The organism is Gemmatimonadota bacterium (assembly GCA_009841265.1).
GTDB lineage: Bacteria > JAAXHH01 > JAAXHH01 > JAAXHH01 > JAAXHH01 > JAAXHH01.
Map to the genome: position 1 here is coordinate 536173 of VXMB01000007.1, position 57671 is coordinate 593843.

54 protein-coding genes, 2 tRNA genes and 1 pseudogene (1 of these 57 running past the window's edge) are annotated in these 57671 nt (G+C 61.6%); 28 read left to right on the forward strand and 29 right to left on the reverse strand.

Annotation, left to right across the window (positions count from 1 at the left end; all coding sequences use genetic code 11):
• The first annotated feature begins 170 nt into the window (after positions 1-170).
• The 5 genes from F4X08_04130 (at position 171) to F4X08_04150 (ending at position 5152) form a co-directional block, all read left to right on the forward strand.
• The gene (locus F4X08_04130) at positions 171-803 is read left to right on the forward strand and encodes a hypothetical protein (protein ID MYD24987.1); all 633 of its coding nucleotides are present in this window, start codon (positions 171-173) and stop codon (positions 801-803) included.
• Between the two features lie 121 nt (positions 804-924).
• Positions 925-1830, forward strand: coding sequence for a hypothetical protein (locus F4X08_04135; protein MYD24988.1), 906 nt, complete (start codon positions 925-927; stop codon positions 1828-1830).
• Positions 1831-1957: 127 nt separating this feature from the next.
• On the forward strand, positions 1958-3061 hold the full coding sequence (locus F4X08_04140; GenBank protein ID MYD24989.1) for an ABC transporter substrate-binding protein: 1104 nt from the start codon (positions 1958-1960) through the stop codon (positions 3059-3061).
• Positions 3001-4188, forward strand: coding sequence for an ABC transporter substrate-binding protein (locus tag F4X08_04145; GenBank protein ID MYD24990.1), 1188 nt, complete (start codon positions 3001-3003; stop codon positions 4186-4188). The genes F4X08_04140 and F4X08_04145 overlap by 61 nt, the downstream gene beginning before the upstream one ends.
• A 49-nt stretch (positions 4189-4237) precedes the next feature.
• Positions 4238-5152 carry a phytanoyl-CoA dioxygenase family protein gene (locus F4X08_04150; GenBank protein ID MYD24991.1) on the forward strand — a complete coding sequence of 305 codons (915 nt, stop codon included), beginning with the start codon at positions 4238-4240 and terminating at the stop codon, positions 5150-5152.
• 50 nt (positions 5153-5202) lie between these two features.
• On the opposite strand, the gene F4X08_04155 is transcribed toward F4X08_04150, so the two are convergent.
• Entirely contained in the window at positions 5203-6663 is a 1461-nt protein-coding gene (locus F4X08_04155) for a sulfatase-like hydrolase/transferase (protein MYD24992.1), read from the reverse strand.
• Between the two features lie 235 nt (positions 6664-6898).
• A complete protein-coding gene (locus F4X08_04160) occupies positions 6899-8020 on the reverse strand; it encodes a DUF3500 domain-containing protein (protein ID MYD24993.1) in 1122 nt (373 codons plus the stop codon).
• 170 nt (positions 8021-8190) lie between these two features.
• Here F4X08_04160 and F4X08_04165 point away from each other — a divergent pair, with 170 nt between their 5' ends.
• Positions 8191-9243 carry a phosphotransferase gene (locus F4X08_04165; GenBank protein MYD24994.1) on the forward strand — a complete coding sequence of 351 codons (1053 nt, stop codon included), beginning with the start codon at positions 8191-8193 and terminating at the stop codon, positions 9241-9243.
• A gap of 604 nt (positions 9244-9847) precedes the next feature.
• On the opposite strand, the pseudogene F4X08_04170 reads toward F4X08_04165, so the two are convergent.
• Positions 9848-10021 (reverse strand): annotated as a pseudogene (locus F4X08_04170) (5-(carboxyamino)imidazole ribonucleotide synthase).
• 109 nt (positions 10022-10130) lie between these two features.
• Here F4X08_04170 and F4X08_04175 point away from each other — a divergent pair.
• Both F4X08_04175 and F4X08_04180 read left to right on the forward strand, forming a co-directional pair.
• Positions 10131-10322, forward strand: a complete 192-nt coding sequence (locus tag F4X08_04175; GenBank protein MYD24995.1) for a hypothetical protein — start codon at positions 10131-10133, stop codon at positions 10320-10322.
• A 66-nt stretch (positions 10323-10388) separates the two neighbouring features.
• Positions 10389-10943: a gamma-glutamylcyclotransferase gene (locus F4X08_04180; GenBank protein MYD24996.1), complete on the forward strand. Its 555-nt coding sequence runs from the start codon at positions 10389-10391 to the stop codon at positions 10941-10943.
• Positions 10944-10998: 55 nt separating this feature from the next.
• On the opposite strand, the gene F4X08_04185 is transcribed toward F4X08_04180, so the two are convergent.
• The 11 genes from F4X08_04185 to F4X08_04235 all read right to left on the reverse strand — a co-directional run bounded on the left by F4X08_04185 (position 10999) and on the right by F4X08_04235 (position 23692).
• On the reverse strand, positions 10999-12147 hold the full coding sequence (locus F4X08_04185) for a 5-(carboxyamino)imidazole ribonucleotide synthase (GenBank protein MYD24997.1): 1149 nt from the start codon (positions 12145-12147) through the stop codon (positions 10999-11001).
• Between the two features lie 14 nt (positions 12148-12161).
• Complete coding sequence (gene purE, locus F4X08_04190) at positions 12162-12665, reverse strand: 5-(carboxyamino)imidazole ribonucleotide mutase (GenBank protein ID MYD24998.1); 504 nt, start codon at positions 12663-12665, stop codon at positions 12162-12164.
• 122 nt (positions 12666-12787) lie between these two features.
• The gene (locus F4X08_04195) at positions 12788-13102 is read right to left on the reverse strand and encodes a hypothetical protein (protein ID MYD24999.1); all 315 of its coding nucleotides are present in this window, start codon (positions 13100-13102) and stop codon (positions 12788-12790) included.
• The gene (gene ypdA, locus F4X08_04200) at positions 13102-14166 is read right to left on the reverse strand and encodes a YpdA family putative bacillithiol disulfide reductase (protein MYD25000.1); all 1065 of its coding nucleotides are present in this window, start codon (positions 14164-14166) and stop codon (positions 13102-13104) included. The genes F4X08_04195 and ypdA overlap by 1 nt, the downstream gene beginning before the upstream one ends.
• Positions 14093-16027: an ABC-F family ATP-binding cassette domain-containing protein gene (locus F4X08_04205; GenBank protein ID MYD25001.1), complete on the reverse strand. Its 1935-nt coding sequence runs from the start codon at positions 16025-16027 to the stop codon at positions 14093-14095. Before F4X08_04205 ends, ypdA begins: the two co-directional genes overlap by 74 nt.
• Before the next feature lie 275 nt (positions 16028-16302).
• A complete protein-coding gene (locus F4X08_04210; GenBank protein MYD25002.1) occupies positions 16303-16623 on the reverse strand; it encodes a hypothetical protein in 321 nt (106 codons plus the stop codon).
• 77 nt (positions 16624-16700) lie between these two features.
• Positions 16701-17480 (reverse strand): hypothetical protein, encoded by a 780-nt coding sequence (locus F4X08_04215; protein ID MYD25003.1) that lies wholly within the window; start codon positions 17478-17480, stop codon positions 16701-16703.
• Between the two features lie 226 nt (positions 17481-17706).
• Entirely contained in the window at positions 17707-18807 is a 1101-nt protein-coding gene (locus F4X08_04220) for a D-TA family PLP-dependent enzyme (GenBank protein MYD25004.1), read from the reverse strand.
• 85 nt (positions 18808-18892) lie between these two features.
• The gene (locus F4X08_04225) at positions 18893-19981 is read right to left on the reverse strand and encodes a DSD1 family PLP-dependent enzyme (GenBank protein MYD25005.1); all 1089 of its coding nucleotides are present in this window, start codon (positions 19979-19981) and stop codon (positions 18893-18895) included.
• 92 nt (positions 19982-20073) lie between these two features.
• Complete coding sequence (locus tag F4X08_04230) at positions 20074-21210, reverse strand: Gfo/Idh/MocA family oxidoreductase (protein ID MYD25006.1); 1137 nt, start codon at positions 21208-21210, stop codon at positions 20074-20076.
• Positions 21211-21244: 34 nt separating this feature from the next.
• Complete coding sequence (locus tag F4X08_04235) at positions 21245-23692, reverse strand: MFS transporter (GenBank protein MYD25007.1); 2448 nt, start codon at positions 23690-23692, stop codon at positions 21245-21247.
• A gap of 57 nt (positions 23693-23749) precedes the next feature.
• Between F4X08_04235 and F4X08_04240 the strand changes: the two genes are divergently transcribed.
• The 3 genes from F4X08_04240 (at position 23750) to F4X08_04250 (ending at position 25091) form a co-directional block, all read left to right on the forward strand.
• A complete protein-coding gene (locus F4X08_04240; protein ID MYD25008.1) occupies positions 23750-24016 on the forward strand; it encodes a hypothetical protein in 267 nt (88 codons plus the stop codon).
• Positions 24017-24037: 21 nt separating this feature from the next.
• On the forward strand, positions 24038-24460 hold the full coding sequence (locus F4X08_04245; GenBank protein MYD25009.1) for a hypothetical protein: 423 nt from the start codon (positions 24038-24040) through the stop codon (positions 24458-24460).
• A 136-nt stretch (positions 24461-24596) separates the two neighbouring features.
• On the forward strand, positions 24597-25091 hold the full coding sequence (locus tag F4X08_04250) for a hypothetical protein (protein MYD25010.1): 495 nt from the start codon (positions 24597-24599) through the stop codon (positions 25089-25091).
• On the opposite strand, the gene F4X08_04255 is transcribed toward F4X08_04250, so the two are convergent.
• Complete coding sequence (locus F4X08_04255; protein ID MYD25011.1) at positions 25082-26008, reverse strand: LysR family transcriptional regulator; 927 nt, start codon at positions 26006-26008, stop codon at positions 25082-25084. The genes F4X08_04250 and F4X08_04255 overlap by 10 nt on opposite strands.
• A 215-nt stretch (positions 26009-26223) precedes the next feature.
• Between F4X08_04255 and F4X08_04260 the strand changes: the two genes are divergently transcribed.
• From F4X08_04260 to queF, 4 genes are all read left to right on the forward strand, one after another.
• Positions 26224-27378 carry an inositol-3-phosphate synthase gene (locus F4X08_04260; protein MYD25012.1) on the forward strand — a complete coding sequence of 385 codons (1155 nt, stop codon included), beginning with the start codon at positions 26224-26226 and terminating at the stop codon, positions 27376-27378.
• Positions 27379-27394: 16 nt separating this feature from the next.
• Positions 27395-28591, forward strand: coding sequence for a hypothetical protein (locus F4X08_04265; protein ID MYD25013.1), 1197 nt, complete (start codon positions 27395-27397; stop codon positions 28589-28591).
• A gap of 67 nt (positions 28592-28658) precedes the next feature.
• Entirely contained in the window at positions 28659-29729 is a 1071-nt protein-coding gene (locus F4X08_04270; GenBank protein ID MYD25014.1) for an ABC transporter substrate-binding protein, read from the forward strand.
• A gap of 69 nt (positions 29730-29798) precedes the next feature.
• Positions 29799-30197, forward strand: a complete 399-nt coding sequence (gene queF / locus F4X08_04275) for an NADPH-dependent 7-cyano-7-deazaguanine reductase QueF (protein MYD25015.1) — start codon at positions 29799-29801, stop codon at positions 30195-30197.
• Positions 30198-30210: 13 nt separating this feature from the next.
• Here the strand turns inward: queF and F4X08_04280 are convergent, their stop codons facing one another.
• The 3 genes from F4X08_04280 to F4X08_04290 all read right to left on the reverse strand — a co-directional run bounded on the left by F4X08_04280 (position 30211) and on the right by F4X08_04290 (position 33027).
• A complete protein-coding gene (locus F4X08_04280) occupies positions 30211-30624 on the reverse strand; it encodes a BrxA/BrxB family bacilliredoxin (GenBank protein MYD25016.1) in 414 nt (137 codons plus the stop codon).
• A 219-nt stretch (positions 30625-30843) separates the two neighbouring features.
• Entirely contained in the window at positions 30844-31686 is an 843-nt protein-coding gene (locus F4X08_04285) for a sugar phosphate isomerase/epimerase (GenBank protein ID MYD25017.1), read from the reverse strand.
• Between the two features lie 72 nt (positions 31687-31758).
• On the reverse strand, positions 31759-33027 hold the full coding sequence (locus F4X08_04290; protein MYD25018.1) for a Gfo/Idh/MocA family oxidoreductase: 1269 nt from the start codon (positions 33025-33027) through the stop codon (positions 31759-31761).
• A gap of 283 nt (positions 33028-33310) precedes the next feature.
• Between F4X08_04290 and F4X08_04295 the strand changes: the two genes are divergently transcribed.
• Entirely contained in the window at positions 33311-33619 is a 309-nt protein-coding gene (locus F4X08_04295; protein ID MYD25019.1) for a hypothetical protein, read from the forward strand.
• A 54-nt stretch (positions 33620-33673) separates the two neighbouring features.
• On the opposite strand, the gene F4X08_04300 is transcribed toward F4X08_04295, so the two are convergent.
• From F4X08_04300 to F4X08_04310, 3 genes are all read right to left on the reverse strand, one after another.
• Positions 33674-34792 (reverse strand): cystathionine gamma-synthase, encoded by a 1119-nt coding sequence (locus F4X08_04300; protein ID MYD25020.1) that lies wholly within the window; start codon positions 34790-34792, stop codon positions 33674-33676.
• 118 nt (positions 34793-34910) lie between these two features.
• A complete protein-coding gene (locus F4X08_04305; protein MYD25021.1) occupies positions 34911-35393 on the reverse strand; it encodes a glyoxalase/bleomycin resistance/dioxygenase family protein in 483 nt (160 codons plus the stop codon).
• A 108-nt stretch (positions 35394-35501) separates the two neighbouring features.
• The gene (locus F4X08_04310) at positions 35502-36017 is read right to left on the reverse strand and encodes a helix-turn-helix transcriptional regulator (GenBank protein ID MYD25022.1); all 516 of its coding nucleotides are present in this window, start codon (positions 36015-36017) and stop codon (positions 35502-35504) included.
• Here F4X08_04310 and F4X08_04315 point away from each other — a divergent pair.
• The 4 genes from F4X08_04315 (at position 36016) to F4X08_04330 (ending at position 41940) form a co-directional block, all read left to right on the forward strand.
• Positions 36016-36645: a hypothetical protein gene (locus tag F4X08_04315; GenBank protein MYD25023.1), complete on the forward strand. Its 630-nt coding sequence runs from the start codon at positions 36016-36018 to the stop codon at positions 36643-36645. The two genes, F4X08_04310 and F4X08_04315, sit on opposite strands and share 2 nt — an antisense overlap.
• A 50-nt stretch (positions 36646-36695) precedes the next feature.
• Positions 36696-37760 (forward strand): Gfo/Idh/MocA family oxidoreductase, encoded by a 1065-nt coding sequence (locus tag F4X08_04320; GenBank protein MYD25024.1) that lies wholly within the window; start codon positions 36696-36698, stop codon positions 37758-37760.
• A gap of 99 nt (positions 37761-37859) precedes the next feature.
• Complete coding sequence (locus F4X08_04325) at positions 37860-40703, forward strand: insulinase family protein (GenBank protein MYD25025.1); 2844 nt, start codon at positions 37860-37862, stop codon at positions 40701-40703.
• A 145-nt stretch (positions 40704-40848) separates the two neighbouring features.
• Positions 40849-41940 (forward strand): aromatic ring-hydroxylating dioxygenase subunit alpha, encoded by a 1092-nt coding sequence (locus tag F4X08_04330; protein MYD25026.1) that lies wholly within the window; start codon positions 40849-40851, stop codon positions 41938-41940.
• Between the two features lie 57 nt (positions 41941-41997).
• Here the strand turns inward: F4X08_04330 and F4X08_04335 are convergent, their stop codons facing one another.
• Genes F4X08_04335 through F4X08_04350 form a run of 4 tightly spaced genes read right to left on the reverse strand, consistent with a single transcriptional unit; the run spans position 41998 to position 46290 of the window.
• Positions 41998-42828 (reverse strand): ABC transporter permease, encoded by an 831-nt coding sequence (locus F4X08_04335; GenBank protein ID MYD25027.1) that lies wholly within the window; start codon positions 42826-42828, stop codon positions 41998-42000.
• Complete coding sequence (locus F4X08_04340; GenBank protein ID MYD25028.1) at positions 42828-44084, reverse strand: ABC transporter permease; 1257 nt, start codon at positions 44082-44084, stop codon at positions 42828-42830. Before F4X08_04340 ends, F4X08_04335 begins: the two co-directional genes overlap by 1 nt.
• On the reverse strand, positions 44081-45184 hold the full coding sequence (locus F4X08_04345) for an ABC transporter substrate-binding protein (GenBank protein ID MYD25029.1): 1104 nt from the start codon (positions 45182-45184) through the stop codon (positions 44081-44083). Before F4X08_04345 ends, F4X08_04340 begins: the two co-directional genes overlap by 4 nt.
• On the reverse strand, positions 45181-46290 hold the full coding sequence (locus F4X08_04350) for an ABC transporter ATP-binding protein (protein MYD25030.1): 1110 nt from the start codon (positions 46288-46290) through the stop codon (positions 45181-45183). The genes F4X08_04345 and F4X08_04350 overlap by 4 nt, the downstream gene beginning before the upstream one ends.
• A gap of 105 nt (positions 46291-46395) precedes the next feature.
• Here F4X08_04350 and F4X08_04355 point away from each other — a divergent pair, with 105 nt between their 5' ends.
• Positions 46396-47718 carry a hypothetical protein gene (locus F4X08_04355; protein ID MYD25031.1) on the forward strand — a complete coding sequence of 441 codons (1323 nt, stop codon included), beginning with the start codon at positions 46396-46398 and terminating at the stop codon, positions 47716-47718.
• A gap of 84 nt (positions 47719-47802) precedes the next feature.
• Here the strand turns inward: F4X08_04355 and F4X08_04360 are convergent, their stop codons facing one another.
• Positions 47803-48060, reverse strand: a complete 258-nt coding sequence (locus F4X08_04360) for a hypothetical protein (GenBank protein ID MYD25032.1) — start codon at positions 48058-48060, stop codon at positions 47803-47805.
• A 315-nt stretch (positions 48061-48375) separates the two neighbouring features.
• Between F4X08_04360 and F4X08_04365 the strand changes: the two genes are divergently transcribed.
• From F4X08_04365 to F4X08_04395, 7 genes are all read left to right on the forward strand, one after another.
• Entirely contained in the window at positions 48376-49608 is a 1233-nt protein-coding gene (locus F4X08_04365) for a PLP-dependent aminotransferase family protein (GenBank protein MYD25033.1), read from the forward strand.
• A 20-nt stretch (positions 49609-49628) separates the two neighbouring features.
• Positions 49629-50429, forward strand: coding sequence for a phytanoyl-CoA dioxygenase family protein (locus tag F4X08_04370; protein ID MYD25034.1), 801 nt, complete (start codon positions 49629-49631; stop codon positions 50427-50429).
• Positions 50430-50610: 181 nt separating this feature from the next.
• Entirely contained in the window at positions 50611-51252 is a 642-nt protein-coding gene (locus F4X08_04375) for an SAM-dependent chlorinase/fluorinase (protein MYD25035.1), read from the forward strand.
• Between the two features lie 29 nt (positions 51253-51281).
• The gene (locus F4X08_04380; GenBank protein MYD25036.1) at positions 51282-52673 is read left to right on the forward strand and encodes a sulfatase-like hydrolase/transferase; all 1392 of its coding nucleotides are present in this window, start codon (positions 51282-51284) and stop codon (positions 52671-52673) included.
• 90 nt (positions 52674-52763) lie between these two features.
• Complete coding sequence (locus F4X08_04385; protein ID MYD25037.1) at positions 52764-53915, forward strand: deoxyguanosinetriphosphate triphosphohydrolase; 1152 nt, start codon at positions 52764-52766, stop codon at positions 53913-53915.
• 88 nt (positions 53916-54003) lie between these two features.
• Positions 54004-54074 (forward strand) — tRNA-Gln (locus F4X08_04390).
• A gap of 122 nt (positions 54075-54196) precedes the next feature.
• A tRNA-Glu gene (locus F4X08_04395) sits at positions 54197-54268 on the forward strand.
• 178 nt (positions 54269-54446) lie between these two features.
• Here the strand turns inward: F4X08_04395 and F4X08_04400 are convergent.
• From F4X08_04400 to F4X08_04410, 3 genes are all read right to left on the reverse strand, one after another.
• Positions 54447-54701 (reverse strand): hypothetical protein, encoded by a 255-nt coding sequence (locus F4X08_04400; GenBank protein MYD25038.1) that lies wholly within the window; start codon positions 54699-54701, stop codon positions 54447-54449.
• Positions 54702-55660: 959 nt separating this feature from the next.
• The gene (locus F4X08_04405) at positions 55661-56146 is read right to left on the reverse strand and encodes a MarR family transcriptional regulator (GenBank protein ID MYD25039.1); all 486 of its coding nucleotides are present in this window, start codon (positions 56144-56146) and stop codon (positions 55661-55663) included.
• A gap of 831 nt (positions 56147-56977) precedes the next feature.
• On the reverse strand, positions 56978-57671 hold the 3' portion of the coding sequence (locus F4X08_04410) for a hydroxyacid dehydrogenase (GenBank protein ID MYD25040.1). The gene runs 335 nt beyond the window's last position; the window shows 694 of its 1029 coding nt (coding positions 336-1029); the start codon falls outside the window, past its right edge; the stop codon is at positions 56978-56980.

Consider the following 57671-nt stretch of genomic DNA (forward strand, 5'->3'; position numbering starts at 1 on the left):
TGTTGCCACAAAAGCTTACATCGCAAATCGCAGTCGGTACCGTCTCAGGGCCTTATCGGTACGAGAAAGTTAACGACGAATACCGGCATGTCCGGCCCGTCGAATGGAAACGAACTGATATACCTCGCGCGACGTTCGAGCAGGATCTACTCTATTCATTTGGCGCTTTCATGACAGTTTGCCAGATTGCAAGGAATGATGCCGCGAAACGCGTCGAAGCTGTTCTCAAGGGAGACAAAGACCCCGGACCAACTGTACCAATAGTAAAGCCTGTGAGTGGGTCGGAGGACGGTAGTGATCAACCAGAAGCAAGTTCCGATCTCATCCAACTGGCAAATGATCAGATAGTGGCACAAATACAAGCTCGGTTTAAGGGTCATGCATTGTCTCATCTTGTGGATGCGGTACTTCGGGCAGACGGCTGGAATACGCGTGTTTCCCCGCCAGGTCCAGATGGGGGAGTGGATATATTTGCAGGGCGTGGGCCGCTAGGGTTAGATGCCCCATATCTGTGCGCACAGGTCAAATCACAGGATTCACCAGCAGACGTAACAGTTTACCGTACTCTACAGGGAACAATGCAGACCTTTGATGCTGAACAAGGGTTGCTTGTATGTTGGGGGGGATTTAATAAAGCTGTTCTACAGGAATCAAGACAGGGTCACTTCACGGTTCGGCTTTGGGACAGCCGTGACCTAGTTCAAGCGATCTATCGTAATTACGAAACGTTACCGGCGGAAATCCAGGCGGATCTTCCATTGAAGCGAGTATGGATGCTTGTTGTCGAGGAACCAGAAGAATGATTGCTAGCGTCACACATATATCAAGTGGAAAATGACTAGAGAATGAAGTGGTTTGTTAAAGCGTATTGGTTTTATGCCCTGGTGTAGTTACACTTCGAAACAAAATGTATAGCCAATAAGTATGAGTCTACCAGAACGTTATTTCCCAATGAAATGTGGATCTATTATACGCGATCAAGAAGGGCAGTTTTGGTGGACTAACGACGTTGGCAATCAGGAATTGAATCGTGATGAAGCACGTAAAAAACTATGGAATTACATTCCGTATACAAAGAACCGTACTCACGAATTTGTGTATGGACCTATAGGGGATCAGTGGTTTGGCCACAGGGAGTATTTTGAATCTGGTAAGTCCTTTATTCAAGTTGGCCGAAATGAAATCTCCAGCGATTGGGAAAAACACATAAACTGGCTTGATCCTGAAAGAGATTTCCCAATTGTATTCAACTTCCTTCACGGAATAGAGCTTACACTAAAGGCTTACATTTTGTTCAAAGACGAGAGATTACTACCTATTGATCTAAAAGAAACATACGGACACAATATCCCAAAACTGATGCTTGATGCGAAATCCCTAGGTCTTGATTTACCTCGTCCAACTATCCTACCAATTATCGTTGAACCAGAAGGTGCCGAAGATGAGGAAAACTCGCAGTCGCGAACTCGATCGGAAAGTTGGATCGAACGTTTTTTCGGCCCCGCCTTGTCCGAGTGTGAACGGTATTTTGACTATTCTGTAGGAACGAACATTGATTGGTACACACAGAAAGGAACAGAATACCCTATTGCGACAGTTGTCACACAAGTACATGGATACATAGTAAACATCGCAGAACTAGCTTTCCAACTATTGAACCACGTGCTAAAGTCTGATTGTTTTTTTGAAGTCCATAGAAGAATAAAACATAACAATATAGAAGAATGGATAGCAGAACTACATGCAATGAGGCAGAAATTCAGACCTACCATAGATGAAATTGTCAATCAGTTTAGCGAAGCAGATGAATTTGAAACTGATTCCGGTTGAGGTGATGTGCTAGTTAAGAGTTGGTGTTCCTGGTAAATTGAACACTGGCTACAACTCTACGGAGCAATAAGCAGTTCAGTTACTATGGTCTTTATATAACATTACTGTGAACTAGGTAGGCATCAGCATGAATACGGTTTTCAATGTCGGTAGAACTGTCTTAGCCACTATTGTCTCTCTATCTATTCTGCCTTATGGAACTAACACCACCCAAGCCCAGACGATCACCGTCGTCAGCTTCGGTGGCTCCTACTCCCGTGCCTGTGAGAAGGGCTACCATGAGCGGTTCGAGGCGGAAACGGGTATCAAGATCAACTTCGAGGACTACAACGGCGGGCTGGCGCAGATCCGCGCGCAGGTGGACGTGGGAAACGTATACTGGGACGTAGTAGACCTTAATGTGGCCGAACTCGTCCGGGGTTGCGATGAAGGATTGCTTGTTCCAATCAGCATCGACGATTTTTCTCCGGGTGCCGATGGCACGCCAGCCGTGGATGACTTCGTTGAGGGTACAATCTCGGAATGCGGCGTGACGACCCTTTTCTTTTCGACGGTAATCGCGTACAACGACGAACGCATCGGCGACGTGAAGCCGAAGACCGTCAACGACTTCTTCGACCTGGAGAAGTTCCCGGGCCGCCGGGGCATGCGGCGGGTTCCGCGGGTCAATCTCGAATTCGCGCTGATGGCGGACGGGGTGCCGCTGGACAAGGTGTACGCCACGCTGGACACCGAGGAGGGCATCGCCCGGGCCTTCCGCAAGCTGGATACCATCAAGGAACACATCATATGGTGGGAGACCGGGGCCCATCCGCCGCAGTTGCTGGCTGACGGCGAGGTGGTGATGACCACGGCCTACAACGGGCGCATCTTCAACGCCCAGGTGCTGGAGGATCAGCCTTTTGTCATCGTCTGGGACGGCCAGGTCCTGGATACGAGCGGGTTCGGCATCGTCGAAGGCACGCGCAACCTCGAATCCGCGCTTCGGTTTTTCGACTTCGCCGCCACGGCGGAGTCCATGGCCGGCCTCGCCCGGTACATCGCCTACAGTCCGACGCGCCGTTCCGCCATGCCCCTGATCTCGACCCACGCCGAGACGGGTGTGGACATGAGACCGCACATGCCCACGACTCCGGAGAATGCGGCGCGCGCGCTGCACAACGACTGGGAATGGTGGAGCGACAACGGCGAAGAGATGAACGAGCGTTTCAGCACTTGGTTGGCGAGGTGAAGAGAGAAGACCGTATACCGAGCAGTTCCTCCATGATTCGTATAGTCCTGTCGGCCCTAGTGGTATTGGCCTGGCTCTCCGCATATCCCCCGGACCAGGTATCCGCACAGAACCAGACGATCACCGTCGTCAGCTTCGGCGGTTCTTACGCCCGGGCCTGCGATAAAAGCTACCACGAACGGTTCGAGTCGGAAACAGGCATAGGCATCAACCTGGAGGACTACACCGGAGGATTGGCGCAGATCCGTGCCCAGGTGGAGATGGGTAACGTGTTCTGGGATGTAGTCGATCTGAATATGCCCGAACTCGTCCGGGGTTGCGACGAAGGGCTGCTTGTCCCTGTTCACATCGACGACCTGCCAAAGGGCGCCGACGGCGCGTCCGCAGCGGATGATTTCGTCGAGGGTACGATCACCGACTGCGGCGCAACCAAGTTGTTCTTTTCGAGGATGATCGCGTACAACGACGAGCGAATCGGCGACGTGAAACCCACTACGATAGCCGACTTCTTCGATCTGGAAAAGTTCCCGGGTAGACGGGGAATGAAACGTTCGCCCGTGGCCAATCTCGAGTTTGCCCTAATGGCTGACGGCGTTCCGCGGGAGGATGTGTATACCACGCTTGACACCGAGGAAGGGGTACGCCGCGCGTTACGCAAACTGGACACGATCAAGGAACAGATCGTATGGTGGGAGACGGCTGCCCATCCCCCGCAGATGCTGGCCGATGGCGAGGTGACGATGACCACGGCAGCCAATGGACGTATTTTCAATGCCCAGGAGCTTGAGGGACAACCCTTCGTCATACTCTGGAACAGCCAGATTCTGTATACGAGCGGGTACGGCATCGTCGAGGGCACGCGCAACCTCGATGCCGCACGCCGGTTTCTCGAATTCGCCAGCCGGGCGGAGTCCATGGCCAACCTTGCCCGGTACATCGCCTACAGCCCGACGCGCCGTTCCGCCATGCCCCTGATCTCGACCCACGCCGAGACGGGCGTGGACATGCGACCGCACATGCCCACGGCCCCGGAGAACGCGGCGCGCGCCTTGCACAACGACTGGGAATGGTGGAGCGACAACGGCGAAGAGATGAACGAGCGTTTCAGTACGTGGCTGGCGCGGTGAGTTAACACTCCATCGCACGACCGACCACCGGTCCGGTGAGGAGACCTAAATGCCCCTTGCAATGACGCCCCAGCAGGCCCAAGACTTTGACGAGAAGGGCTTTATAGTTCTCGAGGAATTCTTCGACCAGGCCGAACTCGACCGGTTGCTTGCGGCCATCGACGAGGTGGGCGACCGGATAAGATCAGAGAAGGACCTGGGTCCCGATGACCCCTATGCCGTGCGCAACGCCCTGGCCCATCACGAGGCCTTTCTCGATCTCATCGACCACCCGCGCATGTTGCCCCTGGTGGTGGACGCGATCGGCTGGAACATCCAGATCCGAACTACGCACCTGGACTACCGGCCGCCCTATCCCGAGGACCTGAAGGACCGGATTTCGGGCGTCGGCAAGGGCGAAGACCACCAGGCGGGATACCGCAACGTCGGCTGGCATCCCGACCTGGCGAGCGACGACCTGTTCCTGGGGCCTTCCCTCGATGGGCGCCTGCCGTTCATGGAGATCAAGGTCTTCTACGTGCTCTACGACATGACCGAATCCAACTGCGGCAACCTGTGGCTGGTGCCGGGCAGTCACCGGCTCAGGATGGACGAACTGCGGGATCGAGATAACGGGACGGATCCGGAAGGGGCGGTCGAGCTCAAATTGCCCATCGGCTCGGCCGTGTTGTGGCGCACCGCGGTGTGGCACTGTGTCGGCCCCAACCTCTCGCGGAATACGCGCAAGATCATACACGTGGGATATCATTACCGCTGGCTTCGGCCGACCGATTACAACGAGCAGGATCCCGGACTCATCGAAAGAAGCTCGCCTGTCCGGCGGCAGCTGCTGGGCGCCCTGTCCCCGAAGGGCGACCCGATGGGACCGGACCCGGACTACCATCCCGCGTCCCGGCATTGGATGTCGGAAGACAAGGACGACGTACCGCTCCGCGAATGGGCCGAGCGCATCGCCGAAGGTTAGTTTCCAGTTCCCGCTTCGAGAATAGCCCGGGTTAATATGCAGGGCCCTGCCTAATACGCCCCCTTGATTCGCCCGAACCATCCGTGCAGTGGATCACCCATTTTCTCCATGTAGCGATCCATCCGACCCATTAAATCCTGTCTTACAGTTTCATATTCCGGTTCCCCGTACACGTTGTCGAGCTGGTAGGGGTCGCGCAGCAGATCGTACAGCTCGCCGGGATCGGCCGAATTAAAGGTGAACTGGTGGGTTCGGGTGCGGACCATGCGCTGATTGGCGACGGTGAAGTGGCGGTCGAAGACGCAGTAGACTTCTTCGCGCCCATTCGCAAAGGGGCGTCCTTCGATGGCCTGGAGAAAGGATTGGCCATCGAGATCGGCGGGCACTTCGACACCCGCAGCGTCGAGGGACGAGAGCATGATTTCGTGGAGGTAGACGAACTCCTCGCAGGCCGTGCCGGGCGCATGACAGCCGGGATGGGCAATGACGAGGGGGATGCGGTAGATCTCGTCGTACATGAATTCGCCCTTCTCGATCAGCTTGTGCGCGCCGAGGCAGTCGCCGTGGTCGGCGGTGTATACGATGATGGTGTTGTCGAGTTCGCCCAGTTTCTCCAGGTGCGCCACGACGCGTCCCACCATGTCGTCGAGGAGTGTGCAGTGCCCGAAATAGCGTGCGCCGATTTCCTGGAATCCTTCCCAGCCGTAGTCGCCCAGCCCCCAGAGGTTTTCGATGAGCTTCTGGCGATAGGGCTTCTTCTCGAAGGTCTCGGCGTACCCCGGATGCTCGGGAATGGACTTCGGGTCGTACATGGAGAAGTACGGCTCCGGGACCAGCGAAGGGCTGTGCGGACCCCAGAAATTGGCCCACAGGAAGAAGGGTTCCTCGCCGCCGGCCACCTCGTCGAGCACGCGGATGGCTTCCTCCGCGACGAAGTACTCGATGCACGACTCGACCGGCCCTTCGTGCAGGGCGAACATCTCCTGGCGCTGGTTCGAGGGATTCGTGCCGACGTAGCGGTGCGAAACCGTGGGCGGCGGGTCGAACCCCTTTTCCTTGAGGTAGTCGGCGTAATGGTTGTGGCTGCTCAGGCTGCCGCCGAACTGCAGGCCGGGAAGCAGGTTCCCCCCGGGGAAGCCATAGCCCATGAAGTCCTTGCCCGTGAACCCGTAACCCGTCGGGCCGGTCTCCTGATCTACGTGCCACTTGCCGGCGTACCCGCAGCGGTAACCTGCATCCGACAGGTAGTGGTTGATGCAGCGTACGCCCTCGCGCAGACACAGGCCGTTGGCCGTCACCCCATGATTGTGCGGATAGAGGCCCGTGTAGAAGGAGGCGCGGGCCGGCGAGCAGATCGCCGTCGGCGTGAACGCCCAGTCGAAACGCACGCCCCGCGCGGCCAGGGAGTCGATGTTAGGCGTACGGCACACCTCGTTCAGCCCGTAGCAACTCACCGTGTCTAGCCGTTGCTGGTCGGACATCAGGACGACGATATTGGGTCGCTTGGGCAATGGGTGCTCCTCTCTGTACGATATTCAGTGTTCCAATTGATGAAGTTCAAGCAATGAACTTAAACCAGTTGTCACGGTCAAGGATGCTCACTCATACTGGCTTCCACTATAACAATACTCCTGACTCTTCTGCAATCGAGGGAGATTTAAACCAGGATGAGTATATGGATGAGGCGGTGGAGACGCTGCGGGGGATGTTGCAATTTGGCTTGACCTAAGAACACGCTCGCAGAATTCACTCGGTCCCAATCCATGCGGAACCGTAGTCGTTATCCATCTCACGATACATGCTGTGAACGTGATCTGCGGTGTCCTCGCCGTTCTGAACCGCATATTCGAGTACGATGGACGGGCCGGTTACGCGGAAATACGCGGCGCCCGGGACATCCTGCCGTCCCCACCATCCAAAGTACGTGTCCTCGATTTCGGCCACCACGACTTTCATTTTCTGCGCATAATCGTCACTGTTCATAAAACCCAGACGGGCCTCAATTACATCCAGGAACAACGTTTTCTGCAGGGCGGTCAGTTCGCTTCCCTTGATGCCTTCCGGCGCAACGGTAACACCATACTTCCCCGGGCCCAGAAGGAGGTCGATGGGCCGATCTGAACGCACGGCTTGTCCTTTCTGTTCGTCCGTAAGGCTTTCCATCAACGCCTGTACCGCCGCTGTTTCCCTTCGCGTAACGAAGATGTCGTCACCGTCAAGGTGCAAGTGCAGCGGTTGGCCACCCGTCAGCATGGGTGAAAAGGAAACGTTCGGTCCGAATACGGTGGCGTTTATGGCGAGATGGTGCCCTCCGAACTGAAACATCCAGGGCTCAGTTGTGGACGGTTCACCGAGAAAAGCAGCGGTAAAATACCTGCTGCCATACTTCATGACGCCGAGCACGTCTCCAGAGACCAGCAGGTCTTCCGCGGCCAGTTGATGCGTGATGTTCTCCATGCCGGCTTCACTCAGCAGTTCCCCAAGAAGTTCATCCAGATTCGCCCGCTGTGCTTTAGAGAGCACACCGAGCATTACACCTCCTCGCGGAACCATGCCCTCGGGTAAGTTGGACCAGTTCGAGCGCTGTGCGTTATCGGTAAATCGGTATGTCGCTGCCTGTCTTTGACTGTCGTCCAGCGAATCCAGCAAGAGCCTTGCAGCTGCCACGATCGCCTCGGTTTTTTTGTCTGCAACAGGGACCTCGTAATCGTTTTTGAACTTGATTTCTACCGATGAGGGGCCCGTTCCAAAGAAAATCCGCGTCCCAACATCCGGGCGAAACAACAGATAGGCGAAAAACGCGGCAACGACCATCATTGCACCGAGAAGGCAAATCAACACACGATTCATGAATCCCGCCTTATTCATACATTCCTCAGATAGATGTGCGGGGTCCGGCACATCTCGTTCTGTCCGAAGCAACTCACCAGGTCGAGCTGTTGCTGGCCGGACATCAGGTCGACGATATAGGATCGCTTAAGCAATGAAATTAAACTTGTTGCCATGGTCAAGTTTGCTAACTCATATTGGCTCCCATCATGAACAGTACATTCGACTCTTCCGCATCTGCCGGATCAACGGAGCAGTCCTGTGCCGCTGTCGCCACTTTCCTGGTGGATCATTACGGCCTGGCTCCACCCGTGGATGTACGCGAACTGGAGGCCGGGGCCAACAGGAACTTTGTCATTACCTCGCAGGATCAGCGGTACGTCTGCCGAATCTATACCGACCACGATTTCTACGTCCGCAATCCCGAGGCCTACCGGTACGAGCTCGACCTGCTGGCATATCTGATAAACCACAAACTTGCGGTACCTGAACCGGTTAAGCGACTGGATGGACAACGGCTGAGTGTTCTGGATGCTGAGTCAGGCCGTCCCGCCCCCTGGCGCGACGGGGCCTGCAGCGCCCTGTTCCGCTTCTTCGAGGGCGAGGAGCACGTGACCTGGTATCCCGAAGTGAAGGAACCGGTCGTGACCTCCTTCGGGGCTGCGGTAGCTGAAATACACCAGCGGGCGGACCAGTTTCCAAAACCATACTGTCGTCATCATTTCGATCTGCAGTACCTGCTGGACGGCCCGCTGCAGACACTGGAATCCATCCTCAAGGAGCGGCGCGGCGAGGACCTGGCTTTCTTCAAGGATTACGCCGATCACATGCGCCGGCAGATCAGCGGACTGGGCAAGGGTAAGGACATCTACGGTCTCATCCACGCCGATCTGCACGTCGGAAACATCTTGTACCATCCCGACAACGGATACTGCATCCTGGATTTCGACCAGTGTGCCTTCGGCTGGCGGTCGTATGACGTAGCGACCTTCAAGTACAACATTATCGAGACGGTGCCCGACCATCTGACGGACGAGATTTGGCGCTGTTTCCTGGAAGGTTATAACCAGGTGCGTCCATTGACCCAGCAGGAGCTTGATTGCCTGCCGGTTTTCGCGAACGCCTGGACGTTATGGGATATCGGTGAGACCTTGGTGCTGGCTACGCAGTGGGGTGGTCATCGGCCGGACCTGGTCGAGGGAGATCTGTCTCAGGATGAGTACCTGGACGAGGCGGTGGAGACGTTGCGAGGGATGGTGTGAGAAGGATACCGAAAACCGTATTCATTTTACTGCTTTCTGTGGGTTATCCGTCGTTTACTGAGGCACAGAGTGTAGGAGACAGGCTTCGAGTCACTACGCCGGATGCTCGTTATGATGGTTACCTATCGGCACATGACTCAACCAGTTACAGCTTGATTCAGCGAGACGGTCATCATCTGCGGATTCGCCATGGCGAAATCGAATTGCTTGAGCGTCATGTGGGGACAAGGTCATACAGGACGGTAGGTTTCCTTGTTGGCGGGGGCATCGGGGTCGCGGCGGGCGTTGTATTAAGTCAAATCGCAGATAACTCCTGTGACCAGGGAACGGTATCTGATGATACCTGTGAAGGAAAACCCTGGGTCGATGGAAGGTTGGCTGCTTCGATTGGGGGTTCCAGTCTTGCAATAACCGGGTATATGGTCGGCGCGCTGATCAGGAGGGATGTCTGGAAGCAGACTTCCGTCCCAACATCCGGAAGTCTTCAGTTTTACCCTACAATAGAAGTCCAATTTGCCGATCAATCAGCCTGCAAGGTAGGTATCGGTCTGGCGGTGTCGTTCTAGTGTATGTCTGGCAACACAGTATTCAACCGATAGTAAGCTCACAGATTACTGCCCACGCACCTCCTCGCTTCCACCACCCTTTCCACCGCCTGCTCACGCGTGTCCGCCATAGCTGTCAAGTGCCCCATCTTTCGGCCTGGCCTGGCTTCCTGTTTCCCGTATAGATGTAATTTGACTTCAGGAATGTCTAACGCCGTTGCCCAGTCCGATTCACATTCGCACACAGATCTTCCAGCAGGTTGGACATGGCAGCTCATCAAGCCGATACCCGATCATCTAACAGACGAGATCTGACGTTGTTTTCTGTAAGGATGTATCGACGTGCGACAACCAACCCAGCAGGAACTGGACTGCCTTCCGGTTTTCGCGAATGCTTGGACATTATGGGATATCGGCGAGACGCTGGTGCTAACTACACAGTGGAGCGGTCACCGGCCGGACCTGATCGAAGGAGATCTGACTCAGGACGGGTATCTGGATGAGGCGGTTAAGACGTTGCAGGGGGTGGTGTGACTGTTCTTCTTACCAACTGAATTCCGATCGACCCAGCACGATAAACACCAAGAAACGAGGCCCAACATGACATTTGACTACTTCGCTTACGGCTCTAATATGCTGATTGAACGATTAAGGAATCGCTGTCTGAATCCCATGGAGATCGGGTGCGCGTACGCCGACAACAGGATCATTGAATTCAGCAAACTGAGTAAAAAAGACGGTTCCGGGAAAGCTACGCTTCGTTGTCAGGCCAGTCACCGAACTCCAGGCGTGCTGTTCAGAATTCCAATAACGGAGCGTAAGAAGCTTGACTGTTTCGAAGGGGCCGGAAAAGGAGGAGGTTACATTCGATGCGATAAATACCCCGTTAAACGAACCGATAATAACGAAACCGTCTACGTGGCTACATATCTCGCCACGATTCCCCGACCCAATCTCAAGCCCTACGACTGGTATCTAGCCCTCGTTATTGCAGGAGCGCTCAAGCACGGACTGGACGGTAGTCACTTGGAAATGTTACGGCGCGTGCCGTACTGTCCCGACACCGACTGTAAACGTAAGGAACGACGTGAGGCGATGGATGTTCTGGACGACGCAGGGTTCTCGGACTATCGGTGTCTTCTAGGCCCGGCTTGACGCAAGTCATCGAAGGTAATTGGTTAAGGGTACCGAGTAATCCCAACGTCTGGAGTCAACGCCTCAATCTTCTCCTCCCCTCCACCACCCTTTCCACTGCCTGTTCCCGCGTATCCGCCATCGCCGTCAAATGTCCCATCTTTCTCCCTGGCCGGGCTTCCTGCTTCCCGTACAGATGTAACTTTACCTCCCGCGTGGCCAGGGCTTCCACCCAGTCAGGTTCGCCATTTGCCCACAGATCTCCCAGCAAGTTGGCCATGGCCGCGGGCCGGGGCTGATCGGTCGATCCGAGAGGTAGTCCGCAAACGGCGCGGACCTGCTGCTCGAACTGGCTGGTGACGCAGGCGTCGAAGGTGAAGTGACCCGAGTTATGGACGCGTGGCGCGATCTCGTTGATGATGAGGTTCTCTTCGTGGTCGAGGAAGTACTCGACGCAGGCAACCCCGACGACGTCTAGGGCTTCGAAGACCTTCCGCGTGAGATTCACGGCGGTGACGTTCACCGCGCCGGACACGTCGGCTGGGGCGGTCGTGACGTCGAGTATGTGGTTTGCATGCTTGTTCTCGACGGCACCGTAGTGCGCGAAATCGCCGGTCAATCCCCTCGCCGCGACGACCGACAGTTCCAGCTTAAAATCGACAAACGCTTCTAGCACCGCTTCCTGCCCCGCCATGGTCGTCCAAGCGTCGTCCACGTCATCAGCCGAATCGATCTTTACCTGACCCTTTCCGTCATATCCGAAACCGGCCGTCTTGAGCACGGCGGGCGTACCGATTTCCTCGACGGCCGCTGCCAGTTCCTTCCCCGACTTGACGTGACGAAACGGCGCGACCGGAAACCCGTGCTCCGCCAAAAAAGTCTTCTCCCGCAGGCGGTTCTGCGTCGTGTGGAGGACACTTCCTTTGGGACGAACCGGAGCGATGGACGATGCGGCGTCGACGCATTCGGCAGATATGTTCTCGAACTCCAGGGTGATGACGTCCACATCGGCGGCGAAGCGCTTCACGGCCTCCACATCGTCATAGGCGGCCACGACTTCGCGGTCTGCGACGTGACCGGTAGGCGAGTCGGATTCGGGCGAGAGGGTGTGGACGCGGTAACCCATGCGCCGGGCGGCGATGGCGATCATGCGGCCGAGTTGACCGCTGCCGAGGATACCGATGGTCGAGCCGGGGAGAACGGGAGCGTGCGTACTACCGGTCAAGTCATTGGTTCCACTCACGTCAGCTCGTCCCCCATGACCTTCCCGGTCTGATCCTCCCGATACTTCCTCAGTTTCTCCCGCAGGTCCGGCCGCGAGTTGGCCAGGATGGCCACGGCGAGCAGGCCCGCGTTCACGGCGCCGGACTGGCCGATGGCTAGGGTGCCCACGGGGATGCCGCGGGGCATCTGGACGATGGAGAGCAGGGAGTCCATCCCTTTGAGCGCCTTGCTTTCTACAGGCACGCCGAGTACGGGAAGGAGCGTCTGGGCAGCCATCATGCCGGGCAGGTGGGCTGCGCCACCGGCGCCTGCGATGATGACTTCGAAGCCTCGTCCCTCGGCCTCGGCCGCGTACTCGGCCAGCCAAAGGGGCGTGCGGTGGGCCGAGACGATCCGGCATTCGTGGGGCACGTCGAACTGCTCGAGCACCTCCTGGACGTTCCGCATGGTGTCCCAGTCGGACTTGCTGCCCATAACCACGCCGACGAGGGGATTGGAAGTGGGTTTGTTTTCATTCATGGATTCACCTCTTCAACGACAAGGGCATTGGCGTGTAGCAACTGAGCAACCTGATGGAATGTCGCCACGTACGGAAGGTCGCCACCTGCGGCATGGCACACCGCGGACAGTGAACATTCGTCTCAAATCTCGCATGCGTCGCCGTTGCATCCCATTTTTCTTCGTCCCGCGATCTTCAGGACGGGCGGCAGGTACAGCAGCAGTCCGAAAGGAACCAACAGGGGAACCTGCAAGCACACTTTGCGAGCCGCATAGATCCCGGTGAAAGTCCGGTCCGTTCTGTTTTCGACCACGACGATTTCGCCTGCGGGAACTTCTCCAATCGGCGACCGGTCGGTCCGCAGCTCGACCCGGTCCAGCCAGTCCATGCGATCCGTGCGTGCCGCCTTTCGCGCGCAGTCGGGACAGTGCTCATTGAAATACAGTCTTACACTCACTACTTTACCCCGTCCTGCGCCAGAATATGCTCCACCACCTTCGGTCCATGCAAGCGGCTATTTTCGATGAAGATGTCGCTGCTCACGTTGCCGGCGGTGATGACGCCGATGATGTAGATGCCGGGCACGTTGGATTCGAAGGTGTCGGGGTCGTGTACCGGGATGTTGTCTTCGGGCTGCACCTCGACGCCCGTGCCGCTCAAGAAGGGCACGTCGGGTCCGTGGCCCGTCATGCAGAAGACGAAGTCGTTCGGGATCACGCGCTCCGTGCCCGCCGCGTCGAGGACGACCTCGGTCTGCCGGATCTCCTTCACCGTGGAATCCATGATGGCCGTGATCGATCCCTCGGCGATGCGGTTCTCCAGGTCGGGCAGGACCCAGTACTTGATGCCCCGGAACGCGCCGCGGCGGTAGGACATGGTGACCCGTGCGCCGGCGCGGTAGAGGGTCAGGGCCGTCTCCACGGCAGAGCTCTTTCCGCCCACGACGAGCACGTCCCGGTCGAAGTAGGGGTGGCCCTCCTTGAAGTAATGGAAGACCTTGGGCAGTTCCTCGCCCGGCATGCCGATCCGGTTGGCGCTGTCGAAGGCGCCGGTGGCCAGGATGACCTTCCGGGTCCGGTACTGCCGGTCGCCGTCCCGCTGCGAAACCGATTCGATCTCGAAGTCGCCGTCCTGACCCGAGATTCGGGTGACCTCTTCGTAGGTGTTCACCTTGAGTTCCTGGGATTCGACGAATTTGAGGTAGTAGTTCAGCGCCTCTTCCCGGGTGGGCTTGAGCCCCTGCACGATCATGGGCACGTCGCCCAGGGAGATGAGCTCCGGGGTCGAGTAGAAGATCAGTCCCGTGGGGAACTGGTAGATGGTGTGGACGATGCACTGGCGCTCCACGACCACGTAGTCCAACCCGGCCTGCTTGGCGGCGTAGGCCGCGGCGAGTCCGGCCGGTCCGGCTCCGATGATGACGGCGTCGTACAAGTTTCCTCCGATCCTAGTCTTCCAACTCCATGGCGACGACTTCCCACTCCAGGTAGAGGTTTTCCAGTTCCTGCCGGGCACGCGCATAAGCGCTGCCGACCCGTTCGACCTGTTCCCGGTCGGAGAAGGTCCCTTCCTCGCCCAGGTCGCCTTCGAGGCGGGCGATCTCCGCCTCCTTCTTCCGGATGGCCGCCTCCAGTGCCTCGGCCATCATCCGCTGCTCCTTGCGTTCCTTCTTCCGGGGATCGTAGGCCGTCCCTGCCGTCCCGCCAGTCGTTCCGGCAGCCGACCCGGCCTTGCGGCGCGGCTTCTTCTCCTTTGCCCGCGCGGCGGCGAGGCGCTGCTCCTCCTTGTAGGCCCGGTATTCCGAGTAGGTGCCTTCCCAGTGGCGGACGCCGTCCTGCTCGAAGATCAGCAGCGCGCTGACCATCTGGTCGAGGAAATACCGGTCGTGGGACGCCACCATGAGCGTGCCGGGGTAGTCGGCAAGGGCCTGCTCGAGGGCCTGCCTGGAGAGGATGTCGAGGTGGTTGGTCGGCTCGTCGAGGACCAGGAAGTTCGGTTCCTCCAGGATCAGCTTGGCCAGTGCCAGGCGCCCCTGTTCCCCGCCGCTCAGCAGGTTCACCTGCTTGAAGACGTCGTCTCCGCGGAAGAGGAACCGGCCGAGGAGGTTGCGGACGGTACCCTCGTTCATGGCCGGCCTGACCGACCAGAGTTCGTTCAGCACGGACCGCTCTCCCGTCAGGCTGGCCCGTTCCTGGTCGTAGTAGCCGATGTCCACGCCCGTACCAAGGCGGATGCTCCCGGACGAAGGCGTCTCCTGGCCCACGATCATGCGGAGCAGCGTGGTCTTTCCCGCGCCGTTGTACCCGATCAGGCCCACGCGGTCGCCCAGGTGCTGGGTGAAGTGCAGTTCCGAGAACAGCGTCCGCGTGCCGTAGCTCTTGGATAGGTCATCGAGCGCGAGCACGTCCCGGCCGCTGCGCTTCATCGTCCCGAAGTTCAGAGAGGCCGACCTGTGCTTCGTCCGCGGCTTATCGAGGCGCTCAAGGCGCGCCAGGTGACTCCGCCTTCCCTGGGCCTGCTTGGTCTTGACGCCCTCGATGGTCCGGCGGATGAACTCCTCTCGCTCCTTGATGAAGGCCTGCTGCTGGTCGTATTCGCGCTGCCGTGCCTTGAGGCGTTCGGCCTTGACCTCCATGGCCCGGGTGTAGTTGCCCGGGAAGTTTTGCAGCCCCAGGTCTTCCAGTTCGGCGATCCGGTTCACGGTCCGGTCGAGAAAGTAGCGGTCGTGGGAAACGAGCAGGATGGCCGCCGGGTGATCGGAGATGTATTCCTCCAGCCACTCCGTCGCGGCCACGTCCAGGTGGCTTTCCGGCTCGTCCAGCAGTAGCAGGTCCGCGTCCCCCAGCAGCAGCTTGCCCAGGCGAAGGCGTGTCTTCTGCCCGCCGCTGAGCACGTTGACCGGCAGGGGCAGGTCTTCCTCCTTGAAACCCAGGCCGTGAAGCACGGTCTTCGCGCGGTGCGGGTAGGTGTAGCCGCCGGCCCGCTCGAATTCTTCCGTCAAACGGCCGTACAGCCCGAGCCGGCGCTCGGTTTCCTCCGCGTCGCCCTTCGCCTTCTCCAGCGCCGCTTCGGCCTCGCGCAGCTGCTTTTCTAACTCGTGAATGCGCTCGAAGCTGCTCAGCGCCTCGTCCAGGACCGAGTTGGTGGCGGTCAGGTGCGCGTCCTGGGTCAGGTAGCCGGTCCGGAGGTCCCGCCGGCGCGAGATCTCACCTTCGTCCGGCGACAGGTCGCCGGTGATGAGCTGCAGCATGGTCGTCTTGCCGGTCCCGTTGGAACCGATCAGGCCCACGTGCTGGCCGGGGTCGATGCCCCAGCTGATGCCCTGCAGGATACACTGCGCGCCGTAGTGTTTCGTGACTTTGTGGAAGGATACGAGCGCCATAGGTCAAGTCGTGTTTGAGGAAGCCGTGTTCTCGCCGAAGGAAACCGGGTAATATCAAAAAACCATGGAAGGCTGGCCGAAAGCTTCCATGGTTTCTTCGAGTAGGATGCACTCAGTACGGCAATTTGTATGCGCAAGACCCGGTCAGGCACAGGCCTGTCCAGGCAGTCCAGGCACATCCGGGCCGGGTAGGTCTTGGTACGGATGCTGACACGCCGGGGCGGCCCCTGAAAAGTGAGTGGGTGCCGCCGGGTCGGGTCAGACCGGCCCGTGAATCAGACGGCGGCTTCCTGGGCGGTGACTTCTCCGTCCGCGTACCATTCCACGAAGTTGTAGACCCCCTTGCGGATGATCCCGCGGGGATTCCCGTGTATGTCCACCCGGTCGCTGCGTACCGTGACGATCTTGGAGCGGGTATCGATCTCTTCGTCCGGCACGATGACCCGGGCCACGAAGAACTTGCCGTCCTGCTCGCAGACGCCGAATTCCATGTTCTTGCTGTTCAGATCCTGAACGCAGAACTCGATGGCTTCACGCTTTTCGAATTCGCCTGTTACCTGAATGTATTCGCCCTCGGTGGGTCCCAGTAGCTGCATACGATCGCTCTCTTCCTGCCGCGTGCCCATGGTTACCAATGAAATTCAGGTCGCTTACTGAGTGCGCACGCCTCGACTCAGCGACCCCGGAATGCCGCGGGACGTTTCTCGAGAAACGCCGCGATGCCTTCCGCCTTGTCCTCTGTGGAGCTCACCGCTCCGAATTCTCGGGCTTCCAGCGCCAGGGCTTCGTCCAGTCCCCGGTCCAGCCCTTCATTGACGCAGGTCTTGATGGAAGCCAGCGCCACGCCGCCCTTGGCGGCCATGCGCCTGGCCAGTTCCCCGACCGTCTTCATCAAGTCTTCCGGCGCCGTAACGCGATTGACGAGCCCGAGGCGATGGGCCTCGGCGGCATCGAACATATCGCCCGTCATCATCAACTCGAGGGCCCGTCCCCGGCCGATGAGCCGCGGCAACCGCTGCGTGCCGCCCCATCCCGGGACCAGGCCGAGGTTGATTTCCGGCTGGCCGAACCGGGCTTTCTCCGAGGCGTAACGCAGATCGCACGCCATGGCCAGTTCGCATCCGCCTCCGAGCGCCACCCCGTTCACGGCGGCAATGACCGGCAGCCTGAAAGCCTCGATCCGCCGGAAGAGGCGATGCCAGCGATGGGTCATTTCCTCGGCGTCCGAACCCGACAGCCGCTGCAATTCCCGGATGTCGGCCCCGGCCGCAAAGGCCCGGTCGCCGCTACCCGTCAGCACGACCACGGAAGCGTCCGGGTCGCCGTCGATCCGGTCGAGCGCTTCGCCGAGCTCATGTCCGACCTGGTCGCTGAGCACGTTCAGGGGAGGATGGTCGATCGTGATCGTGACCACCCCGCCGTCCTGCTCGATAAGTATCTGCTCAAACGACATGAAAGCGCCTTGTCGACGTGCCGTAAAACAACCCATATCCCCGGGACGATTCCCATGGAATACGGCCCGGTTTTCGCGGAAAGCGCGAACAGTTTAAGATAATGTATTTACGTCACTTCGTCAATAGGAAAGTGAAAAATCGTAACACGTTTGTCACATAACCGCGAGGGAAATCCGGAGGTGGTTTCACGAGCGCCGGCGGACCGGAATCTTACTGAACTGAACCCTATTCCCGGTTCCGCGCGTCGACGGTCCACTGTTCCCGACAGCGGCCGTCGCCGTCGATCACGTAGACCTGGCGATGCAGCGCGGTGCAGGGGCATACGTGGGTGGGGAAGACGTAGATGGGATCGCCGACCGACAGGCCGGAGCTATCGGGGCAGTCCATGATCCAGTGTTCCTCGTTGTGCAGCCCGGGTTCGGCGCCGGGAAGGTTCCAGGGGATGCCGCGCTGCCCGGCCGGGTCCGAGGCGATGGACTTGTTGCCCAGGTCGAGGGTCACGCGCGACGGCGTCGGAACGCTGATGATGCGGCTGAGGAGCAGGGCTGCGGCTTCGAAGGGCAGGTCGGGAAAGCGGCTGCTGTACCCCCAGTCCCAGAACACCGAAGTGCCGGGCGAGGGCTCCACGTCTTCGGCCGGAGCATAGCACGGGAAGGATATGGAACCGCCCATGACCCGCCGCGGCACGGGCAGGCCCCGGGACTCCAGCCGGGCCTGAAAAGCGCGCACCTGGTCCAGCGCGGCGCCGCAGGCCTGCCGACGTTCCTCGAGGTCCGACTGGTGGTTATGGCCATCATAGCCGTGCAGGCCGCCGGGCGTGATGCCGGGGAGGCGGTCAAGCAGCGCGTAGAGCTCGAGCGCTTCCGTGCCGGCCGCTATACCGGTGCGGTGCTGGCCCACGTCGAAGTCCAGCAGCACGTCGATGGTCACACCGGCGCCGGTGGCTGCCGCCGACAGCGCCTCGGCCGCGCCCGCATCGTCCACCATGCTGCGGAAGGTCGTACCGGGATAACGACCGGCGAGGTCGACCAGGCGTCCGATGTTGGGCCCGATCATCTGATAGGCGATGAAGACGTCCTCCACGCCCATATCCGCCAGCATCCGCGCCTCGTAAATCGTGGCGCACTTGAACTTGTCGATCCCGGACGCGCGCTGCATCTCGATGACGGCTCGCATCTTGTGGGTCTTTATGTGGGGACGCAGGCGTTCGGGGCCGCCCGCGATCTCCAGGGTCCGGTCGATGTTCACCTTCAGCCGCTCCCGGTAGACCAGCATGGACGGGCTGGGAATCTCATCGACATTGGCTACGAGGTATCGGGGATCCATGGGGGCTCCTTGCCTGGTGGATATTCGGGCGCGTCGGGTACGTCGGCCACGGGACAGACCGATTGACACTGTACGCGATGCCGGCCTACTGCAGCTTCCCGCGCGCCGCGATGTCCCACACGGATTCAACCGTGCCGTCGCGCACGCCGTAGAACCGGTCGTGGAGGTTGATGGTGGTGCAGCAGTGGCTCGGGACGATGTGGAACTTGTCGCCCGGTCTGAGCGTGCAGGACGCGCCGGGCAGTTCGATCTTGACGTGTTCCTCGGACTGGCGCAGGATCGATGCGCCTTCCACGTCGCGGACGGTCTGCAGCCCCATGTCGTTCGTCATGGTCTTCAGGCCCGCGTCGGAGACGGCGAGTTCGTCGCCGGGCCGGCTGACGATGGTGGCGTAGATGGTGAGCGCGCAGTCGAACTCGGGAATGCGTTGCTGGTAGGTGCCGTCCATCAGGATATAGGACCCCGCCTGCACTTCGTTCACCCCCGGGAACGTCCCGGTGACCTTGTACGTTCCCGTGCCGCCGCCGCTGACCAGGTCCACGGTCAGGCCCCGCTCGCGGATGTAGTCGGCCGTCTGCGTCAGCATGGTCATGGACGCACGGCAGCCCGCGTACCGTTCCTCGTCGTTCGGGTTGCCGATGATGTGGCCCTCGTAGCCCATCACCCCGCGGAAGACGACACCCGGATGCCGGTCGATGGCCTGGGCGAGTCGCCACGCGGGTTCGCCGGGCGGCACGCCGCAGCGCTCCATGCCCACGTCGACCTCGATGATCATGTTCACCCGGGTGCCGGCGGCCAGCGCCGCGTCGGAGATCTCCCGGACGTTTTCTTCATGGTCCGAGGCGACGATGACGTCCGAATGGCGCGCGAGAGCGACCAGTCGGTGGATCTTGACCCGTCCTACCACCTGGTTGGCCACGAGGATGTCGCGAATGCCCGCCGCGGCCATGACCTCGGCCTCGCCCAGCTTGGCACAGGTAACGCCCCGGGCGCCGGCCTCGATCTGCCGGTGGGCCAGGACCGGCGTCTTGTGCGTCTTGGTGTGGGGCCGCAAGAAGGCGTCCTTGTCGGCAAAGAACGCCGCCATACGGGCGATATTGCCTTCCATCAGGTCCAGGTCGATCACCAGGGCCGGGGTGTCGATGTCTTCCATCGGACTGCCGGGACGGGCCATGAGGCGTACTCCGGATTACTCGATAGATGCGAGCCGTTTAGCGTATAGTCAATGTATAGCCGACGGAACGGTCAGGTACAGCGTATTCCACACTACCAATCCCGCGAATCCGGCACGGCCAGCGAACGGCCGTTCTCGGCGATGGACTGCTGGCTGACGAGGCCGGGCAGGGTCATGTCCATGGCCTCGTGCAGGCCGATGGACGGCTTGTGCCGGCCCTCCGCGGCTTCGATGAATTCGACCAGTTCGTGGTAGTCGCTCCCGCCGTGCCCGGCGCCTTTCGCGGCCGCCGCCCCCATCCAGTCGGGCAGGAACTCTTCCTCCAGCTCGTGAAGGTCCATCCACGTGTTGCCGTCCGCGCAGCGGGACTTGAGCCAGATGCGAAACGGCTGTCCCTTTCCGCGGGCCGACTCGTAGCAGCCGTCGGTCCCCTGGAGTTGGTAGTTGGTCAGGGCGTGGGGCCGGTCGGAGGTGAGGTCCATGCGGACCTTGGCCAGGCCGCCGCCCGCCATCTTGCAGAGCATGACGCTCGTGTCCTGGGCGTAGGGCTTGCCCTCCGCGTCCAGGTAGTGATGCCCGCTGCCGTGACAGGTCACGTATGCCACGCGGTCGTCGAACCATTGGAGGATGGGCCCCAGGCTGTGGGTCCCGTAGGTGATGCCGTCGATGCCGGACTGCCAGTGGCGGCGCCAGACCTGTTCGGGCGGCAGCCCCCGGGCCGCCAGGCGATGCTCGTCGTACCCCTTGAGCTCGTGGAGGTATTCCCCTTCGGCATAGTAGGGCGTACCGAAATGCCCTGCCTTCACGAGCGCCTTCACCAGCACGTTCTCCCGGATGTAGGTATAATTCTCGCCCATCATGTACACGCGGCCGGAGGCCCCGGCCGCCCGGACGATCCCCTGGCACTCCTCGACCGAAACGGCCGCCGGGACCTCGCTGAAGACGTGCAGTCCCCGGTCCAGTGCCGCGATGGCCTGCGGCGCGTGCAGCGGCATGGGCGTGGCGATGATCACGCCGTCCAGGTCGGACCGATCGAGCATCTCGCCGTAGTCGGTGTACTGTTCCGAGGCGCCCAGCAGCTCCGCGGTGGCGGGCAGCGCGCCGGCGTCGACGTCGCACACGGCGTGGACGCGGACCCGCGGGAGGGCGTCGCACGCGGCGCGGAAGCTCATGCCCCGGCCGCATGCCCCGGCGATGCCGAGGTGGAACTTATCGTGGCGAGGGCTCATAGCCGATCTCTTTCAGGTTCGTCGGACCGGCCGGTCAACTCACCAGCGTGGCGATCCGCCGCATGCACACCGCCAGGAAGATCTCCTGCGCGCCGGGCAGGTCCTGGTGGGCTTCGCTTTCGATGAAATGGTTCATGGTCATGATTATGAGATACACCGACAGGGTGTCAAGGGCACTCTGTTCCACGACAGGGTGGCTGTCGCGAATGAGCGCCGCGAGTAACCGGGCCTGTTCCATCATGGCCGGCACGTCGTTGCGTTCATAGGCCTGGGTGAACAGCGCGAAGAGGCTTTCCACGCTCCGGCGGGTGTCTTCGGGGACGGCCTTCGAATCGGTAAACCGGGAAACGGTCCGCTTGATCATGCGCTCCAGTTCGCCGTAGCGTTCGTTTTCCTCCATGGACAGCAGCTTGTAGAAGCGGTCGCCGGCCCCCAGCGTCCGGCAGATGTTGTTGAGCAGCTGCAGCCGCACCGCGGGCGATGTGAAGGAGCCCAGCCGGTCGAAGGTCGGCTTGATGATGCGGTAGTCCTCGCGGTGGCTCAGGGCCTCCACGAGCGTGGGGAAGGTCAACGGGTCCACGTTGTTCGAGAAGTGCCAGAACAGCAGTTCCTGCACGTCGTCGCCTTCCATCTGGCCCAGTCCGGAAATGGCGCTGATCCGCACCCTGGGATCTTCGTCCTCCAGGGCCTCGACCAGCGGGTCCACTGCCCTGGCGTGTTTCAGCTGGCCCAGGGCCTCGGCCGCCTCGCTTCGGATGTCCGATGACGGACTCTCCAGTTCCCGTATGAGCGAGTCCACCGCCACCTCCGAGCCGGTTTCCCCCAGCGCCCGCGCGGCCTGCCTGCGCACCTTGGAGCTGGCGTCGGACAGGGCCTGGACGAGGTGGTCTATGGCCATGGGATTCCGGGACCGGCCCAGCCTGTAGGCCGCCCGTGCGCGCCGGTCTTCGGCCGTGGCCACGTTAAACACGATGTAGTTGAAGGTGTAGCTCAGCAGGTTGCCACGGAACATGTTCGAAAGAAGCTGCTGGGACGAGATGGAGCGGGCGTCGCGTACCGGCCGGAGCAGGAACAGCGGCACGAAACGCATGATCCCGCTCAGGAAGAACAGGAGATTGATGTCCTGGATCAGGAACCCGGCCACGGTGAAGCGGACCCCGGCCAGCGAAGCCACCAGGATGCCTCCCAGGAGTGGCCCGGCGGCGTAGAGCAGGTTGATCGACGTGGACCACGAGGCCATGTAGGCGACCCGCTCGTCCTGGTTCTCCTTCGGTAGCAGCGCGTACTGCAGGGGCGTGACGCCCAGGTTGATGCCGCCCATGATGAGGCCGGAGAGCAACATGGCGACGGCGACCATGGCGTGGTTGCCAGGCTGGCACAGCCCCCACAGAAAGGCGTTCAACGCGCCGGGGATGATGAGGATCTGGAGGACCGGCTTGCTGCCGAAGCGGTCGATGATCACGCTCCAGGCGCGATACCCCGCGATGGTGGCGAGCGTGCCCAGGGCGCTCAGCAGGGAGATGGCGGTATAGCCGAACCCCAGGCGGTCGAGCATGAACACGCTGAAGAGCGGACCGGAGAGGCCGAGGGCGAACTGCCAGGACGCGTAGAATGTGACCAGCCGGCGGAAATTCCTGTCCCGGAAGGGCTGCAGCAGGTGGCGCAGGGGATTCCGGGTCTCGGTCTCGTCGACCCGGGTCGGATAGGGCGTGCGCCTGAGAAACAGGGGCCCGGCGGCGCCGCAGAGGGTCCCCACGACGAACACCACCACGAAGGCCATGAGCTTTTCTTCATCCGGAAACCAGTCCACGAAACGGCCCGTCATGACGCCCACCGCCGCGCCCACGAGACTGTTGACGATGGTCTGCCGGCTCGTGAAACGGGCGCGGATGTTCTCCGGTACGGTGCCGGCGACCCAGCTCGAGTAGAACGGCGTGTAGATGTACCCCGCGGTCAGCCCGGCGACCAGGAAGATGAGCAGCATCCGCTGGTGCAGCGATTCGACGAAGAGGAAGGGGATCGTGATCATGAGTCCCCGGAACAACGCCTCCAGCACGCCGTTCCAGACGACCCAGCGCTTCTTGTTCTCGATGGACTTGCTGAAGAGGGAGGAAATGATCTGCACCGGCGCGAGGATCGAGGCGATCGCGGAGTAGAAGGCGATGTCCGAAGCGTCCAGCCCAAGGGACAGCACGAAACCCGCGAAGACGGCCGTATTCGTGCCGACCATCTGGCCCCAGGCCCCCCAGAGTCCTCTCACGACGATAAAGGATCGTAGCGATCGATTGACTTCGCCCCGTGAAAGCATGTTGGGTTGCTCCGTTGGCCTGTCTGTACTGGTGGTCCCGTGGTCCCGTGGTCCCGGGGTCTCACTGTTTCGGCCGCGATTGACTGCGCGTCCCGCGAAATGCGCCACAGAATAGGAGCGCCGTACCGGTAACGTCAAGAATATAAAAGAAAAAACAAGAATCGTGGCTTGCATTTCCACTAATCCATTTATAATCACTATAGTATCGGATCATTTGAAAGGAGCCTGGAAGTGGAAACCGTATCGATCTGGATCCAGCCAGCCGTACTGGTGACGGCCTTTATCTTCTTCTGGCGGGAGGCAAAGGGGAGCAGGCGGGATGTGAGGGCCGAAATGCTAGAAGTGGAAAAAAGGATTCTCGACCGGATGGACGAGAAACTTGAAGCGAAAGACGAGCGATTCGACGCGCGATCTGCGGCCATGAGTGATCGGTTCGACGCGCAATTTGCAGCCATGAGTGATCGGTTCGACGCGCAATTTGCAGCCATGAATGATTAGTTTGCCGCGCAATTTGCAACGATGAACGATCGGTTCGACGCACAATTTACAGGCATGAATGATCGGTTCGACGAGAAGTTCAATATAGTAAACGCGCAACTTGTTGCCACAAACGAGCGAATTGACCAGAATTTCAAGGTTGTGAACGAGAGGTTTGATAAAGTGGACCGGCGGTTTGACCGCATGGAGGAACGAATAAACTCCGTCGAAATCCAGCAAAGCAGATTGGACGAAAGGATGACGGCCCTGGATGGACGGGTGGATGAGATGGACGCCAAAATCGAGGGAATGGATGTCAGAATCCAAGGAATGGATGTTAAAATCGAGAGAATGGACGCGAAAATCGAGAGAATGGACGCGAAAATCGAGGGGCTAAGCGCGGATGTCAACGAATTGAAGCAGGGCCGGTCCGCGTCCAGAACACGTCGGGCTTCTGTTGGCTGATACCGTAAGCTGATACCGTAAGCTGATACCGTAAGCTGGTTTTACAAATCGAATTGACAACCGAGCCGAATGGCGTACATTATTAACATATAACAAAGGCCTGCTGCCTCAACCCACAACCCGTCCGACTGGAACCATGCGACGCACCACATTCTTCTTCATACTTCCGGTACTCGTATTTCTGGCAACCCCCGGCACGGCCGTTACACAGTTAGACGCGGTCGTGGACGAAGGCCGGGAACAGATCGCCGCGTCCGTCGAGGAGTTGTTGATCGCGCCTTGCTGCTGGCGCGCACCGTTGAGCCAGCACTACTCGGGTACCGCGGAACGGATGAAAGAGGATCTTCGGGAAATGCTCGCAAACGGGAGGACGCAAGAGGAGATCCTCGATCATTACAAGGCCATGTACGGAGAACGCATCCTTTCCTCTCCGCCCAATGCCGGGTTCAACCGTCTGGCCTATCTCTTCACGCCGCTCATGTTCCTCGTCGGCGGCGGTGTCATCTTCATCACGCTGCGCCGATGGCGGAACGGACGAATGAGCCGTGGTGATGCCGAAGGTACCGCAAGTACAGGCAATGATCCCCGTCACAGAGACCGCATCGACGCCGAACTGAACGCCTACGACTGATCCCTTTTCTGCCGCTCCGACCAGGCCTCACCCTCGCCGTAACTTTCGAAGATATCCTTCAACAGCACTTCCAGCGCGGGGCTGAAGTACCGTCCGCGCCGCCAGGCCACGCCGATATCCCGGCTGAATTCGAAGCCCTCGACGGCAACCTCGCGAAGCGTTCCGGCCGCAATGGACTCCTGAACCGTCAGTGAAGGCAGGAAGGAAATCCCCACGCCCGCCTCCACGAGTTTTCGCATGGCCTCCGGGCTGCGCATTTCCATGACGACGCGCGGCGACACGCCCACCTCGGTGAATCGTTCGTCCACGATCCGCCGCGACACGGAATCCTCGTGGAAGAGGATCAGCGGCTGTTCCGCCACCTCCGTCAGCGCGACCGACTTCCGGCCGGCGAAGGGATGGCCGCCGCCGACCACGAGCGGCATGGCATCGTGGTAGATGGACATGGTTTCGATCCGGGGGTGGGTATAAGGCAAAGTGATCAGGGCGAACTCCGACCGGTTGGCCAGGAGTTCCTCCACCAGGTACTGGGAGGGCGAGACGTGCACGGACAGTTCCAACTCCGGATACCGTTCCACGTAGCGCTTGAGGATGTCGGTGAGCAGGTAGGTCACCGCGGCGTCGGTGGCGCCGAAGGCGAAGCCCTCGCCCGGCAGCACGTCCCCGCTGGCCAGGCGATTCTCCGCCTCCTCGGCCAGATCCTGGATGCGCACGGCGTAGTCCACCAGCGCCCGGCCTTCCATGGTCAGTGAAACGTGGCGGCTTCCCCGGTTGAACAGCTTCACGCCCAGCGTCTCTTCCAGTTCCCGCACGCCGTTGCTCACCGTGGGCTGCGTCACGTGCATGTCCCGCGCCGCCCGGGAGAAACTCTCGCGCCGCGCGACGGCAAGGAAGTATTGCAGGTAGTACAGGTTCATGGCGTTTGCTCCTTTAGCTATAGATAACGTCTATAGATAATATAACAATTATTTATTTGAGTTATATGAAAATTGGGCTTTCTTATTGCGATAGATGTTTACGAGGTCCCATTGAGCATTTCATTCATTCTTCAATACTCCGGGAGCGCGTGACGCGGTGCGCGTGACAGGTGCGCGTGACGCGGGCCCGGCGAAGGAAGGAAAGCGGGGAAAACATGAGCAGCAAAGTCAGAGTGGCCATCGTCGGCGTGGGTAACTGCGCCTCGTCCCTGGTGCAGGGCGTGGAGTACTACCGCAGCGCCGCGCAGGACGAGTTTATTCCGGGCCTGATGCACGCCAACCTGGGCGGTTACCACATCAGCGACGTGGAGTTCTCGGCCGCCTTCGACGTGGGCGCGGACAAGGTGGGCAAGGACCTCAGCGAGGCCATTTTCGCCCATCCGAACAACACGGTGAAGTTCGCCGACGTGCCGAACCTGGGCGTGCCGGTGCAGCGGGGCATGACCCACGACGGGCTCGGCAAGTATCTCAGCGAGGTCATCGAGAAAGACGCGGGCGACACTGTCGACGTGGTCGAGGTGCTCAAGGACACGAAGACGGACGTGGTGGTGAGCTATCTGCCCGTGGGCAGCGAGGAAGCCACGAAGTGGTACGTGGAGCAGATCCTGCAGGCCGGCTGCGGCTTCGTGAACTGCGTCCCGGTCTTCATCGCGAGCACGGGCCACTGGCCGGAGCGGTTCCGCAAGCACGGCCTGCCCATCATCGGCGACGACATCAAGTCCCAGGTGGGTGCCACGATTACCCACCGCGTGCTGACCCGCCTGTTCGCGGACCGCGGCGTCAAGGTCCTGCGCTCCTATCAGCTCAACTTCGGCGGCAATACCGATTTCTACAACATGCTGGAGCGTTCGCGGCTCGAATCCAAGAAAATCAGCAAGACCAACGCGGTGACGTCCCAGCTCAGTTACGACATGGGCGAGGACAACATCCACGTCGGTCCCAGCGATCACGTGCCGTGGCTCGAAGACCGCAAGTGGTGCCACATTCGCATGGAAGGCGAGACCTTCGGCGGCGTGCCGCTGAACCTCGAGCTGAAGCTGGAAGTCTGGGATTCGCCCAACTCGGCCGGCGTCGTCATCGACGCGGTGCGGTGCTGCAAGCTGGCCCTGGACAACGGCCTCAGCGGTCCCCAGCTCGGCCCTTCGTCCTACTTCATGAAGTCCCCGCCCGAGCAGTACGCCGACGACGTGTGCCGGCGCCTGGTGGAGGAGTTCATCGAGGAGTACGGCAAGCAGACGGACCGTCCCGCGGAAGTTCCCGCGGAGACCCCCGCGGAAGTGCCGGTCGAAGAACCTGTTCTCGGCAGCTGAAGGAGACCAGGGACTCATGGCCAAGCGCCTTCGCGTCGCCGCCATCTGCACGATCTACTTCCCCGGCGCCCACGCGGACGTCATCGTCTCCAAGTTCCTGAAGGGCTGGTCGGTCGACGAGGGATACTTCGCCCCCGAAGTGGACGTCGTATCCATCTACATCGACCATGTCCTCGAGAACGACATCGGCCTGCAGCTAGCCGAGAAGTTCGGGGTACCTGTCTACCCGAGCATCCGCCGCGCGCTGCACGCGGGCGGCGACAGCCTCGGGGTGGACGCGGTGCTGCTCATCGGAGAGCACGGAGACTACCCGTGGAACGAGCGGGGCCGCCACATGTATCCGCGGCGGTACTTCTTCGAGCAGATCGCCGGCGTCTTCGCCGAGAGCGGGCGCTCCGTGCCCGTGTTCAGCGACAAGCATCTCGCCTACGACTACCGGGACGCCCAGTGGATGTGGAACCGGGCGGAGGAACTGGACATTCCCCTGATGGCCGGCTCCTCCCTGCCCCTGGCCTGGCGCGATCCCTGGATCGAGTACGACCTGGAAACCAACGTCGAAGAAGCGCTCACCGTGGGGTTCGGCGGGATCGAATCCTATGGCTACCACACCCTGGAGGCGCTGCAGTGCATGGTCGAGCGGCGCATCGGCGGGGAGACGGGCGTGGCTTCGGTGCAGTGTCTGGAAGGCGATGAAATGTGGCGGGCCTGCGAGGAGGGCCTGTGGTCGCGGGACCTGATGGATGCGGCCCTCGACGCCATACCCGGCAAGCCCGAAGGATCGGCGCGGGATCACGCGAAAGATCCGGCGGTCTTCCTGGTGGAACGTAAAGACGGATTACGGACGACGACCCTCATGCTCGGCGGCTACATCGAGACCTGGGCCTATGCCGCCCGAGTCGACGGCAGCGTGCACGGGGCCGTCTTCAACCTGGTCCGCGAGGGCAACCACGCCCACTTCGGCTACCTGTGCGCCAACATCCAGCGGTTCTTCCTGACAGGCGCCGCGCCGTACCCGCCCGAGCGAACGCTGCTGGTCACGGGCATCGTCGACGCCGTGATGAACAGCCGGTACGAGGGTCACCGCCGGATCGACACCCCGTGGCTCGACGTCGCGTATAAATCCTACGAGGAAATGCCTTACCGGCCCGTCGCCTCCCAGCCGGAGGGCGGCAGCGTGGACCCCGAAGCGCCGGACATCACGGGCCGGGTGTGAGTTTGAGGGAAAAGGAATTGTTCTGAAAACCAGGCACCTTTCCATTCTTAAGCCAAAAGAAGTCTGAATGTTACGATTATTCGTGTTATTTTCGTTGGTTTTGTTTACGCCGCCTGCACACGGCCAATCCGTAACCGTGGTCAGCTATGGCGGGTCGTTCGCCCAGGCCAGTGAGAAAGCCATCCACAGTCGCTTCGAGGTCGAGTCCGGTATAAGTGTAGACATGGACCATTTCAACGGTGGATTGGCCCAGGTACGCTCGCAGGTCGAGATCGGTAAAGTGTATTGGGATGTCGTCGATTTCGAAATGGCCGAGCTGGTTCGTGCCTGTGACGAAGGTTTGATCGTGCCGATAGAAACCGAACGCTTCTCACCAGGGTCCGATGGTACGCCCGCACACAAGGATTTCGATTCGGGAACGATTACCGAATGCGGTGTGGGCAAGTTGTATTTCTCTACGGTGTTCGCGTACAACGAAAAGAACATCGGTGACAGAAAGCCCAAAACGATCAGAGACTTTTTCGACATGGCTGGATTTCCGGGTCGAAGGGGCTTGCGACGCGTGCCGCAAGGAAACTTCGAATTTGCGCTAATGGCCGACGGAGTACGTGTCGAAGAAGTATACGCCGTCCTGGACACGGAAACGGGCGTAGACCGAGCGTTTGAAAAACTGGATACCATCAAAGAACACGTCGTATGGTGGGAAACCGGCGCACAGCCGCCTCAATTGCTGGCCGACGGCGAAGTGGCTATGACTACGGCTTACAACGGCCGTATCTTCAACGCCCAGGCGCTGGAAGGTCAACCGTTCGTAATCGTCTGGGACGGACAGATACTGAAGATGGGCGCCTACGGCATCGTAGAAGGCACACAGAACCTCGAAGCCGCACATCGTTTCGTGGACTTTGCTACATCGGCCCGGTCGATGGCGGAATTGACCAGGTACATTGCGTACAGTCCTACACGCCGATCGGCCATGCAGCTCATCAGTGTACACGCCGAAACTGGTGTGGAAATGATGCCGCACTTGCCGACCGGTCCGCAAAACATGGCACGTGCCCTGCATAACAACTGGCAGTGGTGGAGCGACAACGGAGAGGAAATCAACGAGCGTTTCAGCACATGGTTGACAAAATAGAAACGGGTACGCTTTAATGTCTTTCTATGAGCGGCATTCAACCATGTGTAATCCGCCCCAATAAACCTCATGAACATCGAACCCCGACAGAAGCAGTTCGACTTCGACGGCCCCGAGTCCATCAAGCCCGAGGTCCTGGAGACCTTCCCCTACGAGTCCAAGGGCGATCCCCTCGACGTAGATATCGATACGGACGAGTTTACGGCGGTCTGCCCCTGGACGGGGCTGCCGGATTTCGGTGAGGTGATCGTGTCCTACGTGCCGGACGAGCAGGTCCTCGAACTGCGTTCCTACAAGTTCTACCTACTCTCCTACCGGAACGTCGGCATGGTGCAGGAGCACGTAACGCGCCGGATCCTCGACGACCTCGTCGCCGCCGTACGGCCGGTCCGCATGACGGTCAGCACCGACTACCGGGTCCGGGGCGGCATCCACACGACCTGCACGGCGGAGTACGAGAAGGAATAGGTCCGGCCGGTTTTCAGCAGTGTTCGTTGAACGCCAGCATGAGCCGCTGGGCCACGTCGAGCGCCGTGCGGCCCTCGATGTCATGGCGTTCCAGCATGAACGCCACCTGGCCGTCCTTCATCAGCGCGATCTGCGGCGATGACGGAAAATACCCCTTGAAGTAATCCCGCGCCTTGCTCGTGGCTTCCAGGTCCATGCCGGCGAAGACCGTGGTAATCCGGTCCGGCTTCTTCTTGTTCTGCAGGGCCATGGCGACGCCCGGCCGGGCATTGGCCGCCGCGCAGCCGCAGACGGAATTGACCACGACCAGCGCCGTACCTTCGTGCTCCTCCAACAGCGCGTCCACCTCGTCGGCGGTCTTCAATTCTTCTACGCCCAGGTCCGTCAGTTCCCGGCGCATGGGTTCAACGAGTACGGGATCGTACATGTTGTAGTGCCTCCACGGGTTTTGATGAGCGTCACGATCATTCAGGCGATGATCGTATATTATACCTGCGCGACCCACGATTCAATTCAATTTACTATTAAATGTTAACTTTCGCGGCATCCGGGCGGGCGTCCCGCGGCGTCCTCCGGGCGTCCCGCGGCGGCCGCCGGGCATCCCCTCGGCAGCCCGTGGTGTCCCGTGGCGTCCCCCGGGCGTCCCCTATGCCCGCTCAGCCTGCGACTCCTCGAAAGCGCCCTCCAGAGTGCGGTAGGCCAGGCCGGCCGCGTCGAGGGGGTCGTAATCCTCGCGCTGCTGCACCATCATGCTGACTTCCACGGTAATGTAATCGTCGTATCCCGCCGCCTGCATGGCGTCCAGATACTCTACGTAGTCGAAATCACCCTCGCCGGGGATCAGGAACTCGAAGTCCGGGGCCCGGCCCCGCTGGTCCTTCACGTGGGTGTGCACGGTGTGGGGCGCCAGGGCCGCCACGCTTTCCGCCGTGGGCACGCCGGCCACGTCGAAGTGGCTGATGTCGTAATTGAGCTTCAGGTACTCGGAATCGATCTGATCAAGCAGCCAAAGGGTTCGCTCCACGTCGCAGAGGCAGCAGCCGATGTGGGGCTCCATAGCGATGACCACGCCGTGGCGGGCGCCATGATCCACGAGATCGCCCGTCTCGTTCAGCAGCCGGTCCCGCACGTCGGTCCAGTCCTCTGGCCGGCCGCCGGGCGTGGTGTCCAGGCAGGGCACGAGATGGTCCATGGTCAGGTCCGCGCAGAGTTCCACGGTATCCTTGAGCCGTTTCATGTTGGCGGCGTGCAGGCGCACGTCGGGTTCGAGGAGGCTGGTGTGCCCGGCGATGGCGGGCATCTCCACGCCGTGCTTTGCGAAGAGGCCGCGGATCCGGCGGCGTTCCTCGGCGTCGAGCGTGCCCAGTTCCGTGACATAGCCCGGGATGACGGTGATTTCGATGCCGTCGTATCCCAGGGACGCCAGGTGGGGCACCGCCTCGTCCAATTCGACGGCCGGCATGCCCCAGGTGGAATAGCCGAGTTTCATAAATCTCCGTCCCTGCGACCGCAATGCCGGCCGGCCATGCTGTGACTCATCGCCGCCTCGGGCGTCTCTACTTCAGATGCCCAGGCTGTCGTTGATTTCCTGCTGGTAGCCGTTGGTCTCGTCCGCCATGATCTCGTCCATGGTGACGGCCCTGCCCGCCTGTCCTGATTCCATGATGCCGTAGGAGACGGCGACCGAGCGCATGCCCATGTATCCGTCGACCTCTGGCTGGCGGCCTTCATCGATGGCTTCCGCGAAATCGGCGTACTCGATGGCGATGATCTTGCGGTCCGTTTCCGGGAAGGGGAAACTGTATTTCCACATGCGCTCGCCACCGAACAGCGCCGCGGTCGCCTCGTCCAGGGCGAAGTCCGGTACGAGGTCCAGGAGCGCGTCTCCCTCGATGGTCTTGCCTTCCAGGGCAATGGAAAACGGCTGGCCGGAACGGTCGCCGGGCAGTTCCATCGCCCCGGATGAACCGTATATGCCCCGGTGCCAGAACCCCTTGCCGAAGGTCGCGTGCTCTTCCAGGTACTGGCAGACCGCGCCGCTTTGGAAGGTCAGCGTGGCATATGCCGCGTCTTCGGCGGTCACCTCGAATTCCGCGGGCATCTCCGCCTGCCAGTGCTCGTAGACCCCCGCCGGCGAGTTGCGGGAAGCCGTCGCGGGATCTTTGCCCGCCATGTCGTTGTAGCGGATCTTCTCATGGAGCCGCGTCTGGGCGTAGATGTCCGACACCGGACCCATGAAGTACTCCAGAATGTCCGCGAAGTGAACGCCCACGTCGAGCAGCAGGCCGCTGACGTTCTTCAGGTGCCGCCACACCGTAATCAGCATCTTGTTGCTGCCGCCGGCCGTGTTATGGACCATGTAGCGGGGCGCGCCGATTACGCCGGCGTCCAGCAGGGCCTTGGCGAGACGGTTTACCGGATCGCGGCGGTAGTTCTCGGCGACCGACAGGATGCGCCCGGCCCCGTCCGTGGCTTCGCGCATGAGGCGGCAGGCGCGGACCGTGAGACCCATGGGCTTCTCTGTCATCACGTCCCATCCCCTGGACGCCGCGTCGGCGCACACGGTGTGATGGAAACGCGGATCGGTGCAGATGTCGACGGCCTGCAGGTCGCCGGCGTCCACCTCGTCCAGGCTCGCGACCACCGCGGGACGGATGCCGAAATGGTCTTCGACGTGACCGGCCAGGGATTCGGCGTTCTCCGTCTTCGGGTCGCAGGCCACCACGGGTTCGAACCGGCAGAGGCCCGTACGGTGCAATTCGGCCAGGCCGTAGAGGTGCCGGTGCCCCATGCCGCCGCAGCCCACCAGTCCCAGTCTGATCTTTGACATAATTACTCCAATATGTCTTATCGTCAGTTTGAATGAGGAAACGCGGTGATTCGTACCTTAGCGGGTCAATCGCAACGACTTTTGAAACGACTTATAATATCGTTCGGATCGCGTGCTGTCAAGGCTCCGGAGAAGGCGAAAACCCGCCGGTCCGGCGTATTCCCCGCTTGTTTTTCATGGTCGTATTTATTATATTGGACCGTTATCCGAAACCCGGCGACGCGTTTCGCCGGCCGGGTCGCGTAAGAAGCCAAAAGAATTTGTATAAAAGGATAAGGAAACCATGCTGAGACTGATCATTGCCGCGGCCGCGACGGCGGCGCTCACCGCCTTCACCTGGCAAAAGCGCAGACTGATCCGGGCGATGGCGGAAGAACTGCTCGACAAGGGCATCGAACTGACCGTCAACAACCGGTTCTGGCCCTCGAAGTCCGGTACGGATCTGGACGTGCCGATCGTTTACGTCACCGATGGCGGCTCGAAGTATCACCGGTCCGACTGCCGCTTCCTGAACGGCAATGCCAGGGCCATAGCCGTCGACAAGGCGGAGGAAGAATACGCCCCCTGCGGAACCTGCTGGCCCGCAGCATAAAACTCACAGAACTGCCGGCCGAGAGTCCTCCGCAGTCCGGTGCCCGGTCGGCCCTCACCCCAGCGCCTGCACCAGGTCGCCGATCAGGTCCTCGGCCGCTTCCAGTCCGGGGGACAGGCGGAGCAGGTTGGGTGCCGTTACCGAGCCGGGCCCCTCGATGGACTGCCGGTGCTCGATCAGGCTTTCCACCCCGCCCAGGCTCGTGGCGTTCCGTATCAGCCTGACCTTGCTTGCGACCTGCAGCGCGTCCTCCCGCGTGCCCCTGACCCGCAGGGAAAGCATGCCGCCGTACCCATCCATCTGCCGCGTCGCAACGGCGTGCCCCGGGTGATCGGGCAGGCCGGGATAATCGACGCCCTCGATCCCCGGATGACCGGCCATCGCCGCGGCAATGGCCTCCGCGTTGGCTACGTGGCGCGCCATGCGGCATCCCAGCGATCGCAATCCCCGCAGGACCAGCCAGGCGTTGAAGGGTGAGAGCACGCTGCCGGTGACCGTACGCACTCGTCGGGCCCGTTCGACCCGGTCTCCGCCTTCACGGAACACCAGCGCACCTCCCTGCACGTCGCTGTGGCCGCCGAGGAACTTGGTCATGGAATGCATGACGATGTCGGCGCCGTGTTGCAGGGGACGCTGCATTACCGGCGTGGCGAAGGTGTTGTCCACGGCCAGCCGGGCGCCGGCGGCGTGGGCGATGGCGGCCACCGCGCCGATGTCGATGACGTCCATGGCGGGATTCGACGGGGTCTCCGCCCAGAGCAGCGCTGTTTGGGGCCGCACGGCGCGCCCGACCGCGCCCAGGTCGGTCATGTCCACGTCGCTCACCTCGATGTTCCAGTTCGGCAGGAGTTCCTTGCCGACCGCGCGGGTGACGCTGTACACGTCCCTGTGCATCAGTACGTGGGCGCCCGGCTCGAGCGTCTGCACGCAGCCCGTTACCGCTGCCATGCCCGATGCGTAGACGAGCGACTCCGCACCGTCCTCGATGGCCGACAGGGCCTCTTCCAGCCGGTCCTGACTCGGGTTGCCCATCCGGATGTAGACGTGGTCGTTCGTGGCCTCGCCCTCCGGCGTATGCTCGAAGGTGGTCGAGAGGTGAATGGAAGGCGCGATGGCTCCCGAGCCGGGCTCCAATCCTCCCCCCGCGTGGACCAGCAGGGTGTCTGGCTTCATGGTCTGCTCCCGTTTCGGTAACAAATGGTGACCGGTCCGGCGCGCTGTCCGCGGCAGGCCGGTACTTCGGTCCAACTCGACAGGCCAGCGTGGGCTGTCCGCGGCCGCCGGATCTTTGCTAACCGCCGCAGCACGCTGTCGCATCGGACGAACGCGCCGTTTCGGCAGTGTCGCCGGACTTAAGTTCCGCGCAACAGTCTTCTTCATCCCGCCCGCCGGGTTCATCCAGGTCCCGGTTCAGCACGTAGATCTCCCATTCGCGGCCGTCCGGATCCTCCACCCAGAACTTGTCCTGGTTGGCGTAACAGCAGTCGCAGTCCATCTCTTCACGGGTTTCCAGTCCGGATGTCCTGATCCGCAGCAGGTGCCGCAGAACCGTTTCGTGGTCCCGGACCTCGATGCCGAAATGGTTCGCTCCGTCGCCCGCGGCCTTCCCATCTGCGTACAGGGCCAGGTTCAGTGGGGCGAGGGACGGCAGGAACTTGACGTAACCGGGATGGGTCTTCACGGGATCCTCGCCGAAGAACCTCTTGTAGAATGCGACGCTCCGTTCCAGGTCGCGTACGGGAAACGACAGGTGGATCTTGGGATAACTTGACATGTCTTCCTCCTAAATGGGTATCGGTACTGCGACAACGTCCTTCCAGATAAACCGGTTCCCCGTTTAACGGCCGGTGATTCAACGACCGGCTATTCAGCGACCGGTGAATCAACAACAGGCGGTAAGCAGGCGCACCAGATCGCTTACCCGTTCGGGCCGCACGCGGTAGAAGATATACCGTTCTTCGCGGCGGGACGCCAGCAGATCGGCGCGGCGCAGGACGTCCAGGTGGTGGGAGAGGGTCGCCCAGGGCACGCCGAGCGCCTCCTGCAGGTTCCCGACGGTATCGCCCCCTTCGCCATGGCGGACAAGGTGGTAGAAGATCGCCAGCCTTGTCCGGTGGCTCAGCGCCTTGAACGCTTCGGCGTGTTTCTGTTCGGCCTCGAGTGAGGCAGGAGCGAATTCCGCGTTAATCATTTCCATATTTCTAAAAATATTGTAATGAGGTCCGCGCGTCAATTCTTTTTTCATGCCGCCGCCGGCTCCCGATGAACGCGCGGGGCATCCGGTTCCGACGCTTCCTTTGTACCTTGACAGTCCGGTGGAGGGGGTGCATTTTTTTGGATGGTGTTCCTCTCCGGTTTCCCTGTACAGCAGTGCCAGATCAAGGAAAGGCTGTAGCATGAAACTCACCCTCAGCCACGTCTTTGACACGCCCGGTCCCCATCCCAACGGGCTGCAGGCCACTACCGAGGGTCTTTGGATTCTGGACCAGGGCGACAACCGGATCAGCCTGCACGATTACCGGGACGGCGCGACGCTGCGAATCTTCGACAGTGACTCCGACAGGGGCAGCGGAATTACCCACAGCGGCGTCCACCTCTGGGTGTCGTCGACCTACAGTTGCGAGACCCTGAAGATCGATCCCGGATCCGGCCGGACGCTGGAGCGCTACCCCACGCCGGGCGCGAAGAAAACCGGCGCCCACGGCCTGGAGTGGCGGGACGGGGAACTGTGGATGTCGTCGCCCCCGGACGCCACCATCTACCGCATGGACCCCGACGAATGGACCGTGCTGCAGTCCTTCCCCGCGCCGGGCGACCGGCCCCATGGCATCGCGTGGGATAACGGCAGGCTCTGGTGCGTGGAGACCAATCACCGCGCCCTGTTCCTGTATGACCCCGATACGGGCGAGCAGCTGGACCGGGTGGACGTGGAGGGACCGGAACCGCACGGGTTCACGCTCTGGCAGAATGAAGTCTGGATCGTGGACGCCACGACGGGCGGCGTGTTTCGCGGCACGCGTTCTTAAAAACACGGAACGACCTGAAAACCATAGTAATTTATCGACAGGAACCGATCATGGACAAGGCACGCATAGGATTCATCGGCACGGGGTGGTGGGCGACGGCCAATCACCTGCCGGTGCTCAGGAAACGGGCGGACGAGGCCGGGGACGTGGAATTGTCGGCCGTCTGCCGGCTCGGGACGGATGAGCTGCGCCAGGTGCAGGAGGCCTTCGATGTGCCCTACGGGACGGAAGACTACCGCCGGATGCTGGACGAGGTCGAGCTCGACGGCGTGGTGGTGTCCAGTCCCCATACCCTGCACTTCGAGCATGCCGCCGCGGCGCTGGAGCGCGGGTTGCACGTCATGGTCGAAAAGCCCATGTGCACGAAGAGCGCCGACGCCAGGGAACTGGTCCGGCTGGCGGACGAGAAGGGGCTTCACCTGCTCGTTCCTTATGGGTGGCACCACAAGCCCTACATCCAGGAAGCCAAGCGGCAGCTCGACGCCGGGGTCGTCGGGAACATCGAGTCTGTGCTCTGCCACATGGCCTCGCCCATCCGTGGCCTGCTCCAGGGGCTGGACTTCGACCACGAGGCCAACGGCGGCGGACTCTTCGCGCCCGATCCGGCCACCTGGGCCGATCCCGTGGTGGCCGACGGGGGCTACGGCCACGCGCAGATGTCCCACAGCTTGGGTCTCATGTCCTGGCTCACGGGCCTGATGCCCCGCGAAGTCTTCGCCTTGATGACCGAGGCGAATTCCAGGGTGGAAATGTACGACGCCGTGACGGTCCGCTTCGAGGACGGCGTGATCGGGGCGCTGTCGGGGTCGGGAGACATCCCTGAGGGGCAGATGTTCCAGCTCGACATCCGGATCTTCGGCTCGGAAGGCATGCTGCTGCTCGACGTCGAACGCGCCCGTCTTGCGATCCACCGGCACGACGGGCGGGACCAGGTCTACGACGTGGCCCCCGACGCGGGCGCCTACAGCTGCGAGGGACCGCCGGAGAACTTCGCCGACCTGGTGCTTGGACGGGACGTGGAAAACTATACGCCCGGTGCCGCGGCCATGCGTTCGGTAATGATCCTGGACGCCGCCTACCGGTCGTCGAAGTCCGGCGTCCTGGAACGGGTATGACGCCGCGAGCGACCCGTGAACGGGGCGTCCTAGAGCGCGTGTAACGCCGCACACTTGTTCTTCTTCAATCTATCACTGTTTTATTTACCGGGATGAGTCATGGCCCAATCGGACCTTCCTCGGGTATCCTTCGAGAAGTTCACCCTGCCGAACGGGTTGCAGGTCATCCTGCACGTGGACCGCAAGCTGCCCGTAGTGCACGTCAACCACTGGTTCCACGTGGGCTCCAAGGTGGAACGGCCCGGCCGGACCGGGTTCGCCCACCTCTTCGAACACCTGATGTTCGAGGGGTCGAAGCACGCGCCGGAAGGGTATTTCAAGTACATCGAACAGGCGGGCGGCAACCTGCGGGAAGGCGGCGTCAACGGTACCACGAGCAACGACCGCACCAACTATTTCGCCACCGTGCCCTCGGGCAACCTCGAATACGTGCTCTGGCTGGAGTCGGACCGTGTCGCCACACTGGCGGACGCGCTCACGCGGGAGAACTTCGAGAACCAGCGCGAGGTCGTCCGCAACGAACGGCGACAGACCACGGAGAACCAGCCCTACGGCCGCTGGTACGAGCTGGTCAACGAGCACCTCTACCCCGCCGGCCATCCCTATTCCTGGCCAGTCATCGGCCGCCACGAGGACCTGGAAGCGGCCGGGGTGGACGAGGTGGCCGAGTTCTTCCGGACTTACTACACGCCGAACAACCTGTCGCTGGTCATCGCCGGCGATTTCGACAAAGACTTCGCCCGGGATCGCGTAGCCCACTACTACGGCGCGCTTGAACCGGGTCCGCTCCTTGAGCGACAGCGCCGCTGGGTGCCTGCCCTGGCCGAGGGGAAGATCGTGGAGGTCACCGACCGCGTGCCCCAGGCCCGGGTCCACATGATCTGGCCGGCGCCGCAGCGTTTCGAAGCGGAGGAGACAGCCCTCGACGCGGCCGCGGCCGTACTGGGCGACGGCCTGTCCTCCCGTCTCGAAAAACTGCTGGTCTATGATCGGCGACTGTGCACCGAGGTCAGCGTCTTCAACTACGCCAGGGAGATCGCCGGCCTCTTCGGCGTCATCGCGACCGTCCGGCCGGGCTGCGACGTCCGGGAGGTCGAGGACCTGGTCAACGGCCAGATCGCGAGACTGGCCTCCGGCGGCCCGACCCGGGACGAGGTGGAGCGCGCCCGCACGGTGTGGGAATACCAGTACGTCTCCAGCCTGGAGCGCATCGGCGGTTTCGGCGGCAAGGCCGACCGGTTGAACGAATCGAATACCTACAAGAGCGACCCAGGGTACTTTCACGTCGAGCACGACCGGTTCCGGAACCTGACCGGTTCGAAGATCGCCGAAGCGGTCAAACGGTGGCTGGTCTCCCGCCACGGCCTGACGCTCCGGTACTTCCCCGATACACTGCCGAAGGCGGCGGCCGGGGCGGCCGGGGTGGCCGGGGCAGGCGCGGCAGTGGAACAGGCGGAAGGCGCGGCATCCACGCAGGCGGAGGGCAATGGATCGTCTCAGGCGGCCCCGGATGGCGTCCTCGACCGGTCCGTGGTCCCGGCGCTCGGGTCGGACACGCCCTTTCAGACGCCGGAGGTGCACGAGGACAGGCTGGACAACGGCCTGGAGGTGCTGGTGGTCGAGCACCACGACCTGCCGAAGGTCGCCGTTTCGCTGAACGTGAAGTCCGGGGGCGTGCACGATCCCCCCGACCGGTGCGGGATGGCCCAGCTCATGCTGCAGACCATGGACAAGGGCACACGGGGCTATGGCGCGCTGGACCTCGACGAGGCCCTGAGCCGGCTGGGCACGGTTATCGGCAAATCCATGTATCTCGAATCGGCCCGTATCGGAATGGATGTGCTGACCGACAAGCTCTCCGCGGCCATGGCCCTATTCGCCGACGTCGCACGCAATCCCCTGTTCCCCGAAGAGGAACTGGAGCGGGAACGCCACCGCCACCTGGACCACCTCAAGCAGCAGGCCTCCCATCCCCAGTCCCTCGCCCAGCGGTTGTGCCCCGGACTGGTATTCGGCGAGGATCATCCCTATGGCCGGCCGGTGCAGGGCTACGCGTCTTCCGTCGCCGAAATGTCGCGGTACGAGATTGCCCGGGCCTACGAGGAGAACTGGCGGCCGGATCAGTCCGCTCTGGTGTTCGTGGGCGACATTGCCCGCGACCAGGCGATGAAGCTGGCGGACCAGCGTTTCGGCTCGTGGAAAGGCGACGTCCGGCCCGCGAAGGAAGTGCCGGAACCCTCCCCGGACCGGAAATCGAACCGCATTTACCTGGTGGACCGCCCCGGCGCGCCGCAGACCGTGGTCTGCCAGTTCATCGAAGCGCCGAGCCGCGAAACGCACGACTATCACGCCCTCCGGCTCGTGGACGCGATCTGGGGCGGCGGATTCCAGTCCCGCCTGAACCAGAACCTGCGGGAAGAAAAGGGCTATACCTACGGCGTATCCACTTCACTGGGCCTCCTCGGCGTCTCCGGGTACTGGAAGGTGCAGACGTCGATCCAGGCGGACAAGACCGGCGAGGTCGTGAAGGAACTGATGTCCGAAATGGCGGGACTGGGCGGTGAACGGCCGGTGGGTGAAGAGGAACTCGAGGAGGCGCGCACCGGACGTATCCGCGGTTACGCCCAGCGGTTCGAATCCCTGAGACGCATCGCGGGCAGCATCGGCGCCCTGTGGAGTTCGGAGCGGCCCATGTCGGACATGCGGGACGCGGTGGAGAACCTGCAGTCCGTCAGCCTGGAGGAGGTGCGGTCCACCGCCCGCAAGTACCTCGATGCGCGACGCGCGGGCTACCTGCTCGTGGGCGACGGTTCCAGCATCGAGACGCAACTGTCCGACCGGGGCCTTCCCATTCCGGAGGTATTGGACCCCGAGGCGCAGCCGGCCGCCCGGGCGTCTGACTCAGCCGAGGTGCCGGAGGCCGCGGATCCGGACGTGCTTTAGTCCAGAATCGCTGGCCCGGCGTCCCGAGATTTGGGATATTGTAACGAAGGACCGATGAGACGCCGGCCGCGTGTACCGCCAGACGCCCGGCGAGGAGACCGAAGCTCGCGCGTTCCGACCAGCGCCCGTTGAGGAGAACGACGGCATGAAGGACCACGCCTTCGACGAGAACATCGAGACCGCCTGGACGATTCCGTCTTCCTGGTACACCGATCCGGAGTTCCTGCAGCGGGAATACAAGGACATATTCCGCAGGACGTGGCAACTCGTGGGACGGGCGGACCAGGTGGCCGACGTCGGGGACTATTTCACGGTGGACGTGGCCGGAGAGCCGGTGGTCATTGCCCGGGGGGCCGACGACGTGGTCCGCGCGTTCTTCAACGTGTGCAGGCACCGGGCCGGTCCCGTGGCCCTGGAGCAGGGCAACCGGCGGACCTTCGTCTGCTACTACCACGGGTGGACCTACAACCTGGACGGTTCGCTGCGCCACGCGCCGGAGTTCGAGGAAGTGCAGGCCCTGGACCGCTGCGCCATGGCGCTCAGGCCGGTGCGCGTCAGCCAGTGGGGCCCCTTGCTCTTCGTCAACCTGGACCCGTCCGCGCCGCCCCTGGAGGCCTTCCTGGGCGACATCGGAAAACGTGCCGCCGCCCACAATATCGGCGAGATGAAGTGGGCCAAGCGCCGAGACTACGAAATGGACTGCAACTGGAAGGTGTACGTGGACAACTACCTGGAGGGCTATCATCTGCCGGTCGTGCATCCGGGGCTGTACCGCGAGATCGACTATGACGCCTACCGCGTGGAGCCCTTCCGTTACTATTCCATCCAGCACGCCCCGATCTACGGCCCGGAGAAGAAGGGATACAAGGGACCGCGCCGCTACCTGCCGACGGAGCAGGACCAGGGCGATACGCAGTACTACTGGGTCTTCCCTACGCTCATGCTCAACATCTACCTGGGCCAGATGCAGACCAACCTGGTGGTGCCCCTGGGCCACGACCGCTGCCTGACCATCTTCGAATGGTACCTGTCGCCCGACATGGAACAGGACGTGGAAAACCTGGTGGACTTCGGCGACGAGATCCAGGAAGAGGACATCTTCATCTGCGAGCACGTGCAGCGCGGGCTGCAGTCCGCGTCCTACAACCAGGGCCGGTTCTCCGTCAAGCGGGAGAACGGCGTGCACCACTTCCATTCGCTGATGAACGAGTACATGAACGGCGCGGAATCGAGCTGATCACCCGGTCGCACGGCATCACCTTCCCACGCGACCCGGTTCTTCCCCACACCGCCCCTACCGCGCGTTCCGCCTTCTGAGCCACTCCACGGTCAACAGGAACACCACCGCGAAGACGATGAGGAAGACAGCCACGGCCAGGATGGCGGGACTGATCTCCTCGCGGATGCCCGACCACGTCTGGCGCGGTATGGTCCGCTGCTCGATCCCGCCCATGAAGAGCACCACGACGACCTCGTCGAAGGACGCGGCGAAGGCGAAGATCCCCCCGGAGACTACCCCCGGCGCGATGAGGGGAAGCTGGACGCGGCGGAAGACGGTCAAGGGGCCCGCGCCCATGCTCGCGGCCGCCCGTGAGAGGTTCTCGTCATACCCGGCCAGCGTGGCGGTGACCGTGATCACGACGAATGGCGTGCCCAGGGCGGCGTGGGCGAGGATCAGCCCGAGGTGGGTCTGCGCCAGGCCCAGGTTCGAGTAGAAGAAGAACATCCCCGCGGCCGAAATGATGACGGGCGTGACCATGGGGGAGATCAGCAGCCCCGTGGCGAAGCGGCGGGCCGGCATGGCCGGGTTGGACAGGCCCAGCGCGGCGAGCGTGCCGAGGACCGTGGCGAGTACGGTGGCGGAGACCCCGATGAGCAGGCTGTTCGCCAGCGCCCGCGACCACTCCTCGTCCTCCATGATCTGGCGGTACCAACGCAGGGACCAGGCGTCGGCGTCCAGGCGGAGCATGCCCTCGGTGAAGGTGAAATAGGGTTCGGCGTTGAAGCTCAGCGGCACGATCACGAGGATCGGCGCGATCAGGAAGGCGAAGACGAGCGCACAGAATCCGAGGTACGCCATGCGCCAGAATCCGTGGCCGGCGGTCGTTGTCGTCATCGTCGTCATCAGCCCAGCCTCATCCGTTCGATGCCCACGAGCCGGTCGTAGAGCACGTAAAGCCCCGCCACGCACACCAGCAGGATGCCGCCCAGGGCCGCCGCGAGACTCCAGTTCAGCGACGACTGCATGTGGAAGGCGATCATGTTGGAGATGAGCTGCCCCGTGCTCCCTCCCACCAGGGCCGGTGTGATGTAGTACCCGATGGCGAGGATGAACACGAGCAGGCAGCCGGCGCCCACGCCGGGCAGGGTCTGCGGCCAGTATACGCGCCAGAAGGACTGCCACGGGGTCGCGCCCAGGGACTCCGCCGCGCTCGTCTGCACCCGCGGAATGGCGCTCATGACCGAGTAGAGCGGCAGCACCATGAAGGGAAGCAGCACGTGGGTCATGGCCACGAAGGTACCGGTCATGTTGTAGATCATGGCCAGCCGGCCTTCGTCCCCGATGACGCCCAGGAAGACGAGCATGTCGTTGAGGACGCCCTGGTTCTGCAGGAGCACGATCCACGACGTCGTGCGCACGAGGAGCGAGGTCCAGAAGGGCACGAGGACCAGGATCAGGAGCAGGTTGGCGCGCCGGGGAGTGGCGTGGGCGATCAGCCGCGCGACGGGATAGCCGATGAGCAGGCACAGCACGGTGACGCCCAGGCTCACGAGGAGGGTGCGCCAGAGCAGGAACAGGTAGATCTGCCGGTCCTCGGGCTGGAAGGCGATGGATCCATCGGGATCGCGTTGCAGATCGAGGGCGTTCAGGTAGTGCCGCGACGTATACCGGTCTCCGGCCTCGCGCAATGCACGCCAGGTTCCGGGCTCTCCCCAGGCCGCGTGGATGCCGGTCAGTGCCTCGGACCACGGCCCTTCATCGACGTTCCGCAGCCTCCGGGCGGTGCGCGTAAACGCGCTGCGCAGTCCGGACTGCACCCGGTTGACCCGCGTGGCCACCTGGCCGAGCGTGCGGTCCTCCCGGGCCGCGAGCAGTTCGCGGGCCAGCGTTTCGTAGACCGCTTCGTCCGGCAGGTGCTGGCCGTCCCAGGCACGCAACCACTCGAGGGTCTCGGGGAGGGCGTCGGCGACCACCGGATCGTAGACGCTTCGGACCAGCATGTTCGCCAGGGGCGCGAGAAAGGTCACACCGACGAAGACTAGTAGCGGCAGCACCAGCATTGCCGCGCGCAGCCGGGGGTCGAGCCGCGGACCGGACCGGGGGCCTGACCGGGAGGAGGGCCTGGGGCGGTCGGTCTTTTTCACGGGGATCTCGCTCATCGTGCCAGCCACGTGCTGAAACGCTCATTCATCTCTTCGCCGTTGTCGCTCCACCATTCCCAGTCGTTGTGCAGGGCGCGGGACACGTTTTCAGGGCTGGTCGGCATGTGCGGGTTCATTTGGACGCCGGTTTCCGCATGGGTCGAAATCAGGTTCATGGCGGAGAGGCGCGTGGGACTATAGGAGATGTACCGGCCGACGTCCGCCATGGCCCGCGCCGTATTGGCGAAGCGGACGAATTCCTTCGCCGCCTCCAGGTTCCGCGTGCCCTCCACGATCACGAGGCCCCCCGTGTCCAGGAGCTGCCCGTCCCAAACGATGACGAAGGGCTGTCCCTCCAGGACCTGGGCGTTGAAGATCCGACCATTATACGCCGTGGTCATCACCACTTCGCCGTCGGCCAGCATCTGGGGCGGCTGGGCGCCGGCTTCCCACCAGACGATCCGGTCCTTGACAGCGTCCAGTTTCCGGAAGGCCCGGCGCACGCCCGCTTCGGTGTCCAGCGTGGCGTAGACTTCGTCCACCGCGACGCCGTCGGCCATCAGGGCGAACTCGAGATTCGCCAGCGGGGAGCGGCGCATGCCCCGTCTTCCCGGGAACTTCTCCAGGTCGAAGAAATCGGCGATGGAAGCGGGTTTCGATGTCCCGATCCGCGCGTCGTTGTAGACGACGACCGTCGAGTAGAACAGGTTGGTCGGGCCGCATTCCGTGAGGCCGTCTTCGGATATGTCGTCCACCGCAGGGGTCCCGTCGGCTCCCGGGGCCAGTTCGTCGACATCGATGGGTACGAGGAGGCCTTCGTCGCAGCCCCGGACCATGTCGGGAAGTTCCATGTCGACGACGTCCCAGTACACGTTGCCCACGTCGACCTGGGCCCGGATCTGCGCCAGGCCGCCGTTGTAGTCTTCGATTTGAACGTCGATCTCCGTTTCCCGCTCGAAACGTTCGATGTATCCCTTCTCGCAGGCGCGGGCATATGCGCCGCCCCAGCTCACAAGCGTCAGTGTCCGCTCCTGCGCGGTGGCGTGCCCGCAAAGCAAAAGGACCAGTACAGCCAGGCCCGGAAGCAGGATGCGTCCTACGGCGATCTTTCGTGTCATTCCCCGTCTCCTTCCGGGTCGGGGTCGAGCACCCGGCAGTCGGTCGGCGTCCAGCCGATGAGAATCTTGTCGCCCGCGAGCAGGGCGCCGTGGCCGACGGTGTTGGGTATCTTGATGATAAAATCCGATGTGTGGCATACCGTGACGCGCAGGCGCAGGTAGTCGCCCAGGAACGTGATGTCCTCGATCATGCCCACCAGTTCGTTGGTGTAGAGTCCGGCTTTCGGCGAGACGGCCACCCGCTCGGGGCGGATCGAGAGCGTCGTGTCGTCGCCCACCTGGCAGGGCGCGATGCGGATCGCCTCGATGATCTCGCCTCCCACGAACACTTCGCAGATATCGCCCTCTATGCCCATCACCTTGCCGTGCAGCCGGTTGTTCTCCCCGATGAACCGGGCCACGAAGGAGCGTTGCGGTTCCTCGTAGAGCGTCTCGGGATCGGCCACCTGTTCGACCCTGCCGTCTCGTAGCACGGCGATGCGGTCCGACATGACCATGGCCTCCTGCTGGTCGTGGGTGACGTACACGACCGTGACGCCCAATGTCTTGTGGATGCGGCGGATCTCGTATTGCATTTCCTCGCGAAGCCGGCGGTCCAGCGCGCCGAGGGGTTCGTCCATGAGGACCAGATCGGGATCGAATACCAGGGCGCGGGCGATGGCCACGCGCTGTTGCTGCCCGCCGGAGAGCTGGCCGGGACGTCGGTGCTCGAATCCTACCAGCTGCACCAGTTGCAGGGCCCGTTCCACCCGTTCCCGGCACTGGCCGCGGTCCATGCCGCGGACCTCGAGGGGAAAAGCGAGATTGGCCCCCACCGTCATGTGAGGGAAGAGGGCGTAGTTCTGGAACACCATGCCGATGCCGCGCTTGCGGGGCGGCAGGTTGTGGATGGAGCGACCGTCCACGAGGATCTCGCCGGAGGTGGGCGTCTCGAAGCCGGCCAGCATCATGAGGCAGGTGGTCTTGCCCGAACCGGAAGGTCCCAGGAGGGTGAGGAACTCTCCTTTGCGGATGTCCAGGTCGACACCGTCGACTACCGTGGTCTTTCCGTCATAGCTTTTGCTAACCTTGCGGTACTCGACATAGGACCGGCCGGATCCTTCCATTTAGGCACGCTCCAGGCGGGGAATGAGCCGTTCGAAAACAGGTGGAAACCTTAACCCGCACCGCCCTGCCTGTCAAACCTTTTCCTTTCGACGGCAGGGCCGGGAATGTACCTTATGTCGGTTAGGGTGGACGACGCGCCCGCCGCCGACCCGTCAACCACAGTCACCGGCCGCCTGCCAGGAGAAAGACTGCCCGACCCCATGGAACTTTATATCATCCGCCACGCGGAATCCGAGAACAATGCCCGGCCGCAGGAAGAGCGCACCGACGATCCCTCCCTGTCCGCCCTCGGGTACCGGCAGGCCGAATACCTCGTAAACCGCATCCGCCACCTTCGCCCCACGCGCATTTTCGTCAGTCCGTTCCTTCGCACCCTGGAAACCATCGCCCCCTACATGCGTGAGACGGGTCAGGCCGCGGATGCGTGGATCGACCTCCACGAACAGGGCGGGGTCCAGGCCGGTGTGGGCAACGCGGACTACGAAGGCAGGCCCGGCATGAAGCGCTCTGAAATCGAGCGTGGGTTCCCGGGCGTCCGCCTCGGCGGCGAGTTCGACGAGGAAGGCTGGTGGAAGTGCCGTCCCTGGGAGGACTACGATGCCGCCCAGGCCCGGGCGGAGCGCGTCACCCGCAGGATCCACGACGAGTTCGGTCACACCGGGGAGTGCGTCGTCCTGGTGTCCCACGGGGCGTTCATGCGGTTCCTCGTGGGCGTGATCCTGGACACCCCGGGCATGGGACACGATAGGATCGACTGGTTCGCGAACACCTCCGTCACCCGGTTCATCATCACGCCCACCTATACGCACCTGGCCCTGATGAACTGCGTGCGCCACCTTCCCGAGGCGTGGATCACCGGGGTGGACGCCCACCCGGTCCGGACAGGCGAGTTCGTCGAAGAAGCCGGCGATCGGCGCCGTTGCGCCTGGACCCTCAAAGACCCGATACTGGCCGCCTACCACGACGACGAGTACGGCTTTCCCCTGTCCCGGGACGACGATTTCTTCGAGCGGCTCGTGCTGGAGATCAACCAGGCGGGACTGAGCTGGCTGACGGTGCTGAAGAAGCGTAAGGCGCTGAGGGAGGCCTTCGAGGGGTTCGACGTGGACCGTGTAGCAGCCTATGGCGACGAGGACCGGGCGCGCCTGCTCGGGGACGCCGGTATCATCCGGAACCGGCTCAAGATCGACGCGGCCATCCACAACGCGCGGGTCATCCGGGAGATCCGGGCGGAACATGGATCCTTCGCGGCCTGGCTGAACGACCAGACCTGCACTACGCTGGACGAATGGGTGGCGGTGTTCAGGAAGACCTTCCGCTTCATGGGTCCCGAGATCGTCGGTGAATTCCTCATGAGCACGGGTTATCTACCCATCCACCACGACCCGGAGTGCTTTCTCGCCGGGCAAGGGCACCGTGTGGGCTAGTCTGTGCGCGCGGAGTGATCGGTGGGCCGGACCGGCGATCTGAGCGGTCGGTGCGCCCGGAGCGGCCGGACCGGCGGCCGCCGATCAGCCTTCTCCTTCTTCGTCCTTGAGCAGGTTACGCTCCTTGAGTTCCGACTCCAGCTCGTCGAGACAGGACCGGAAGGATTTCCATGCCTCCGGGGAGACGGTGATGCCCTTCCTGCTGGGCAGGAAATCACCGTCGTTCTCGTAGTAAATCCGGATATCGGCGTACTCGTTGCCGCGGAAGGACGTGATGGTGAAGCGGAACTCTTCCTGGCTGTTCTTCTGGAAACTGGCTACGACCTGGCTGTCCTCGGCCATGTATATACCTCGCAAAGCGGTAAATGGGCGTGCTGGATCACGATGTACACTTATACACCGTATACACGATGCACACCATGACCTTATAACACCGTGTATACAATGAATATCATGACACGATGATCAACATTGACCACCATTGGAAGGCCATGATAAGACCTGTCCCCCCGCCCGTGTCAAGGAAAATTGGCCTTGTCTTTCAATGGCCCGGACCGTACAATCCAATGCACGAGTGCGGTGGCACCCGACGGGCACTCGCGCGGTTCAGTTCGATCACGATTTAAGTATGCAGAGGGTAAAAGCAGGGGGTTTTTGATGGACTGGCGGGATGTATACGCGGACCGCATGGAACTCATTGGAGATACCGCGGTCATCGAGCTGCTCAAGCTGGCGGAACGGCCGGACGTGCTTTCCTTTGCCGGCGGCTTGCCGGACGACGCCACGTTCCCCATGGAGGCGATGAAGGAAGTCGCCGTCCAGGTCTTCGAGAATCACGGCAGCATGTCGCTGCAATACGGTCCGACGGCGGGTTACACGGCCCTGAGGGAGTGGATCGCCGGCCGCATGGGACCCGTCGAAGGCGTGACCGCCACCGTGGACGACATTATCGTCACTACCGGCGGCATCGAGGCCATGGACCTCATCGCCAAGATGCTGCTCAACCCCGGTGACGTCATCGTCGTGGAAGCCCCCACCTACCTGACCGCGTTTTCGGTCTTCCGGTGCTACGACGTGGATTTCGTCGCGGTGGATATCGATGACGAAGGCATGCGCGTGGACCTCCTGGAAGCGCAATTGAGTGAGCTGGAACGCCAGGGCAAGCGGGCAAAGCTGATTTACACCATGCCGACGTTTCAGAACCCGGGCGGCGTGACCATGCCCCTGGAACGGCGACGCAGGCTGGTCGAACTCGCCGACCGGTACAACATCCCCATCCTGGAGGACCACGCCTACGCGGAGCTGTACTTCGAACACGCGCCCCCGCCTTCGCTCAAGGCGCTGAATCCCGACGGTGTGCTGTTCGTCAGCACCTTCTCCAAGATCTTCGGGCCGGGTATCCGCCTCGGCTGGATCGCCGCGCCGCCGCCCGTCATCGCCCAGTTGTGCCAGGCAAAGCTGGGCAGCGACCAGTGTTCCAGCACCCTCGGGCAGCGCATTGTCTACGAATACGGCCGACAGGGACTGATGGACTCCCAGATCGCGCTGTCCAGAGCGCTTTACCAGGCCAAGCGTGACGTCACGCTGGACGCGCTGGCGGAGCACGCCCCGCCCGGCCTGGCCTGGACCCGACCGGACGGCGGATTCTACGTGTGGTTGACCGCACCCGAAGGGATCGACTCCACGGCGATGCTGGCCTGGGCCGTCGAGCATGAGAAGGTGGCCTACGTGGCCGGCCCCTCGTTCTATACCGACGGCCGCGGCGCGAACCAGTTCCGGCTGTGTTACAGCTTCCTCGACCAGTCGCTCATCGGCGAAGGAATCTCCCGGGTGTGCCGCTCGGTGTCGCATCATATCGAACGACGCCATCGCGACCGCATCGGCGTGTAGGGACTCGCTGGGAGCAAATCATGTTCCGGCTCAACGAAGAACACGAGAACAGGTTCCGGGAAGACGGCTACCTGATGGTGGAGAGGCTCTACGACGAGGAGGAAATGGAACTCCTCCTCAACGTGGGCCGTCACGACGGGGAGAAGGCCTCGCTCGTCCGCGCCGCCGAGGATACCGAGGGCCGCGAAAGCAAGCTGTGGCTGACCTCGGACACGGACCGGGAGGACATCTACAACGCCATCTGCCGCGGCCGGCGCTTGGTCGATACGCTGGAGCGGCTCATGGGCGACGAGGTCTACCTGTACCACTACAAGATGATGGTCAAGGAACCCCGTGTCGGCGGTGCGTGGGAGTGGCACCAGGACTACGGGTACTGGTACCACAACCAGGCGCTGTATCCCGACATGGCCAGTTGCTACATCGCGGTGGACCGGGCCCACCGGGGCAACGGCTGCCTCCAGGTCATCCGGGGTTCGCACCGCCTGGGCCGGATCGAACACGGCCGTTACGGCACCCAGGTGGGGGCCGACCCGAAGCGGGTGGAACTCGCGCTGGAACACCTGGACCACGTGTATTGTGAAATGTCGCCCGGCACCGCGTTGTTCTTCCACGCGAACGTGCTGCACCGTTCGGACCCGAACGAGAGCGACGACCCGAGGTGGAGCCTCATCTGCTGCTACAACACCCGGCACAACCCCTGCCAGGACCGTCCCGGTCACCCGTCCTACCGACCCCTGGGCAAGTGGGACGACAGCCAGATCAAGGAGGTGGGACGCAGGCAGTGGGCGGAACTCGCCGCCACCGCCGGACCTGGCGCCTGATCCCCGGCCTGAAGCCGCCGGATCCGCGGCCACAGGTACTCGGCGCAATTCAATCGATTAATAGTTGCAAATTTGAGTTAAATACCCTATACATATAGTACGTATGGCCGACGACCGATGAGTCAGCGCAGTACGTATTTTCCTCTACATTACAAAGCGTCACTTTTTTCATTCCACCACGATGGGATTTCCACGTGAAAGGAACAAAACCATGAAGCGGTTTACATCATACCTGTTGGCCTGTATGGTCGGCGCATTCGGCCTTTACGGCTGCGGCGGGGCCGAAGACGCGGCCATGGAAGAGGCGGCAACCGAAGAGATGGCCATGGACGTTGCCATGATCAACGTCGAGGTCAGCAGCATCAGCGAGGAATTCGCCAACATCAACACGAACGCCACGAGCGATCAGTTGATGGAAGCCGGTTTCGCCGCGGACGGCTGGATTTCGGTGACCCATAACGAACAGACTCTCGTCATGCCCATGGTCACCGATTACGGCGACGTGGCCGAAGGCGCCTGGCTCGCTCGGATGGACGAGGAGTCCGGCACCCTCCAGATCGCCATTAACGGCGGCAACGCCGCGACCGACATCGGTGCCGCGGTGGGCGACATGCTCCACGTCATGGCCGCCGACGCCCCGGCAATGGACGAAGGCGAGATGGGCGAAGGCGAGATGGGCGAAGGCGAAATGGGTGAAGGCGAGATGGGCGAAGGCGAGATGGACGAAGGTGAAGGCGGCATGGACGACGAGGGCGCGGAAGGCGGCGACTCGGATGCGTCCATGGGCGGAGAGGAAGAAGCCACCACGCAGCCTGCCCCGTAAGGTCTTAAGGGCGGCGTGTGCACAGCAACATGCCTTCACGCCCCAACATTCTCTGGTACTGTACGGATCAGCAGCGTTTCGACACCATCGGCGCGCTCGGCAATCCCCATGTAAGCACGCCGACGCTGGACGGGCTGGTGGGGGAAGGTGTCACCTTTACGCACGCCTACTGCCAGAGCCCGATCTGCACGCCCAGCCGGTCGAGCTTCATGACGGGCATGTATCCCGGGCGGATCCACAACACCCGAAACGGCAATGGCGTCTTCGAGAATCCGCCTCCCCTGATTTCCAGACTGCTGGCGGATAGCGGGTATGACTGCGGCCTGGTGGGCAAGTTCCACCTCCAGAGCGCGGGAAAGCGCACGGAACCCCGCATGGACGACGGCTACCGGTACTGGCGCTTCAGCCACGCGCCGCGGGACGACTGGCCGGAAGGGCATGACTACGCCGACTGGGTACGCGAGCGCGGCGGCGATCTCGACGCCCTGCGGGCGAGCGAGGACCGGGTCCCGCCCGAGCTTCACCAGACGACCTGGGTCACCGAGTGCGCCCTGGAGTTCATCACCGAGCGCCGGGCGCCCGACAAGCCCTGGATGCTGACGCTCAACCCCTACGATCCCCACCCGCCGTTTATCCCGCCCCGCGTCTACGCCGACCTGTTCGATCCGGCCGATATGCCCGGTCCCCACTTCCGCCCGAGTGACCTGACCCAGCAGGATGAACTCCGGGACGTGTTCTTCCAGTCGGAGGCCCGGCACCCGGAGACCTTCGACGGCAAGAAGCAGCAGGCCCTTTACTACGCTATGATCAAGCAGATCGACGATCAGTTCGCCCTTATCCTGGGCGAGCTCGAACGCACCGGGCAGCGGGAGAACACCGTAATCATCTTCACCAGCGACCATGGCGAATGCCTGGGGGACCACGGGCTACTGTGGAAGGGCTGCCGGTTCTACGAAGGCCTGGTGCGCGTACCCCTGATCTTCTCCCACCCCGGCCACATGAAGTCGGATCTCCGGAGCGACGCGCTGGTCGAACTGATCGACATGTCGGCGACCATGCTGGATATCGCCGACGTATCCGTGCCCGAGGATTTCCAGGGCCGCAGCCTGCTGCCCATCCTGGACGGCACGGTGGACCCGGGGTACAACCGGTCCTTCGTCCGCAGCGAGTATTTCGACGCCGTCTCCAACGATACGCAAGACTATGCCACCATGTACCGGAACGAAAGGTACAAGCTGGTGATGTACCATTCCCACGGCAAGGGCGAGCTCTACGACCTGGCCAGGGATCCCTGGGAGTTCGAGAACCTGTGGGACAATCCCGACTACAAAGATTTACGGAGCCACCTGTCCCTGGAGGCCTTCAACGCCACCATGATCCAGGACATCGATCCGGGGGGCTCCCTGATCGCCGGCACGTGACCGCACGTGATGCCGCGGGCTCCGGTTGCCGCTTCTCGAACCTGCACGTGACCGCCGCGCACCTGATGAACCCGCTCCGGAGGACACCGGATGATCGTCGACAGAACCCGGCTGGAAGATATGGAGGAACGCACGCTCGCTCCCTATGCCGTGAAGAGCAGCGCGAGCCGGGGCCGCAGGCATCCCGAGGAGGAGGCGCCGTGGCGGACGCCCTTCCAGCGGGACCGCGACCGGATTGTGCATTCCAAGTCCTTCCGCCGGCTCGAATACAAGACCCAGGTCTTCGTGTACCACGAGGGCGATCACTACCGGACGCGCCTCACGCACACCATGGAGACGGCGGGCGTTTCCGAAACGATCGCGCGGAACCTCGGCGCCAACCAGGACCTGGCGGCCGCCATTGCCCTGGCCCACGACCTGGGTCATCCCCCCTTCGGCCACTGCGGCGAGGATGCCCTCGACGTCCTGATGAAGCACTGCGGAGGGTTCCAGCACAACCGGCAGAGCCTGCGCATCATCGATCTGCTCGAATGGCGCTATCCGTCCTTCCAGGGCCTCAACCTGACCTGGGAGACGCGCGAGGGCATCGCGAAGCACAACGCCCCGCACGGCTTCGACGAGGAGGATTTCCAGCCCGGAAAGTTCGCCTCGGTGGAGGCCCAGATCGCCAACGTCGCCGACGAGATCGCCTACAACTCGCATGACCTGGACGACGGCGTGAGCGCGGGCATACTCAGCCTGGACCAGCTCACCGGCCTGGAGATCTGGGACGGGGCGATCCGCGAGGAGGTGGAGAAGGTCCGGGACCTCGACCCCACGCGCAAGCGGTACCGGATCATCCGCGCGCTGATCAACCAGATGATCATGGACGTGGTCCGGACGACCCACGAGAACCTGGAACGCCACGGCGTGAAGTCGCCGGACGAAGTGCGCACGCTCGACGTCCCCGTGGTGGACTACAGCCCGTCCATGGCCGGGAAGAACAGGCAGCTCCGCGCATTCCTGATGGAGAACTTCTACCGGCACTACCGGCTGATCCGCATGTCCCGCAAGGCGACCCGGTTCATCGAAAGCCTCTTCAAAGAATACACCGCCGACCCGCGGCAGCTTCCCCCGGCCGGCGTTCCGCACGGCGAGGACGAGCCGCTCGAGCGCCGGGTATGCGACTACATCGCGGGGATGACGGACCGTTACGCCCTGCGGGAATACGAGCGTCTCTTCGATCCCTACGAGCGCGTCTGACCCTGATTTTACTTGATTTTCGAGGTGAATTACCTATCTTAAACGCGGCGGCAATCGGGGAAAACGCCCGGTCGGCCGCCGGTCCGATTGGGGGGTCGTTCAAGGGTAGGACACATGGCTCTGGACCATGGAATCGGGGTTCGAATCCCTGCCCCCCAGTGCGCATACCCGCCGGAAAGGCAGGATGTGGGCAGCGCGCCGACCTATTCGTGCTGCGGCAGCATCGCGGCCCGACGGCTTGACGCCAGCGGGTGAAAGGCGTATCTTTACCGATGCAATGTGGCGGTATCGTCTAGTGGTTAGGACGGGTGGTTCTCAGCCATCAAACCGGGGTTCGATTCCCCGTACCGCTATGTAACTTGAGTTCCGGTCGATCGCCGATAGTGCCGGCACAATCCCCGAAAAGCCTTTGAACAAGGGCATTTCGGGGTTTTTTGTATGCACGGAGGTCTTCCTGAATATGCGATGGAAATACAGCCCGGCAGGTGCAAGCGAATAAAACCGTGCGAGGCATGCTAAGCCGATTAACCTTCAAGATACCATTTCAAGATACCACAGGATCGCGAATACGATGGCGCTGAATACAACCACGCCGGTCAGCACCACGGTAAGGATAAACGACTTCGTGGCGACTTGATTCAGCTTCTCCTCTACCTTCCCCAGCCGTACCCATATGCTTTCGGCCCCGTGGTACAGATCCCCTTCGATGCGATTGATGGACCGCTTGATTTCCGTGGTGGAATTTCCCTGCTTGCCACGCGATGTCTTATCTTTGTTCTCGCTCATGTATTTACCTTGTCTTGCGGTTTATCCTTCTGTTCACTGTCATCCCCTGGTCAGGATTTCGGCGCATAAGACGATCAGGCCAAAGGTTCCCAGTAATGTCAGAATGAGCCAGATGATGAACCAGGCCCGCAGCAGATTCCGGATGCTCTCCAGGATGGTCAATTCCGTGTCCGGAAGCTTGAGATCCCTACCCATCTGCCTTTCTCCATGCGATGCATACCATATCACGCATTGATGAACGCCTTGAAGAACCGATGATTATCCGGTCTTTCCAAAATAGTGATTTGACAGTCGCTTACACATGAAAAAAAGTTCAATATATGCTATTAACGTGAATATCGGAATAAAAAATGTGATATTTCGTGATTTAGTATAAAAACCGCCTACGGGAAAAGGCGGACACGATCATTTCGCGACTATGATCGGCCGTAGCGAAGGCTGTGTTCAGGCGACGGCCCACTGAATAAGAAACGAACCCGGGTCGTTGTGAGGCGGACCGCGAGATGACCGCTTAGTTCAACGCTTCCGATTCATAGGGAAGTACATTGGGCGGCGTGCCATCCAGGTCGCCTTCTATACCGATAGTCGGCAACACGATCTGCAATCTCGTGGTTTTGTTGCGTTTTTTAGCGTAAGGATCGGATGTGCAGGATACCTTGCGGATGGACCCCGGTATGCTCGGTCGGTCGCTCGGCCGGTCGCTCGACTTCTACTGGGGAGAGGACCGCGAGCTCGCAAGAAAACGACCGGAACATCGCCCGGAATTGGATTGGTGCGAATTGGGGGTAGAAGGAACGGTCAGGCTGAACGTGGGTTGGTGGTAGGCTTGATGTGGGCCAGACGTGGGATAGATTAAGACTGATCGCTGGGTGGATCAGCCTAAAGGTAGGGTAGATCTGAGGCAATATGGGGAAACGAACCGGAATCTGTAATAGCGCGGCGGATCTGGCGCCGCACCATTAACTGGAAGCGGCGGCAGTCGATGCGGCGTCGTCGTTCGTCCGAAGCTCTTCTTCCGTACACCAGATCAGTTCGAGCGACTGGACCACTTTTTCGAACTGTTCCAGGTCCCACTGGTCGGAAGCCTTCAGGGCCCTGGCCTTGATGTGCTCCCAGAACATATCGGTCGCCACCCGGCCGTTCTTGGTAAGTTCACACTTTACGACTCTCCGGTCGTTCGGGTCCGAATCCCGCTGAACCAACTGCTTCTTCACCAGGCGGTCCACGATGGTCGTGGTTGTGGAAAGGCCGCTGCCCAGGGAGCCGGCCAACTGGCCCATCCTGAGCGGACCTGCGTGCTCGAGCAGGATCAGTGTCTTGACCTGGGGCACGGTCATGTCCAGCCCCTGCCACTCATCCAGTCTTGCGATGTACGTCAAACGACACAGGTTTCTCACCACGGACACATAGCGATCGGAAAGCTCTCTCAGATTGTTGATCTGCACGATCTCTCACCTTCGTTAAATCACCGGCTCATACGAGGAAACAGGGAACGTCATCCGCTATCAACGTGATACGCAATTCTACGCAACAAACAGTGCTTCTGTCAAGCAATATCAGGCAATTCGTGCAATCTGCAGGGTGGGTTTGTGATGGAAAAATCACACCGGTTACGGAAACCGGAACATATCCAATAATACTAAACAACAACAATAATAAATGAAATAAAGTTATGATTTATATCAGTATTCGGTAATAACAAACATCACTATCCGACTTTTAATCGTTACAATTGCGCTCTAAACGTGTACTTAGTAATTGTTGTTGCACAAAAGTATCTTTGTAATCATACTCTTAAATGAACAATTAAAACAATTAACGAAAATTACAGTAAACCATATATTGAACAAAAACAGGTCTTTGTCTAACCCTGTGTATTCTGCCTGAAAATTTTGTGAATTGTGCAATAATACTGACAACCCGATTAATGGCGGCAACTTGTTCATGGGTATTACTCCATGTAAATGAAGCGGCCGCCGGCCGTGCCATTTAAGGTCAGTAGACAAGAAGCCCCGGGCCCTGTGAAACGGCCGGGGCTTCTCGCTGGGAATAGAAAGACCTGAGGGCATTTGTCCGCGAGTTGATGGACACTGTGGACAGGATGGCACAGCAAAACGGCAAAGGGATACTGCGCAACTAACCTCCTTATTCACCCCGCCGGCAGGAAAAGATATGTACTCCTTTCTCCGCAATAGATATCCACACGTTATCCACGCCTGATTCACTCTCCACTCCGTAAGTTATCCACATTTTGTACACACGTTGGCTGCAAGCTGCTATCGCGGCCTGAACTGGTCGGCCAGCTTCTCCGCCCAGGCCCGGTTCGCGTCGATCGTTCGGCCGGCGTTGTGCGGCGTATGCACGACGTTGTGGCGCCCGAGCAGCGGATCCCCGAGGGGCAGGGGTTCTATGTCCCACACGTCCGCCGCCAGGCTCAGCTCGTCGGCCAGGACCCGCCGCCGGACCGCTTCCATGTCGCAAATCAGAGCCCGGGTCACCAGCACCACGAGACACCCGCGGGGCAGGGCGTCGATGTGTTCGGCTTCGACCAGGCCGTGCGTGGATTCGGTCAGCGGCACCATGGGCGCGAACACCTCCGCATCCGAGACCAGTTGGTCCAGGTGGTAGATCCGGCGCGTGCCGGCGCGGTGAAAGCCCGGTTCGGTGGCGTAGGGGTCCCAGGCCGCCACGTCGGCGCCCAGCATGGACGCGAAGCTAGCGTACCGGCTGGCGATGTTGCCGGCCCCCACGATCCGCACCCGCTTACCGGCCAGCGTGCCGCTCGCGAAGGCGGGATCGTCACCGAACTGCTGGCCCCGCGTCCCTGGCCGGCCCCGTCCGCCGGGAGGCTCGTAGTCCCACGGCCCCTGACCGTCGATGATCTCCCGGTGCAACTGGGGGATCCGCCGTAAACCGCACAGCGTCAGCGCCAGCCCGAATTCCGCCACGGACTGCGACCAGAACCCCTCG

Bases quoted from the DNA above. Each gene is read 5' to 3' on its own strand.
- F4X08_04130 (MYD24987.1), top strand. From the start codon at position 171: ATGACAGTTTGCCAGATTGCAAGGAATGATGCCGCGAAACGCGTCGAA.
- F4X08_04135 (MYD24988.1), top strand. From the start codon at position 925: ATGAGTCTACCAGAACGTTATTTCCCAATGAAATGTGGATCTATTATA.
- F4X08_04140 (MYD24989.1), top strand. From the start codon at position 1,958: ATGAATACGGTTTTCAATGTCGGTAGAACTGTCTTAGCCACTATTGTC.
- F4X08_04145 (MYD24990.1), top strand. From the start codon at position 3,001: ATGGTGGAGCGACAACGGCGAAGAGATGAACGAGCGTTTCAGCACTTG.
- F4X08_04150 (MYD24991.1), top strand. From the start codon at position 4,238: ATGCCCCTTGCAATGACGCCCCAGCAGGCCCAAGACTTTGACGAGAAG.
- F4X08_04160 (MYD24993.1), bottom strand. From the start codon at position 8,020: ATGAATAAGGCGGGATTCATGAATCGTGTGTTGATTTGCCTTCTCGGT.
- F4X08_04165 (MYD24994.1), top strand. From the start codon at position 8,191: ATGAACAGTACATTCGACTCTTCCGCATCTGCCGGATCAACGGAGCAG.
- F4X08_04180 (MYD24996.1), top strand. From the start codon at position 10,389: ATGACATTTGACTACTTCGCTTACGGCTCTAATATGCTGATTGAACGA.
- purE (MYD24998.1), bottom strand. From the start codon at position 12,665: ATGAATGAAAACAAACCCACTTCCAATCCCCTCGTCGGCGTGGTTATG.
- ypdA (MYD25000.1), bottom strand. From the start codon at position 14,166: ATGCGCGTGCCCGGCAGGAACTGGAAAACCTCTACCTGGAGTGGGAAG.
- F4X08_04205 (MYD25001.1), bottom strand. From the start codon at position 16,027: ATGGCGCTCGTATCCTTCCACAAAGTCACGAAACACTACGGCGCGCAG.
- F4X08_04210 (MYD25002.1), bottom strand. From the start codon at position 16,623: ATGCAGCTACTGGGACCCACCGAGGGCGAATACATTCAGGTAACAGGC.
- F4X08_04215 (MYD25003.1), bottom strand. From the start codon at position 17,480: ATGTCGTTTGAGCAGATACTTATCGAGCAGGACGGCGGGGTGGTCACG.
- F4X08_04220 (MYD25004.1), bottom strand. From the start codon at position 18,807: ATGGATCCCCGATACCTCGTAGCCAATGTCGATGAGATTCCCAGCCCG.
- F4X08_04225 (MYD25005.1), bottom strand. From the start codon at position 19,981: ATGGCCCGTCCCGGCAGTCCGATGGAAGACATCGACACCCCGGCCCTG.
- F4X08_04230 (MYD25006.1), bottom strand. From the start codon at position 21,210: ATGAGCCCTCGCCACGATAAGTTCCACCTCGGCATCGCCGGGGCATGC.
- F4X08_04235 (MYD25007.1), bottom strand. From the start codon at position 23,692: ATGCAAGCCACGATTCTTGTTTTTTCTTTTATATTCTTGACGTTACCG.
- F4X08_04245 (MYD25009.1), top strand. From the start codon at position 24,038: ATGAACGATCGGTTCGACGCACAATTTACAGGCATGAATGATCGGTTC.
- F4X08_04250 (MYD25010.1), top strand. From the start codon at position 24,597: ATGCGACGCACCACATTCTTCTTCATACTTCCGGTACTCGTATTTCTG.
- F4X08_04255 (MYD25011.1), bottom strand. From the start codon at position 26,008: ATGAACCTGTACTACCTGCAATACTTCCTTGCCGTCGCGCGGCGCGAG.
- F4X08_04260 (MYD25012.1), top strand. From the start codon at position 26,224: ATGAGCAGCAAAGTCAGAGTGGCCATCGTCGGCGTGGGTAACTGCGCC.
- F4X08_04265 (MYD25013.1), top strand. From the start codon at position 27,395: ATGGCCAAGCGCCTTCGCGTCGCCGCCATCTGCACGATCTACTTCCCC.
- F4X08_04270 (MYD25014.1), top strand. From the start codon at position 28,659: ATGTTACGATTATTCGTGTTATTTTCGTTGGTTTTGTTTACGCCGCCT.
- queF (MYD25015.1), top strand. From the start codon at position 29,799: ATGAACATCGAACCCCGACAGAAGCAGTTCGACTTCGACGGCCCCGAG.
- F4X08_04280 (MYD25016.1), bottom strand. From the start codon at position 30,624: ATGTACGATCCCGTACTCGTTGAACCCATGCGCCGGGAACTGACGGAC.
- F4X08_04285 (MYD25017.1), bottom strand. From the start codon at position 31,686: ATGAAACTCGGCTATTCCACCTGGGGCATGCCGGCCGTCGAATTGGAC.
- F4X08_04290 (MYD25018.1), bottom strand. From the start codon at position 33,027: ATGTCAAAGATCAGACTGGGACTGGTGGGCTGCGGCGGCATGGGGCAC.
- F4X08_04295 (MYD25019.1), top strand. From the start codon at position 33,311: ATGCTGAGACTGATCATTGCCGCGGCCGCGACGGCGGCGCTCACCGCC.
- F4X08_04300 (MYD25020.1), bottom strand. From the start codon at position 34,792: ATGAAGCCAGACACCCTGCTGGTCCACGCGGGGGGAGGATTGGAGCCC.
- F4X08_04305 (MYD25021.1), bottom strand. From the start codon at position 35,393: ATGTCAAGTTATCCCAAGATCCACCTGTCGTTTCCCGTACGCGACCTG.
- F4X08_04315 (MYD25023.1), top strand. From the start codon at position 36,016: ATGAAACTCACCCTCAGCCACGTCTTTGACACGCCCGGTCCCCATCCC.
- F4X08_04310 (MYD25022.1), bottom strand. From the start codon at position 36,017: ATGCTACAGCCTTTCCTTGATCTGGCACTGCTGTACAGGGAAACCGGA.
- F4X08_04320 (MYD25024.1), top strand. From the start codon at position 36,696: ATGGACAAGGCACGCATAGGATTCATCGGCACGGGGTGGTGGGCGACG.
- F4X08_04325 (MYD25025.1), top strand. From the start codon at position 37,860: ATGGCCCAATCGGACCTTCCTCGGGTATCCTTCGAGAAGTTCACCCTG.
- F4X08_04330 (MYD25026.1), top strand. From the start codon at position 40,849: ATGAAGGACCACGCCTTCGACGAGAACATCGAGACCGCCTGGACGATT.
- F4X08_04335 (MYD25027.1), bottom strand. From the start codon at position 42,828: ATGACGACGATGACGACAACGACCGCCGGCCACGGATTCTGGCGCATG.
- F4X08_04340 (MYD25028.1), bottom strand. From the start codon at position 44,084: ATGAGCGAGATCCCCGTGAAAAAGACCGACCGCCCCAGGCCCTCCTCC.
- F4X08_04345 (MYD25029.1), bottom strand. From the start codon at position 45,184: ATGACACGAAAGATCGCCGTAGGACGCATCCTGCTTCCGGGCCTGGCT.
- F4X08_04350 (MYD25030.1), bottom strand. From the start codon at position 46,290: ATGGAAGGATCCGGCCGGTCCTATGTCGAGTACCGCAAGGTTAGCAAA.
- F4X08_04355 (MYD25031.1), top strand. From the start codon at position 46,396: ATGTACCTTATGTCGGTTAGGGTGGACGACGCGCCCGCCGCCGACCCG.
- F4X08_04360 (MYD25032.1), bottom strand. From the start codon at position 48,060: ATGGCCGAGGACAGCCAGGTCGTAGCCAGTTTCCAGAAGAACAGCCAG.
- F4X08_04365 (MYD25033.1), top strand. From the start codon at position 48,376: ATGGACTGGCGGGATGTATACGCGGACCGCATGGAACTCATTGGAGAT.
- F4X08_04370 (MYD25034.1), top strand. From the start codon at position 49,629: ATGTTCCGGCTCAACGAAGAACACGAGAACAGGTTCCGGGAAGACGGC.
- F4X08_04375 (MYD25035.1), top strand. From the start codon at position 50,611: ATGGGATTTCCACGTGAAAGGAACAAAACCATGAAGCGGTTTACATCA.
- F4X08_04380 (MYD25036.1), top strand. From the start codon at position 51,282: ATGCCTTCACGCCCCAACATTCTCTGGTACTGTACGGATCAGCAGCGT.
- F4X08_04385 (MYD25037.1), top strand. From the start codon at position 52,764: ATGATCGTCGACAGAACCCGGCTGGAAGATATGGAGGAACGCACGCTC.
- F4X08_04400 (MYD25038.1), bottom strand. From the start codon at position 54,701: ATGAGCGAGAACAAAGATAAGACATCGCGTGGCAAGCAGGGAAATTCC.